49 protein-coding genes (1 of these 49 running past the window's edge) are annotated in these 55,523 nt (G+C 70.8%); 23 read left to right on the top strand and 26 right to left on the bottom strand.

The genetic code is table 11. The features are described 5' to 3' along the window. The 3 genes from AC07RV_RS20945 to AC07RV_RS20935 all read right to left on the bottom strand — a co-directional run. Positions 1–969, bottom strand: the 5' portion of a protein-coding gene (locus tag AC07RV_RS20945) for a LamG domain-containing protein (RefSeq protein ID WP_296782027.1). The gene continues 1,092 nt to the left of window position 1, outside the view; 969 of the gene's 2,061 nt are visible here — the first part of the coding sequence; its start codon is at positions 967–969; its stop codon lies beyond the left edge, outside the window. Between the two features lie 258 nt (positions 970–1,227). Next, positions 1,228–1,764: an SRPBCC family protein gene (locus tag AC07RV_RS20940; RefSeq protein ID WP_296782026.1), complete on the bottom strand. Its 537-nt coding sequence runs from the start codon at positions 1,762–1,764 to the stop codon at positions 1,228–1,230. A gap of 35 nt (positions 1,765–1,799) precedes the next feature. Further along, positions 1,800–2,153: an ArsR/SmtB family transcription factor gene (locus AC07RV_RS20935; protein WP_296782025.1), complete on the bottom strand. Its 354-nt coding sequence runs from the start codon at positions 2,151–2,153 to the stop codon at positions 1,800–1,802. Between the two features lie 178 nt (positions 2,154–2,331). On the opposite strand from AC07RV_RS20935, the gene bla reads away from it, so the two are divergent. From bla to AC07RV_RS20920, 3 genes are all read left to right on the top strand, one after another. Beyond that, positions 2,332–3,222 carry a class A beta-lactamase gene (gene bla, locus AC07RV_RS20930; protein WP_296782024.1) on the top strand — a complete coding sequence of 297 codons (891 nt, stop codon included), beginning with the start codon at positions 2,332–2,334 and terminating at the stop codon, positions 3,220–3,222. Between the two features lie 146 nt (positions 3,223–3,368). Further along, positions 3,369–4,598 carry an MFS transporter gene (locus AC07RV_RS20925; protein ID WP_296782023.1) on the top strand — a complete coding sequence of 410 codons (1,230 nt, stop codon included), beginning with the start codon at positions 3,369–3,371 and terminating at the stop codon, positions 4,596–4,598. Between the two features lie 51 nt (positions 4,599–4,649). Continuing rightward, positions 4,650–5,951 (top strand): UDP-N-acetylglucosamine 1-carboxyvinyltransferase, encoded by a 1,302-nt coding sequence (locus AC07RV_RS20920; RefSeq protein ID WP_057597839.1) that lies wholly within the window; start codon positions 4,650–4,652, stop codon positions 5,949–5,951. Between the two features lie 143 nt (positions 5,952–6,094). Here the strand turns inward: AC07RV_RS20920 and AC07RV_RS20915 are convergent, their stop codons facing one another. The 4 genes from AC07RV_RS20915 to AC07RV_RS20900 all read right to left on the bottom strand — a co-directional run bounded on the left by AC07RV_RS20915 (position 6,095) and on the right by AC07RV_RS20900 (position 9,285). Beyond that, positions 6,095–6,538 carry an ester cyclase gene (locus AC07RV_RS20915; RefSeq protein WP_296782022.1) on the bottom strand — a complete coding sequence of 148 codons (444 nt, stop codon included), beginning with the start codon at positions 6,536–6,538 and terminating at the stop codon, positions 6,095–6,097. Between the two features lie 107 nt (positions 6,539–6,645). Continuing rightward, entirely contained in the window at positions 6,646–7,266 is a 621-nt protein-coding gene (gene trhA, locus AC07RV_RS20910) for a PAQR family membrane homeostasis protein TrhA (protein WP_093344676.1), read from the bottom strand. A 43-nt stretch (positions 7,267–7,309) separates the two neighbouring features. After that, on the bottom strand, positions 7,310–8,743 hold the full coding sequence (locus AC07RV_RS20905; RefSeq protein ID WP_093344674.1) for a glycerophosphodiester phosphodiesterase family protein: 1,434 nt from the start codon (positions 8,741–8,743) through the stop codon (positions 7,310–7,312). A gap of 167 nt (positions 8,744–8,910) precedes the next feature. Further along, positions 8,911–9,285: a winged helix-turn-helix transcriptional regulator gene (locus AC07RV_RS20900; protein ID WP_093344671.1), complete on the bottom strand. Its 375-nt coding sequence runs from the start codon at positions 9,283–9,285 to the stop codon at positions 8,911–8,913. A 50-nt stretch (positions 9,286–9,335) separates the two neighbouring features. Between AC07RV_RS20900 and AC07RV_RS20895 the strand changes: the two genes are divergently transcribed. Continuing rightward, the gene (locus tag AC07RV_RS20895; protein ID WP_296782021.1) at positions 9,336–10,160 is read left to right on the top strand and encodes an SDR family oxidoreductase; all 825 of its coding nucleotides are present in this window, start codon (positions 9,336–9,338) and stop codon (positions 10,158–10,160) included. A gap of 16 nt (positions 10,161–10,176) precedes the next feature. On the opposite strand, the gene AC07RV_RS20890 is transcribed toward AC07RV_RS20895, so the two are convergent. Then, complete coding sequence (locus tag AC07RV_RS20890) at positions 10,177–11,091, bottom strand: LysR family transcriptional regulator (protein ID WP_296782020.1); 915 nt, start codon at positions 11,089–11,091, stop codon at positions 10,177–10,179. A gap of 145 nt (positions 11,092–11,236) precedes the next feature. Between AC07RV_RS20890 and AC07RV_RS20885 the strand changes: the two genes are divergently transcribed. Genes AC07RV_RS20885 through AC07RV_RS20870 form a run of 4 tightly spaced genes read left to right on the top strand, consistent with a single transcriptional unit; the run spans position 11,237 to position 15,584 of the window. Further along, complete coding sequence (locus AC07RV_RS20885; RefSeq protein ID WP_296782019.1) at positions 11,237–11,692, top strand: DoxX family protein; 456 nt, start codon at positions 11,237–11,239, stop codon at positions 11,690–11,692. A gap of 27 nt (positions 11,693–11,719) precedes the next feature. After that, positions 11,720–12,370: a (2Fe-2S)-binding protein gene (locus AC07RV_RS20880; RefSeq protein WP_296782018.1), complete on the top strand. Its 651-nt coding sequence runs from the start codon at positions 11,720–11,722 to the stop codon at positions 12,368–12,370. Next, positions 12,363–13,358, top strand: a complete 996-nt coding sequence (locus tag AC07RV_RS20875; RefSeq protein WP_296782017.1) for an FAD binding domain-containing protein — start codon at positions 12,363–12,365, stop codon at positions 13,356–13,358. The genes AC07RV_RS20880 and AC07RV_RS20875 overlap by 8 nt, the downstream gene beginning before the upstream one ends. A gap of 3 nt (positions 13,359–13,361) precedes the next feature. Continuing rightward, the gene (locus AC07RV_RS20870; protein WP_296782016.1) at positions 13,362–15,584 is read left to right on the top strand and encodes a xanthine dehydrogenase family protein molybdopterin-binding subunit; all 2,223 of its coding nucleotides are present in this window, start codon (positions 13,362–13,364) and stop codon (positions 15,582–15,584) included. A 19-nt stretch (positions 15,585–15,603) separates the two neighbouring features. On the opposite strand, the gene AC07RV_RS20865 is transcribed toward AC07RV_RS20870, so the two are convergent. The 4 genes from AC07RV_RS20865 to AC07RV_RS20850 form a co-directional block, all read right to left on the bottom strand. After that, on the bottom strand, positions 15,604–15,960 hold the full coding sequence (locus AC07RV_RS20865) for a hypothetical protein (RefSeq protein WP_296782015.1): 357 nt from the start codon (positions 15,958–15,960) through the stop codon (positions 15,604–15,606). Between the two features lie 92 nt (positions 15,961–16,052). After that, complete coding sequence (locus AC07RV_RS20860; protein ID WP_296782014.1) at positions 16,053–17,480, bottom strand: GTPase/DUF3482 domain-containing protein; 1,428 nt, start codon at positions 17,478–17,480, stop codon at positions 16,053–16,055. Beyond that, a complete protein-coding gene (locus AC07RV_RS20855) occupies positions 17,477–18,877 on the bottom strand; it encodes a DUF2868 domain-containing protein (protein ID WP_296782013.1) in 1,401 nt (466 codons plus the stop codon). Before AC07RV_RS20855 ends, AC07RV_RS20860 begins: the two co-directional genes overlap by 4 nt. Positions 18,878–19,256: 379 nt before the next feature. Continuing rightward, entirely contained in the window at positions 19,257–19,877 is a 621-nt protein-coding gene (locus AC07RV_RS20850) for a TetR/AcrR family transcriptional regulator (RefSeq protein WP_296782012.1), read from the bottom strand. Between the two features lie 91 nt (positions 19,878–19,968). Between AC07RV_RS20850 and AC07RV_RS20845 the strand changes: the two genes are divergently transcribed. Then, positions 19,969–20,397, top strand: a complete 429-nt coding sequence (locus tag AC07RV_RS20845) for a VOC family protein (RefSeq protein ID WP_296782011.1) — start codon at positions 19,969–19,971, stop codon at positions 20,395–20,397. Positions 20,398–20,423: 26 nt separating this feature from the next. On the opposite strand, the gene AC07RV_RS20840 is transcribed toward AC07RV_RS20845, so the two are convergent. Continuing rightward, complete coding sequence (locus tag AC07RV_RS20840) at positions 20,424–22,283, bottom strand: ABC transporter ATP-binding protein (RefSeq protein WP_093344647.1); 1,860 nt, start codon at positions 22,281–22,283, stop codon at positions 20,424–20,426. Positions 22,284–22,355: 72 nt separating this feature from the next. Then, the gene (locus AC07RV_RS20835) at positions 22,356–23,300 is read right to left on the bottom strand and encodes a LysR family transcriptional regulator (protein WP_208509112.1); all 945 of its coding nucleotides are present in this window, start codon (positions 23,298–23,300) and stop codon (positions 22,356–22,358) included. A 106-nt stretch (positions 23,301–23,406) separates the two neighbouring features. On the opposite strand from AC07RV_RS20835, the gene AC07RV_RS20830 reads away from it, so the two are divergent. Next, positions 23,407–24,237, top strand: a complete 831-nt coding sequence (locus AC07RV_RS20830) for a DODA-type extradiol aromatic ring-opening family dioxygenase (RefSeq protein ID WP_296782010.1) — start codon at positions 23,407–23,409, stop codon at positions 24,235–24,237. Here the strand turns inward: AC07RV_RS20830 and AC07RV_RS20825 are convergent. Continuing rightward, the gene (locus AC07RV_RS20825) at positions 24,234–25,718 is read right to left on the bottom strand and encodes a glycosyltransferase family 2 protein (protein ID WP_296782009.1); all 1,485 of its coding nucleotides are present in this window, start codon (positions 25,716–25,718) and stop codon (positions 24,234–24,236) included. The two genes, AC07RV_RS20830 and AC07RV_RS20825, sit on opposite strands and share 4 nt — an antisense overlap. 128 nt (positions 25,719–25,846) lie before the next feature. Here AC07RV_RS20825 and AC07RV_RS20820 point away from each other — a divergent pair, with 128 nt between their 5' ends. Both AC07RV_RS20820 and AC07RV_RS20815 read left to right on the top strand, forming a co-directional pair. Beyond that, the gene (locus AC07RV_RS20820; RefSeq protein ID WP_093344637.1) at positions 25,847–26,407 is read left to right on the top strand and encodes a cytochrome b; all 561 of its coding nucleotides are present in this window, start codon (positions 25,847–25,849) and stop codon (positions 26,405–26,407) included. Then, positions 26,404–27,300 carry an alpha/beta fold hydrolase gene (locus AC07RV_RS20815; protein WP_296782008.1) on the top strand — a complete coding sequence of 299 codons (897 nt, stop codon included), beginning with the start codon at positions 26,404–26,406 and terminating at the stop codon, positions 27,298–27,300. Before AC07RV_RS20820 ends, AC07RV_RS20815 begins: the two co-directional genes overlap by 4 nt. 6 nt (positions 27,301–27,306) lie before the next feature. Here AC07RV_RS20815 and AC07RV_RS20810 read toward each other — a convergent pair whose 3' ends face one another. Then, positions 27,307–28,239, bottom strand: coding sequence for an aldo/keto reductase (locus AC07RV_RS20810; RefSeq protein WP_296782148.1), 933 nt, complete (start codon positions 28,237–28,239; stop codon positions 27,307–27,309). 272 nt (positions 28,240–28,511) lie between these two features. Between AC07RV_RS20810 and AC07RV_RS20805 the strand changes: the two genes are divergently transcribed. Further along, positions 28,512–30,050, top strand: a complete 1,539-nt coding sequence (locus AC07RV_RS20805; RefSeq protein WP_296782007.1) for a WD40/YVTN/BNR-like repeat-containing protein — start codon at positions 28,512–28,514, stop codon at positions 30,048–30,050. 15 nt (positions 30,051–30,065) lie between these two features. Here the strand turns inward: AC07RV_RS20805 and AC07RV_RS20800 are convergent, their stop codons facing one another. Beyond that, on the bottom strand, positions 30,066–31,433 hold the full coding sequence (locus AC07RV_RS20800; RefSeq protein WP_281077442.1) for a M20 metallopeptidase family protein: 1,368 nt from the start codon (positions 31,431–31,433) through the stop codon (positions 30,066–30,068). 134 nt (positions 31,434–31,567) lie between these two features. Here AC07RV_RS20800 and AC07RV_RS20795 point away from each other — a divergent pair, with 134 nt between their 5' ends. After that, on the top strand, positions 31,568–32,467 hold the full coding sequence (locus AC07RV_RS20795; protein WP_296782006.1) for a LysR family transcriptional regulator: 900 nt from the start codon (positions 31,568–31,570) through the stop codon (positions 32,465–32,467). A 90-nt stretch (positions 32,468–32,557) separates the two neighbouring features. Next, entirely contained in the window at positions 32,558–33,472 is a 915-nt protein-coding gene (locus AC07RV_RS20790) for a LysR substrate-binding domain-containing protein (RefSeq protein WP_296782147.1), read from the top strand. A gap of 11 nt (positions 33,473–33,483) precedes the next feature. Here the strand turns inward: AC07RV_RS20790 and AC07RV_RS20785 are convergent, their stop codons facing one another. After that, positions 33,484–34,092 carry a 2-hydroxychromene-2-carboxylate isomerase gene (locus tag AC07RV_RS20785; protein WP_296782005.1) on the bottom strand — a complete coding sequence of 203 codons (609 nt, stop codon included), beginning with the start codon at positions 34,090–34,092 and terminating at the stop codon, positions 33,484–33,486. Between the two features lie 14 nt (positions 34,093–34,106). Continuing rightward, entirely contained in the window at positions 34,107–34,994 is an 888-nt protein-coding gene (locus tag AC07RV_RS20780; RefSeq protein WP_296782004.1) for a CmcJ/NvfI family oxidoreductase, read from the bottom strand. A 232-nt stretch (positions 34,995–35,226) separates the two neighbouring features. Between AC07RV_RS20780 and imuA the strand changes: the two genes are divergently transcribed. The 4 genes from imuA to AC07RV_RS20760 all read left to right on the top strand — a co-directional run bounded on the left by imuA (position 35,227) and on the right by AC07RV_RS20760 (position 41,791). Then, positions 35,227–36,042 (top strand): translesion DNA synthesis-associated protein ImuA, encoded by an 816-nt coding sequence (imuA, locus tag AC07RV_RS20775; protein ID WP_296782003.1) that lies wholly within the window; start codon positions 35,227–35,229, stop codon positions 36,040–36,042. Continuing rightward, positions 36,011–37,393: a Y-family DNA polymerase gene (locus tag AC07RV_RS20770; protein WP_296782002.1), complete on the top strand. Its 1,383-nt coding sequence runs from the start codon at positions 36,011–36,013 to the stop codon at positions 37,391–37,393. The genes imuA and AC07RV_RS20770 overlap by 32 nt, the downstream gene beginning before the upstream one ends. Further along, positions 37,386–40,730, top strand: a complete 3,345-nt coding sequence (locus AC07RV_RS20765; RefSeq protein ID WP_296782001.1) for an error-prone DNA polymerase — start codon at positions 37,386–37,388, stop codon at positions 40,728–40,730. Before AC07RV_RS20770 ends, AC07RV_RS20765 begins: the two co-directional genes overlap by 8 nt. 104 nt (positions 40,731–40,834) lie before the next feature. Next, the gene (locus AC07RV_RS20760; RefSeq protein WP_296782000.1) at positions 40,835–41,791 is read left to right on the top strand and encodes a hypothetical protein; all 957 of its coding nucleotides are present in this window, start codon (positions 40,835–40,837) and stop codon (positions 41,789–41,791) included. A 30-nt stretch (positions 41,792–41,821) separates the two neighbouring features. On the opposite strand, the gene AC07RV_RS20755 is transcribed toward AC07RV_RS20760, so the two are convergent. From AC07RV_RS20755 to AC07RV_RS20745, 3 genes are all read right to left on the bottom strand, one after another. Further along, a complete protein-coding gene (locus AC07RV_RS20755; protein WP_296781999.1) occupies positions 41,822–42,421 on the bottom strand; it encodes a 2'-5' RNA ligase family protein in 600 nt (199 codons plus the stop codon). A gap of 46 nt (positions 42,422–42,467) precedes the next feature. Next, positions 42,468–42,689, bottom strand: coding sequence for a hypothetical protein (locus tag AC07RV_RS20750; protein WP_296781998.1), 222 nt, complete (start codon positions 42,687–42,689; stop codon positions 42,468–42,470). Between the two features lie 302 nt (positions 42,690–42,991). Continuing rightward, positions 42,992–45,235 (bottom strand): DUF6351 family protein, encoded by a 2,244-nt coding sequence (locus AC07RV_RS20745; RefSeq protein WP_296781997.1) that lies wholly within the window; start codon positions 45,233–45,235, stop codon positions 42,992–42,994. A 139-nt stretch (positions 45,236–45,374) separates the two neighbouring features. Here AC07RV_RS20745 and AC07RV_RS20740 point away from each other — a divergent pair, with 139 nt between their 5' ends. Together AC07RV_RS20740 and AC07RV_RS20735 are read left to right on the top strand one after the other, a co-directional pair. Next, positions 45,375–46,082 carry a Crp/Fnr family transcriptional regulator gene (locus AC07RV_RS20740; RefSeq protein WP_256222614.1) on the top strand — a complete coding sequence of 236 codons (708 nt, stop codon included), beginning with the start codon at positions 45,375–45,377 and terminating at the stop codon, positions 46,080–46,082. A 70-nt stretch (positions 46,083–46,152) separates the two neighbouring features. After that, a complete protein-coding gene (locus AC07RV_RS20735) occupies positions 46,153–46,647 on the top strand; it encodes a GAF domain-containing protein (protein WP_208511969.1) in 495 nt (164 codons plus the stop codon). A gap of 46 nt (positions 46,648–46,693) precedes the next feature. Here the strand turns inward: AC07RV_RS20735 and AC07RV_RS20730 are convergent, their stop codons facing one another. Beyond that, entirely contained in the window at positions 46,694–48,892 is a 2,199-nt protein-coding gene (locus AC07RV_RS20730) for a DUF6351 family protein (RefSeq protein ID WP_296781996.1), read from the bottom strand. A 152-nt stretch (positions 48,893–49,044) separates the two neighbouring features. Here AC07RV_RS20730 and AC07RV_RS20725 point away from each other — a divergent pair, with 152 nt between their 5' ends. Beyond that, positions 49,045–50,166: an AraC family transcriptional regulator gene (locus tag AC07RV_RS20725; RefSeq protein ID WP_296781995.1), complete on the top strand. Its 1,122-nt coding sequence runs from the start codon at positions 49,045–49,047 to the stop codon at positions 50,164–50,166. A 24-nt stretch (positions 50,167–50,190) separates the two neighbouring features. On the opposite strand, the gene AC07RV_RS20720 is transcribed toward AC07RV_RS20725, so the two are convergent. From AC07RV_RS20720 to AC07RV_RS20710, 3 genes are all read right to left on the bottom strand, one after another. Continuing rightward, complete coding sequence (locus AC07RV_RS20720) at positions 50,191–52,542, bottom strand: hypothetical protein (protein WP_296781994.1); 2,352 nt, start codon at positions 52,540–52,542, stop codon at positions 50,191–50,193. Positions 52,543–52,707: 165 nt separating this feature from the next. Next, positions 52,708–53,991, bottom strand: a complete 1,284-nt coding sequence (locus AC07RV_RS20715; RefSeq protein WP_296781993.1) for a PucR family transcriptional regulator — start codon at positions 53,989–53,991, stop codon at positions 52,708–52,710. Between the two features lie 304 nt (positions 53,992–54,295). Next, positions 54,296–54,937: a LysR family substrate-binding domain-containing protein gene (locus AC07RV_RS20710; RefSeq protein ID WP_296781992.1), complete on the bottom strand. Its 642-nt coding sequence runs from the start codon at positions 54,935–54,937 to the stop codon at positions 54,296–54,298. Between the two features lie 121 nt (positions 54,938–55,058). Between AC07RV_RS20710 and AC07RV_RS20705 the strand changes: the two genes are divergently transcribed. Further along, on the top strand, positions 55,059–55,364 hold the full coding sequence (locus AC07RV_RS20705) for a helix-turn-helix domain-containing protein (protein ID WP_003158903.1): 306 nt from the start codon (positions 55,059–55,061) through the stop codon (positions 55,362–55,364). The last annotated feature ends 159 nt before the right edge of the window (positions 55,365–55,523 follow it).

The following is a 55,523-nucleotide window of genomic DNA, read 5'->3' as shown; positions in this document are numbered from 1 at the left end:
CAGGTGGGTCAGCAAGGTGGGTGCGATGTCGGCCGTGGAGGCATAGCCGTACCAGTCCGCGATGTTCGCGGGCAGCCCGGCGGGCGCTGCTGCGTCGAGGTTGGCGCGGCGGTCGAGCACCAGCGCGGTCGCGAGGTTCGACGGCACCGGGATGCCGTCGGCCACGCCGGTGGCGCCCAGGCCGTGGGTGGTGGCGACGACCACCAGCCAGTCCTCCTGCGGCTGGGCCGCGCGGCGCCGCGCCAGCGCGGAGCGCAGTGTGGCGATCTGCTTGTCGACCTGCGCGAGCGCGTTCTGGTAGTCGGTGCCGTAGCCCGCCACGTCGGCGACCTGCGCCGGGCCCTGGTAGTCGGCCACCACGAGGTCGTAGCCGCCGCTCTCGAGCGCGCCCGCGGCCTCGGTCGAGACGCAGTCGTCGCTGCCGTCGCAGTCCTTCGCGAGCTCGAGGTAGCCCGCGGCCTTGTCGGTGCGCAGCAGTTGCGGCAGGCCGCTCCAGCTCGCGACCACCGCGCTGCGGGTGTCGGCGCGGCGTTGCTTGAGCAGCTTGAAGACGGTGTCGGCGCCGAAGGCCTGGCCCTCGTAGTTGGAGCGGATCTCGTGCCGGTCGGCCCAGCCGCCGGTCAGCAGCGTGGCCCACGACGGCCCGTCGGTGGCCTGCTGCTGCGTGCGCTGGCCGAGCACGCCGCCGGTGTAGGAAGGCAGCAAGGTGCCCAGGCCTTGCAGCGCGGGCATGCGCGCATCGCCGAGCGCCTGCTGCAGGGCCGCGTATTGCACGCCGTCGACGCCGATGACCAGCGCCTTGGGGCGCGGTGCCGGCGCGGGGGAGGGCGCGGGTGCGGGGGCCGGCGCGGGCGGCGGAACGGGAAGGAAGGGGGTCGAACCACCGCCACCGCCGCCGCAGGCGGCCAGCAGAAGCACGGGGGTCAGGCACAGGGCGGCGCGCGCGAGGCGGCCTCTCGGCGTTGTCATCGGGGAACTCCGGCAGGTCAAGAACGCCGGGGCGGGCACTCAAGCCCGCCCCGGCACGAAGGCATTTCTGGTCGTGCGTGGCTTGCCGGCGATCGATGCATTCATGTGCACTTGGGCAGATGAATGTGATTTACAACAAAGTCCACAAATACAACCAATGCCTCGAATGCTGCGCGAGCCGCATGACAGCGCCGCGACAGCACCGGCCGAAAAAGAAAAGGGGCCCGAAGGCCCCCGTGGTGGTCGAGCGCGTGCGCCTCAGCGGATCTGCGCCTCGTAGTGCTGCTCGATCGCCGCCAGCGAGGTCCAGAAACCCGCGGGCGCGCGGCCTTCGAGCAGCGCCTCGAGCACCTCGAGGTGCGCATGCCAGCCGCTGGCCACGCTGACGGTTTCCTTGCGATCGGGCAGCCGGCGGTGCGTGAGCACGAGACGGGTCGCATCGCCCTGCGGCGCGAGTTCGAAAGTGACCTCGGAGGCGTCGTCCGCCTCGCTGCCCCAGCTGATGACCAGCAGCCTCGGCGCCTCGATGCGCAGCAGCCGCGACTTCTGCAGGTGCGGCGCGCGGTAGGCCGCGTAGCGCTCGGGCGCGGCCTCGCCCGAGAGGGTGGTGTGCTCGAAGCGCAGCTCGAACACCGCGCCGGGCTGCGGCGCCATGGTGCCGCCCGCGAGCCAGCGCGCGCGCTTCTCGGGATCGACCAGGCAGGACCAGACGCGCTCCACGGGCGCGGCCAGCAGGCGCTCGATGCGCAGGGTGCCGGGCTCGACGAGCCGGCCGAATCGTTCGGTGGTGGTCATGGGTGCTGCTCCTTGTGTCGGATGAGAAAAAGAAATCAGCCGGCGGCGTCGTCGCGCAGCGCCTGCTCGAGCGCATCGAGGCGGCCGCCCCAGAAGCCCTCGTAGTAGCGCAGCCAGGCGTCGGCCGTGGCCAGCGCCGTGGGTTCGAGCCGGCACACGTGGGCGCGGCCCTGCACCGTGCGCGACACCAGCCCCGCGCGCTCCAGCGTCTTCACGTGCTTGGAGGCGCCGGCGAAGCTCATGCGGAACGGCGCGCCGAGCTCGCCCACGCTGCAGTCGCCCTGGGCCAGCAGCTGCAGCATGGTGCGCCGCGTGCTGTCGGCCAGCGCGTGGAAGATGGCGTCGAGCCGCTGGTCCTGGCGCTCGGTGGGTAGTTCAAGTTCAACCATAGGGTTGAATATAGGCCGGTTCCGGTTTTCGTTCAACCCTTTGGTTGAATTTGAAAGGGGCAAGCGCCGTTACACCCGATACAGCCGGGACGCCCGCCGCCCCGCTCGCGCTGGCAGCGCGGGGCTCCCGTTCCTACGATGCGGTCTCGTCCAACCACTCTCTTGCAATCCCACACCCATGAACACACCGATCCGACGCCGTACGCTCCTCGCCGCCGCCAGCGCGGTGCCGCTCGCGAGCGCCTGCGCCGCCTGGTCCGCCGCCGCCGGCCCGGACGCCGAGGCCCGGCTCGCGGCGCTCGAGCGCGACTGCGGCGGCCGCCTGGGCGTGCACGCGCTCGACACCGGCAGCGGCGCGCGCATCGCGCACCGCGGCAACGAGCTGTTTCCGATGTGCAGCACCTTCAAGCTGATGCTCGCGGCCGCGATCCTGCAGCGCGGCACCGCGCAGGAGCCGGCGCTGCTCGAGCGCCGCCTGAGCTACACCCGCGCCCACCTGCTGCCGAACTCGCCGATCACCGAGAAGCACCTGGCCGACGGCATGACCGTGGCCGAGCTGTGTGCCGCCACGCTGCAGTACAGCGACAACGCCGCGGCCAACCTGCTGATGCACCAGCTCGGCGGGCCGGCCGGCGTCACGGCCTATGCGCGCGCCATTGGCGACACGGTGTTCCGCCTCGACCGCTGGGAGACCGAGCTCAACAGCGCCATCCCCGGCGATCCGCGCGACACCACCAGCCCGGCCGCGATGGCCGCCAGCGTGCAGCGGCTGGTGCTCGGCGATGCGCTGGCCGCCCCGCAGCGCGCGCGGCTCGAGGCCTGGCTGCGCGGCAACACCACCAGCAAGGAGCGCTTCCTGGCCGGCGTGCCGGCCGGCTGGACCGTGGGCGACAAGACCGGCGCGGGCGACTACGGCACCAACAACGACGTCGGCGTGCTGTGGCCGGCTTCGGGCGCGCCGCTGGTGCTCGCGGTGTACCTGACCTTCCCGGGCGACAAGGGCGCCAAGACGCGCAACGACGTGGTGGCCTCGGCGGTGCGCATCGTGGCGAACGCGATGCGGGGCTGAGCGCCCGCGCTGCCCCGGGGCCGCAATGCCGTACCCGCCCCATCGGGCACTGCGCGGTGCGCCTGCGCCCGCGCGCCATCGGCGGGACAATGGCCGCGCCTTGCGCGCCCCGCGCGGCCAGGGCATCCAGCCAGAGCCCCCGCCGCATGTCGTCCCCGCCCGCCGTCTCCACCTCCTCGTCCACCCCCCAGGCCCCGTTCTCGCTGTGGCGCATCGCGGTGCCGGCCTTCGGCCCCTCGCTGCTGTTCGGCATCGGGGAGGGCGCGATCCTTCCGATCGTGCCGCTCACGGCGCGCGAGCTCGGCGCCTCGGTGCCGATGGCGGCGCTGGTGATGGCGCTGATCGGCATCGGCTCGCTGCTCAACAACATCCCGGCCTCGATGATCACCATGCGCTGGGGCGAGCGCTGGGCCATCGTGGCGGCCGGCGCCTGGAGCGCGCTCGGCATGGCGCTGTGCGTGTGGACCTCGCACCTGGGCCTGTTCGCGCTCGGCTGCTTCATGGTCGGCATGTCGCAGGCGGTCTACAACCTCGCGCGCCAGAGCTACATGAGCGAGGCGGTGCCGGTCGAGTACCGCGCGCGGGCGCTGTCCACGCTGGGCGGCGTGATGCGCATCGGCATGTTCATCGGCCCCTTCCTGGCGGCCGGCGCGGTGCATTTCTTCGGCCTGATGGCGGCCTATGTGCTCGGCATCGTGGCGGTGGCCGGCGCGGCCATCCTGGGCGCGCGCATTCCCGACCTCGAGCTGCCGCCCGCGCCGCCGGGCCAGGCCGCGCCCGCGAAGCCCACCATCGTCTCGACCCTGCGCGACCATCGCCGCGTGTTCCTCACGCTGGGCATCGCCGTGACCCTGGTCAGCGCGGTGCGCGCCTCGCGCCAGGCCGTGATCCCGCTGTGGGCCGACCATCTCGCGCTGGCGCCCTCGGTGGCCTCGCTGATCTACGGCATGGCCGGCGGCATCGACATGCTGGTGTTCTATCCGGCCGGCAAGGTGATGGACCAGAAGGGCCGGCGCTGGGTCGCGGTGCCCTCGATGCTGATCATGGGGCTCGCGATGCTGCTGATGCCGCTGACCACGGGCGCCGCCACGCTGCTGATCGCGGCGCTGGCGATCGGCTTCGGCAACGGCATCGGCTCCGGAATGATCATGACCCTGGGCGCCGACCATTCGCCGCGCCATGGCCGCGCGCACTTCCTCGGCGTGTGGCGGCTGATGTCCGACATCGGCGCCTCCTGCGGGCCGGCGCTGCTGTCCTTCCTCGCGGGCAGCCTGTCATTGGCCGCGGGCATCGCGGTCACGGGCGGGCTCGCCTTCGCCGCGGCCGGCGTGCTGGCCCACTGGATTCCGCGCCGCACGCCGGGCCACGAGGCCTAGCGAAGGCTGTCGCCGCCTATCATTCACCCCACACAGGGGTTCCACACACACATGTCCAATCTCATCGTCCACGGCGGCACGCCGCTGCGCGGCCGCATCACGCCGTCGGCCAACAAGAACGCGGTGCTGCCGATCCTCTGCGCCACGTTGCTCACGCGCGAGCCGCTGCGCCTGCACGGCGTGCCCGACATCACGGACGTGCGCAAGATCCTCGACATCTTCCGCACGCTGGGCAGCGAGGTGCAGCTCGACCACGCCACCGGCACGCTGGCGCTGCACCACCGCGACACCGTGTTCGACGCCGCCGCCCACCGGCTGCCCGAGGAGATGCGCTCCTCGATCATGCTGGTGCCGCCGCTGCTGGCGCGCTTCGGCGTGGCGCGGCTCGAGGACAACGTCAAGGGCTGCACCCTGGGCGTGCGCGAGATCGATCCGCACGTCGAGGTGTTCCGCAGCTTCGGCGGCCAGGTCGAGCGCGCCGAGGGCTCGCTGCTGGTGCGCACCGCCGGGCGCCTGGTGCCCACCGACCACTGGCTCGACTACGCCTCGGTCACCACCACCGAGAACTTCGTGCTGTGCGCGGTCGGCGCCGAGGGCACCTCGACGCTGACCAACGCCGCCTCCGAGCCGCACGTGCAGGAGTTCTGCCGTTTCATGGCCATGATCGGTGCGCGCATCGACGGCATCGGCACCTCGCGCCTCACGGTGCATGGCGGCCATGCGCTGGGGGGCGGCGAGTTCCGCTTCGACGAGGACTTCCACGAGATCACCACCTTCCTCGCGCTCGGCGCCATCACCGGCGGCGACGTGGTGGTGCGCAACAGCGCGCCGGCCAACTTTCCGTTGATCGATCGCACCTTCGCCAAGTTCGGCGTGCAGATCGTGCACGAGGACGGCTGGTCGCGCGCCGTGCGCTCGGGGCCGCTGAAGGTACAGACCCCGTTCACCGCCAATGTGCTGACCAAGGTCGAGGCCGCGCCCTGGCCGTACTTTCCGGTCGACCTGCTGCCGATCTTCATCGCGCTGGGCGTGCGCGCGCAGGGCAACGCGATGTTCTGGAACAAGGTCTATGACGGCGCGCTGGGCTGGACCGGCGAGCTCTCGAAGTTCGGCGCCCACGTGTTCTCGTCCGACCCGCACCGGCTCATCACCTTCGGCGGCGCCCCGCTGGTGCCCGCGGTGGTCGAGAGCCCCTACATCATCCGCGTGGCGATCGCGCTGTTCATGGTGGCCTCGAGCATCGAGGGCCGCTCCGAGATCCGCAACGCCACGCCGATCCGCCGCGCGCATCCGCGCTTCGTCGAGAACCTGCGCAGCCTGGGCGTGCAGGTGGAGTGGACCAGCGAGGAGTGACAAGGTGTGAATAAACCTACTGCGCGCCCCGATCTCGCACCTGCGGTCCTCACCGTACGTGAGTACGGCTGCGGTCCTCGGCGCGACCTCGGGGCGCTCGCTACGGTTTCTTCACACCTTGTGAGCGTTCCGGCCGCCGTGTTTCACGGCGCCACGCGCCGCAGCAGCCCGGCCTCGATCGAGGCCTCGAGCCGGTCGACCACGTCCCAGTGGCGCAGCAGCAGCCCGTCCTTCGTCTCGTAACGGTCCGCGGTCGCGAAGTGCAGCGCGCGGCCGGTGGGCGGCGCGCCGAGGAAGTTGCCGGTGTGGGTGCCGGCCCATCGGGTCATCGCCATCAGCTGCGTGCCCTCGACCAGCACCACCTGCTCGAGCGGCCGCAGGTCGGGCAGGCCCGCGAGCAGCAGGCGCGCGAAGTCGGCGTACATGGCCGGGCCGCGGCCGCGCAGCATCGGCGAGCTGCTGCTGAAGTCGGGATGCAGGAAGCGGGCGATCGCGTCGAATTCGTGGCGTTCGAACACCGCGTGGCGGAAGGCGAGGAAGCTGGCGCGGAGATCCTCGCTCGCCGAGGAAGGGATGATGGAGGTCATGCGGACTCGTGAAGCGCAACGGCGGGCGGCCAGTGTGTCGCCGCGAGCTCGCGCGGCGCGATGACCGCCGCGGTCATTGACGAAGCCGCGCGCGCCTCCCGACCGCGCTACAGCACGAACCAGCCCACCGCCACGTAATGGCTGACCGTGCCCGCGAGCACGAACAGGTGCCACACCGCATGCGCATGCCGGAAGCCGCGGCGGTTGCGGTAGAAGACTGTGCCCGCGGTGTAGAGCACGGCGCCGATCAAGAGCCATGCGAGGCCGCCGCCCTCGAGCTGCATCGCCAGCGGCACGGCCGCGGCGATCGCGAGCCAGCCCATGCCGATGTACAGCGGCAGCGAGGGCTTCACGGGCGCGCCGCGCGCGGCCATCAGCTCGCGCCGGATGCCGACCGCGGCCGCGCCCCACATCGCCAGCAGCGGCACCCAGGCCCAGGCGCCTTCGAGCATCACCAGTGCGAACGGGGTGTAGGTGCCGGCGATCAGCAGGTAGATCGCGCAGTGGTCGGCGCATTCCCACAGGCGCTTGCGCCGGCCGCGCGTGCTGTGGAACAGGGTGGAGGCCGCGTAGAGCGCGACCGCCGAGAGCGAGAACACGAGCGAGCCGGCGATCTTCGCCGGGTCGCCCGTGGGCAGGGTCTTCGCCAGCAGCAGCACGGCCGCCGGCAGGGCGAGCAGCAGGCCGAGCAGGTGGCTGTACCCGTTGAGTCGTTCGCCCGGGTACATGGTGTGCCGCCTGCCTGCTTCGGTCAGTCTGCCGCGTGCCGGCTCAGCGGCCGGTTTCCTTCAGGTAGTCCTGGCGCGCGGCGAAGGCCGTGTTCGCGAAGTCCGAGAACACGCCGTCGATGCCGGCGCGGAAGTACGCGAGGTACTCGGCCTTCGGGTCGCCCTTGTAGACGGCGGCCAGGTAGCGCGACTCGTTGCGGAAGGTGTAGCTGTGCACGAACAGGCCGGCCTTGTGGGCGTCGGCGATCAGGCTGGTGGGCTTGATCGTGTTGGCTTCGACCATGCCCTTGTTGGGCGTCTTGAACGGAACGATCGTGTGCGCCATCACCTGCGGCTTCCACGGGCCGATGCCGTCGGCATAGGTCTTGACCTCGGCCAGGCCGGCGGGCGTGAGCATCGCGCCGAACCAGCGCGGGTCGCCCGCCAGGGTCCAGCTGTAGGGACGGCCGTCGACGAAGGTGTAGTCGTCGGTGGTGACGTAGATCATCTCGCCGGTCTTGAAGTCGATGTCGTTGCCGTCGACCAGCTGCACTGCGCGCGCCTTCAGGCCGGCCGAGCGCAGGTACTTCAGGCTCACCGGGTCGAAGCTCTGCACGAAGATCGGTGCGTCCTTGCGGTTCAGGTCGTTGGCGTTCATCGCCTTGAGCAGCGCGTCTTCCAGCGGGTGGCTGCCGGCCGGGCCGCAGCCGTTGGCGATCGCCTGGGCGTTGTTCCAGATCGGGTTCTTGGTTTCCGGATACACGGTGATCGTGCGGCCGGTGGCCTTGGCCTTGGCGCGCATGATGTCGATCACTTCCTGGAAGCTCAGGATCGGCAGCTTGCCGTTCAGATCGGTCGGGCGCTCGTCCTTCGCGTCGAAGGTGGTGCCGTGGATCCACTGCTTGAGCTCGGCCAGCGTGAAGTCGGTGATCGACCAGTCGCCGGTGTGGTCCTCGCCGTCGACGACCAGCGACTTGAGCACCGACTTCGGATCCTTGGGATCGGTCAGGTCGCTCAGGTACTTCGCCGGGCCGTTGGCGGGAATCGCCGGGTAGGTCACGTCGACGCGCACGCCGGGCACGGTGCGCTTGCGCGCGGCCACGGTGGCGTTGGTCTTGGCGACGTCGGTGATGTCGGTGTTGTCGCTGAGCCAGGGGTTGTGGCGCGCGACCAGCACGCAGTCCTTGGTCAGGTGCAGGTCGGTCTCGAGCGAATCGGCGCCGGCATCGGCGGCCGCTTCGTAGGCCTTCTGGGTTTCCTCCGGGAACAGGCCGGGCAGGCCGCGGTGGCCGATCACCAGGGGCACCGAGCCGTCGAGCGTGCCCAGCGGGGTCGGTGCCGGGGCGGGTGCCGGCGCCGGAGCGGGCGGAATGACGGGAACGAAGGCGCTGCCGCCACCACCACCGCCGCAGGCGGCGATGACGAGGCTGCCGCCGAGCGCGACGAAGGCGGCACGCAGGGGACGGGGTGCGGGTGCAGGAACGGCTGTTTTCTTCATGTTGGAGTTTCGCGTTGCGTTGCGTTGAGGGGTGCCGAAGGCCGGCGGATGCTAGGTTTGGCGGATGACGGTACGGTGACCGTGGGCGCGCAAGCAACACGGGCGTCCATGCGCCCGAAGCGCGGTGACATCGAGCGTCACCGCGGCGTCATCGAAGACTTTGTGTCCTAGTCGAAGCGCGGTCGCGCCTCGGACCACTGGAGCAGCCCGTCGAGCACCGGACACAGCGACTGGCCCCAGTCGCTGAGGCGGTACTCCACCTTCGGCGGCACCTGCGAATGCACGGTGCGCAGCACCAGGCCATCGGCCTCGAGCTGGCGCAGCTGCTGCGTCAGCATCTTCTGCGACACGGCGGGTATCGCCTGCTCGAGTTCGGAGAAACGAAGCACCTTGCCGCCGAAGAGCTGGAACAGGATCACCAGCTTCCAGCGGCCCTCGATCCAGCCCAGCGTGCGCTCGACCTGCGCGGCCGCGCTGGCCGGCGTGTAGGCGACGGGGTTACCTGCGAGTACGGGCCTTACTTCTTCGTGCGTTCTTGTCATGGCCCGAGGGTATCCCTAGCCTCGATGCATCGCCAACAAGGACCTTTCTCATGACCGACATGCATCCGCCTTCCTCCCTGCCTTTCTCGTTCGACTCCGCGGAATTCGCGGGCCGCCGCGTGCTCGTCACCGGCGGCACCAAGGGCATGGGCCAGGCCATCGTGCGCCGCCTCGCCGCGAGCGGCGCGCGCGTGGCGGCCACCGCGCGCAGCGCCCCCGAGGCGGCCGACAGCGACGGCGCCGAGCTCTTCGTCGCGGCCGACATCGCCACGCCCGCGGGCGTGGCGCAGGTCGCCGAGCGCACGCTCGCGGCCTTCGGCGGGCTCGACATCCTCGTCAACAACGTCGGCGGCTCGGGCGCCTCGCCCGGCGGCGCGCTCGCGCTCGACGACGCGCAATGGCAGGCGGCACTCGACACCAACCTGCTCGCGGCCGTGCGGCTGGACCGCGCCTTCCTGCCTTCGATGCTCGCGCAGGGCGAGGGCAGCATCGTGCACATCTCCTCGATCCAGCGCCGGCTGCCGCTGTACGAATCCACGCTCGCCTATGCCGCGGCCAAGGCGGCGCTCACCACCTACAGCAAGGGCCTGTCGAAGGAGTTCGGCCCGCGCGGCGTGCGCGTGAACACGGTGGCGCCGGGCTACATCGAGACCGGTGCCGCGCGCGCCTTCGTCGAGCGGCTCGCGGCGGGCGCGGGCAGCGACTACGCGAGCGCGCGCCAGGGCGTGATGGATGCGCTCGGCGGCATCCCGATCGGCCGGCCCGGCCTGCCCGAGGAGGTGGCGGAACTGGTGGCCTTCCTGGTGTCGCGGCGCGCGGCCTCGATCCACGGCAGCGAGTACGTGATCGACGGCGGCACGGTGCCGGTCGTGTAGGCGCGCGAGGGCGCTGCTACTTCAGCGCCCCGAAGCGCTCGGCATAGAGCGCCGTCACCCAGTCCACGAACACCCGCACGCGCGGCGACAGCAGCCGGTGCTGCGGGTAGAGCACCGAATAGACCATCGGCGGGCAGGGCGTGCCGGCGAGGATCTCGACCAGCGTGCCGGCGCGCAGCTGGCGCTCGATGTGATAGCGCGGCACCTGGATGATCCCGCAGCCCTGCTCGGCGCAGGTCTTGTAGCTGTCGGCGTTGTTCACGCTGATCCAGTCGGGCAGCACGACCTGCTCGACGCGCCCGTTGACCTCGAACAGGTAGGGGAAGTGGTCGGGCCGCGAGGACGAGAAGAAGTTCACCGCCAGGTGCTGCTGGCTCAGCAGGTCGGCCGGTGTCAGCGGCGTGCCGCGTGCGGCCAGGTAGGCCGGGCTCGCGCAGGTCACTTGCGGCAGCAGCGCGAGCCGGCGCGTGACCAGCGAGGAGTCCTTGGGCTCGCCCGCGCGCACCACGCAATCCACGCCTTCGCGCACCAGTTCCACGAGCCGGTCGCCGCTGCCCACGGCGAGCACGATGTTCGGATAGCGCGCATGGAAGTCGCCGATGCGCGGCAGCACGATGTCGTTGGCGGCCGCGCCATGGATGTCGATGCGCAGCCGCCCGCGCGGATTGACCGCGAGCTGCGCGAGCGAGGACTCGGCGTCCTCGAGCTCGAGCAGCAGGTGGCGGCAGCGCTCGTAGTAGGCCTGGCCGTCGACCGTGGTGCGCACCTGGCGCGTGGTGCGCTCGAGCAGGCGCACCTGCAGCCGGGCCTCGAGCTCCTTGATCGCATGGGTGGCCGTGGCGCGCGGCAGCTCGAGCGCGGCCGCGGCCTGCGTGAAGCTGCCGAGTTCCACGATGCGGGTGAACAGGCGCATGGCATCGAAGCGGTCCATGGAATGAGCTCGGCAGATTGTTGGCCTGTGTTGAATTGTATTGACGAAATTCTCATATTTATTCGCCAATGCAGAACAGAGAGACTGCCAGCGCGCGGCCATCCCGCCGCGCCTCGTCACCTTTTCCCCCCGAGGAGCGACCCCCATGCAGTTGATCTTTCCGCGCCTGCGCGGCACCTATGACCGCTTCGAGCCGCTGAGCTACGCGCTGCTGCGGCTGGCTTTCGGCCTGATGCTCGTGACCCACGGCCTGCCCAAGCTGCTGGGCCGCAGCCACGGCAGCATGGCCGACCCGATGAAGGGCTCGGTCAACCTGATCGCCAACGTGCTGCACCTGCCGGGCGCCGAGCTGCTCGGCTGGTTCATCGCCATCCTCGAGGGCGTGGGCGGGCTGATGCTGGCGGCCGGCCTGTTCACGCGCGTGGTCGCCGCGATGGTCGCGGTGCAGATGCTGGTCATCTGCTACGTGATGGGCCCGACCTTCCCGTGGATCGACCGCGGCTTCGAATACCCATTGATGCTGCTCTTCATCGCGCTGTGCCTGCTGGCGCGCGGCGGCGGCCGGCTGTCGCTCGATGCGCGCATCGGGCGCGAGGTCTGACCGCAAGAAGAAAGAAAGGAAGCCACGATGAACCCCAACGCATCCTCCGGCACCGGCGCGCCCGCGCTGAGCCGCCGCACCTTCATGATGAGCACCGCGGCCGGCGCCGCCGGTGCCGCGAGTGTCGCGGGCACTGGCCTGGCGAGCGCGCAGGAACCCGCGCCCGCGCCGCCGCGCATCGACACCCGTGTCGTCATCAACGGCCAGCCGCATGCGCTGCAGCTCGAACCGCGCGCCTCGCTGCTCGACGTGCTGCGCGAGCAGCTCGGCCTCACGGGCGCCAAGAAGGGCTGCGACCACGGCCAGTGCGGCGCCTGCACCGTCCACCTCGACGACCGGCGCGTCGCCTCCTGCCTCACGCTGGGCGTGAAGGCCGATGGCTGCGCCGTCACCACCATCGAGGGCATCGCCGCGCCCGACGGCACGCTGCATCCGATGCAGCAGGCCTTCGTCGACCACGACGCGCTGCAGTGCGGCTACTGCACGCCGGGCCAGGTGATGGCCGCCATCGCCTGCGTGCGCGAGGGCCACGCCACCAGCGAGGCGCAGATCCGCGAATACATGAGCGGCAACCTCTGTCGCTGCGGTGCCTACGCGGGCATCCTCGAGGCGATCCGCGATGCCGCTCCGCGCATGCGCGCCGAGACCGAAGCCATGGAGGGCCGCCGCCATGCATGACTTCGCCTACCACCGGCCGCGCAGCAGCGCCGAGGCCGTGCAGCTGCTGGCAAGCAGCCAGCCCGGCGCGCGCTACTTCGCGGGCGGCACCACCCTGTTCGACCTGATGAAGCTCGGCGTGGAAGCGCCGGCCACCGTCGTCGACATCGGCCGCGTCGAGGGCCTGCGCGAGATCGACGCCGGCGACCGGGCCGAGCTGCGCATCGGCGCGCTCGCCGCGATGAGCGACGTGGCCGAGCATCCCGTGGTGCAGCGCGAGTTCACCGCGTTGTCGGAATCGCTGTGGAAGGCCGCCTCGCAGCAGTTGCGCAACATGGCGAGCGTGGGCGGCAACCTGCTGCAGCGCACGCGCTGCGCCTATTTCCGCGGCGGCCCCGAGTTCGCCTGCAACAAGCGCGTGCCCGGCAGCGGCTGCGCGGCGCTGGCCGGCGTGAACCGCGGCCATGCGGTGCTCGGCGGCAGCGAGGCCTGCGTGGCGGTCTACCCGGGCGACTGGGCGGTGGCGCTCGCGGCCTTCGATGCGCAGGTCGACACGCTGAGCCCGCGCGGCGAACGCACGGTGGCCGTGCGCGAGCTGCACCGCGCGCCCGGCGCCACGCCGCACCTCGAGACCGTGCTCGCGGCCGACGAGCTGATCGTGCGCATCCGCGTGCCGCGCACGCCGGCTGGAAGGGCCTCCACGTACCACAAGATCCGCGACCGCGAGTCCTATGCCTTCGCGCTGGCCTCGGCGGCCGTGGGCCTGCACCTGCGCGCCAACCGCGTGGTCGACGCGCGCATCGCGCTCGGCGGCGTGGCCACGCACCCGTGGCGCGCGCTCGAGGCCGAGCGCAGCCTGGTCGGGCGGCCCTTCACGCAGGCCGCGGCGCGGCGCGCGGCCGAGATCGCGTTCGCGCAGGCCAGGCCGCTCGAACACAACGGCTTCAAGGTGGCGCTCGGCATCGAGACGGTGACCGACGCGCTGATGCTGGCCCGGGACAGGAGCTGAACGATGGCAACCACGATCCAGAACCCCCAACGCGGCGCGCGGCCCGGTGCCGAGCGCGTCGATGCGCACGACAAGGTGCGCGGCGTCACCCGCTATGCGGCCGACGATGCGCGCGCCGGCCTGCTGCATGCCGCGCTGGTGCCAGCGCGCATCGCGCGCGGCAGCGTGGCGCGCATCGACACCGGCGCCGCCGAGCGCGTGCGCGGCGTGCGCAAGGTCTACACGCACCAGAACATCGGCGCCTTCGAATCGGGCGGCTTCCTGATGGGCGGCGGCTTCGGCTTCCAGAGCTTCTATCCGCTGCGCTCGGCGCAGATCGCCTACCGCGGCCAGACCGTCGCGATGGTGGTCGCCGACACGCTCGAGGCCGCGCGCGAGGCGGCGGCGCTGGTGGAGGTGCGCTACGAGGCCCAGCCCTTCGTCGCGGGCATCGACGCGTCCGACGCGCAGCCGCAGGCCCAGTCCGCGCTGCTGCCGCAGCCCATGTTCGCCGACCGCCGCGTGGGCGATGCCGAGGCCGCGCTGGCCGCGGCGGCCTTCACGGTGGAGGCGCGCTACGAGCTGCCGATCCAGCACCAGAACCCGATGGAGATCATCGCCACCGTGGCCGAATGGAACGAGGGCGTGCTGACCGTGCGCGAGCCGACGCAGAACGCCGAGGGCGTGCGCCACGGCCTCGCGAAGCAGCTCGGCATCGAGCCGGCGCGCGTGCGCGTGCTCTCGCCCACGCTCGGCGGCGGCTTCGGCCAGAAGAACTCGCTGCAGTCGCACACCGCGGCGGTGGCGATCGCCGCGCGCGAGCTCGGCCGGCCGGTCAAGCTGGTGCTGACGCGCGCGCAGCTGTTCCACAACGCCAGCTTCCGGCCCGCGAGCCGCCACCACGTGCGCCTGGGCGCGGACCGCGAGGGCCGGCTGGTCGCGGCCGTGCACGACATCGACCAGCAGACCTCGCGCCACGACCTCTTTCCCTCGAGCGGCAGCGAGATCACCTCGCGGCTGTACGGCGTGAAGCACTTCCTCGGCCGCGACCGGCTGGTGCGCACCGACGTGCAGACGCCGGGCTACATGCGCGCGCCCTTCGAGCATCCGGCCGCCTTCGCGTTCGAGAGCGCGGTCGACGAGATGGCCTACCTGCTGGGCCGCGACCCGGTGGCCTTCCGGCTCGCCAACGACACCGCGGTCGATCCGCTGAGCGGCAAGCCCTTCTCCTCGCGCCACCTGGCCGAGTGCCTGGTGCAGGGCAGCGAGGCCTTCGGCTGGGCGCGTCGCGACATGGCGCCGGGCTCGATGCGCGCCGCCGACGGCAGCCGCATCGGCTGGGGCGTGGCCGTGGGCGCCTACAAGGCCGCGATGGCGCCGGCCTTCGCCACCGTGAGTCTGGCCGGCGACGGCCGCGTGCGCGTGGCCGTGGGCGGGCACGAGATGGGGCAGGGCATGCGCACCGCGATCGCGCTCACCGTGTCGCGCGTGCTCGGCGCGCCGGTGGCGGCGGTGGAGATCGCGCTCGGCGATACCGGCGCCGCGCCGCAGCACCTGACCGCCGGCTCCTGGGGCACCGCGACCGCGCTGCCGCCGGTGCAGGAGGCGGCGCAGCGGCTGATGGAAGACCTGCGCACCCGTGCGCCCGGCGCGGGGGCGAACGCCACCGCACTCGAACTGCTGCGCGCCTCGGGCCGCGCGCAGGCCGAGGCCGAGAGCCGACGCCGCGCGCCCGGCCAGCCCGAGCAGGTCTATGGCCGGCTCACGGGCGGGCTGCCGGCCGCGGCCGGGCCGGTCTATCCCGACTACGTGGGCTTCAGCTTCATCGCGCACTTCGTCGAGGTGCGAATCGAGCCGACCACGCGCCGCATTCGCGTGCCGCGCGTGGTGAGCGTGGCCGACTGCGGCGCGGTCGCGAGTCCGCGCACCGCGCGCAGCCAGGTCGAGGGCGGCGTGGTCTGGGGCATCGGCGCCGCGCTGCGCGAGGCCAGCGAGGTCGATCCGCGCCATGGCGGCTTCCTCAACGCCGACCTGGCCGAGTACGTGCTGCCGGTGGCGGCCGACATCGGCCGCATCGAGGTCGGCTTCGTCGGCAAGCCCGACACGCGCTTCAACGCGCTCGGCGTGAAGGGGCTCGGCGAGGTCGCGATGGTGGGCGTGGCGCCCGCGATCGTGAACGCGGTGTTCCATGCCACGGGCAAGCGGCTGCGGCGGCTGCCGCTGCGGCTGGAGGACCTGCTCGACTGAGGGCGGCGGTTCGGCGCGATTAGCGTCGGTCGAAGCTGTTGACGTGGACCTCGACCAGGTCCACGAACTCCGGCAGCTCGAGCAGGAACTCGGGGTCGCGCCCCAGCGGCGCCACGCGCAGCGGATCGCCGCGCTTGTCGTGCATGGCGTGCATGTCCTCGACCGAGCGCCAGAACGACACGGTGCGGAACTCGGCCACGTTGCCGCGCAGGCGCCGGAAGTACTGCACGCCGAGGCAGTCGGGCTTGCGCGCGATCTCGCGGATGCCGTGCTCCAGGCTGTAGTGCAGGTAGTCGTCGGCGCGCGCGATCGGCGTGCGGCCTTCCCAGATGCGCCCGATCAGCGGGGTCTCGAGCAGCTTGCATTCGACGGTCATGGGTTCTCCTTTCGTGTCATCGATCGGAAACCCTGGACCGGACGCGCGGCGCCCCGCGTAGGAAGGAGGCGACGGCGCGTGCCGGGCGAGGCTCAGGCTTCGAAGCCGGCCTGCAGCAGCCCGGCGAGCGTGGCCACCAGCGCCTCGCGCTGCGGCGCGGGCCGCCACAGCGCGCGCACCGCCTGCAGCGCGCCGGCCGTGCCCTGGCCGCTCTCCCATTCGGGATGGCTGCGCGCCGGCTGCGCGGCACGCAGCGCGGCGGCGATGGCCTCGCCGGCCGCCTCGGCGCCGCCGTCCACCGCCTCGATGCGCTGCGTGGCCGCATGGCCGCGGCGCTCGAGCGCGCGCGCGAGCTGCAGCTGCCAGGCCGCGAGCGTGAACAGCACGCCGTCCTCCACCGTGAGCTCGTGCACGTCGCGCAGCTTGTTCGCGAGCTTGCGGCCCAGCGGCCCCCAGCCCTGCGAGACCGCGCTGCCGATGGCGCCGCCCAGCGCCACGCCGGCGCCGAGCGAGAGGCCGGCCACCGCGAGATCGGCCACCGCGCCGACCGCGGCGCCGATGGCCGCGCCCTTGCCCAGGCGCAGGCCGGCGTCCTTCATCGCCTCGGGATTGAAGAAGTCGAGCGCCCAGCGGCCCTCGATCATCGGCAGCGGCGCCTCGGCCGCATCGCCCTGGCGGAAGCCGTAGAGCGCGAGCAGGTCGTCGGCGCAGCGCTGCGCCTTGTCGAACACGGTCTTGCGCAGCGCGGCGACCAGCGCGTCGCGGCGCGCGGGATCGGCGAACTCGGTGGCCGGCACGCTGCGCCGCAGCGCGGTGGCGTCGACCAGCAGCTCGGCCACGCGCGCGGCGGCCGCGCGGCGCCGCGCCGTGGCCTCGGCCTCGAGCGCATCGGCCACGCCGCGCAGCAGTTCGCGCCGGTCGCGCAGCAGCGTCGCGAGGTCGCCGTAGAGATCGCGCTCGGCGCCCACGAAGGGCGCGGCCGCGTCGAAGCGCACCTGCACGTGCAGGCCGTAGGCCGAGAGCAGTTCCTTCCACGCGGCTTCGCGGCTGGCCGCGTCGCGCACGAAATTGAGCACCGGCAGCACCGGCCGTGCGCAGGCATTGAGCAGCTCGATCTCGTCGCGGAACTTGGGCAGCACCGGTTCGCGCACGTCGATCACGAGGAAGGCGGCATCGATGTCGAGCATCGCGCGCAACACCTTGGCCTCCTGCTCGAAGGCGCCGTGCGCCTCGGGGCCCTGCAGGAAGCGGCGGATGCGCTCGGGCGGCGTGGCCTGGCCCGCGGGATCGATGCGCGCGAGGTGCTCGCGCAACGCCACCGCGTCCTCGAGGCCCGGCGTGTCGTAGAAGCGCACGGCGGGGCGGCCGTCGATCTCGAGGTCGACCGACTCGACATGGCGCGTGGTGCCGGGGCGGTCGGACACCGCGCCGAAATCGATACGCCGCGTGAGCGTGCGCAGCAGCGAGGTCTTGCCGGCATTGGTGTGGCCGACGACGGCGATGCGGATCGGTTCGCTCATGGTGCGACGGTGTCGGTGGCGCCCAGCAACTCGCCGAGCGAGGTGCCCGCGGCCACGCGTTCGAGGCCGGCGTCGCGCAGCCATGCGAGCCAGCGCGCGATCGCCGGGCCGTCGTTGCCGCCCTCGGCGATCAGCCACAGGCGGCATTCGCCGCTGTGCGCGAGCAGGTCGCGCACGAAGCGCTCGGTGCCACGGTCGGGGCTCGCGGCCGCGCGGCAGGCCAGCACCACGCTGCGCGGCCGCGCGAGCGCGAGCCGGTCGAGCAGCGCGCGGCGCTCGGGCGCGCTGCCGTCGATGCGCTCGAGCTGCAGGTCCGCGGGCAGGCCTTCGGGCGGCCAGCCGATGTCGGGCGGCAGTTCGAAGCCGACCAGCACGCGCAGGTCGCGCAGGTCCGCAGGCGCGAGGCCCACGGGCGCCTCGCGTGCGCGGCGGCCCGGATCGGCATCGACGATGGCGCTGGGCGCGAGCGCCGCGAAGCGGGCCGCGAGCTGGCGGTAGTAGGGCGCGTCGAGCGCGGGCTGCAGCGCCTGGCGCCGATGGCGCCACACAGCGGTGCTCCAGAGCAGCAGCACGAGGCGCGGCAGCAGCCCGTAGGTGAGGATGCAGCCCGTGAGCCACAGCGCCCAGGTGCGCTGGCCCGAGGCCGGCGGCGCGGTGGCCAGCACGGTGGCGGCATCGGGCACCGGGAAGCCCAGGCGCGACGGCGCCCAGCCCAGCGCATCGACCGCGCGCACGAAGAAGGCGGGATCGAGGATGGTGGTCTCCCAGCTCAGCGTGTAGCTGCGGAAGGCCAGCGCGAACAGCATCGCCGCGAGCACCACCGCGAAGGACAGCGACCAGATGCCGTGGCTCACGATGCCGAAGGCCCAGGGCAGCAGCTTCGCGCGGCCCAGCAGGCCGGTGGTGGCGCGCACGAGCAGCGGCGCCTGGCCATGCCGGCCGCCGGCCACGCGCGCGGTCAGCGAGAGCCAGATCCAGCCCAGCGAGGCCGCGCTGAACGAGGCCAGCGGCAGCCACAGCCCGAGCAGCCACAGCAGCAGCGTCAGCAGGTGCACGCCGAGCAGGCTCACGAGCGCGACGATCACGTTGATGTGGCGCTCGCCGCCGCCCACCACGTTGCCCGCGAGCCCGAGGCCGGCCATGACGATGAGGGCCACGAGCCCGAGCAGCACCCAGGGCGACCATTGGCGCGCGCGCCGCAGTTCGGCCTGCAATCCGAGTCGTTCGCCGAGCTGGCGCGCGCGTTCGGCGATGCGTGCCGGCGTGTGCGGCGCCTGCGCGGCGATGCGCATGGCCTGCGCGTCGTCGAGCGGGCCGTTCTGCTCGGCCCATCGGATCGCCTCGGTGATCACCGCATCGGAAAAGTCGGGGTTCTCGCGCAGTGCGGTGGTGGTCAACAGCGTCCCTTCGCGAACAGAGGCAGGGCCGGCGGAAAGCCGACGATGAGCCCTCGGCCGAGGGCGGCTCAGCGCGCGGATTATGCCCGGCGCCCCCAAAGCAAAACGGGGCCGCAGCGCGGCCCCGTTCCTCTCTGGCGTGTGGATGGTTCGAGGGGGACTGACGTCTTTCAGCGCAGGCCGAAGAACGAAAGCACGGCCACGACCACGACGACCAGACCGACGATGTAAATGATGGAATTCACCGCGAGCACTCCACGTTGTTGACGATGGTCCCAGCATCACGGCGCAGGGGGTACCCAGGGTGTCGGCGGGGGGCGGCGGGTTCTGTAGGACTTGCAGGGCCGGTCGTGACATACCTTCCGCTGCCCGGGTCGGCCTAAGACTTCGTCTTGCGCGCCGGCTTCGAGGGCGCCTCGGGCCCGAGCGCCTGCTGCAGCAGCCAGCGCATCGCGGCACGCACCTCGGCGGCATCGGCGCCCGCCTCGATCTCGAGCGCGGCGCGGTCGAAGGCGGCCGACAGCAGTTGCGAGAGCGCATCGAGCGAGACCTCGCCGCGGCCCATGCCGGCCTCGGCCAGTCCCTGGCGCAGCGAACGGGCCGCGTTCGCATCGTCCATCGCCATGATCTCCGCCATGCCGAGCACGGCCGGCCCGTCGATCAGCAGCAGCCGGGTGCGGCCCGGCATGGTCATCGCGCGCAGGTAGGCATCGCTGCCGGTCAGCAGCGCCTCGCGCGGCGCCAGCGCCTCGGGCGTGGCGGCCGCGATCTCGGCGGCCACTGCGCGCGACTCCTGCTCGAGCACATGGCGGAACAGGTCGCGCTTGTCGGCGTAGTGGTGGTAGAGCGCGCCGCGCGTGATGCCGGCCGCGGCCACGATGTCGGGCGTGGAGGTCTGGCCATAGCCCTGGTCGACGAAGAGGGCGCGCGCCGCCTCGGTCAGCGCCTGCCGCGTGGTCTCGGTGCGCTCCTTGTTGGTCCGGATGATCCTGGAGGTCATTTACATGCAGACTGTATGTATGTATATTCAATCAAACATACAGACTGTATGTCAGTTTCATCCTTCAGTTCCAGCCCTCCAAGGAGCCCTCATGAAAGTCACGAGCTACTACCCGGTCATCATGACCAACGACGTCGCCGGCACGGCGGACTTCTACCAGCGCCACTTCGGCTTCGCGCCGCTGTTCACGAGCGACTGGTACGTGCACCTGCAACTGGAAGGCGAGCCCTCGGTCAACCTCGCGGTGCTCGACGGCCGGCACGAGACCATTCCCGCCGCGGGCCGCGGCAAGGTGGCGGGCGGGCTGCTGTTGAACTTCGAGGTGGACGATCCCGACGCGGTGCACGACCGCCTGGCCGCGGCCGGCCTGCCGGTGCTGCTGCCGCTGTGCGACGAGGCCTTCGGCCAGCGCCACTTCATCACCAGCGACCCGAACGGGGTGCTGATCGACATCATCAAGCCGATCCCGCCGAGCGGGGAGTTCGTGGCGCAGTACGAGGCGGGGGCGCTGCCGACCTGATCGGTCAGGCCAGGCGGCGGCGAGGCTCAGGCCAGCGCCGCCTCTTCCTCGTCGAGCGCGTCGCCCAGGAAGCCGCCGCTCTGGTGCGCCCACAGCCGTGCATAGAGCCCGCCCTTGGCCATCAGCGTGCGGTGGTCGCCTTCCTCCACCACGCGGCCCTCGTCGAGCACGATCAGCCGGTCCATCGCCGCGATGGTCGACAGCCGGTGCGCGATCGCGATCACGGTCTTGCCTTCCATCAGCGTGTAGAGGCTCTGCTGGATCGCGGCCTCGACCTCCGAGTCGAGCGCGCTGGTGGCCTCGTCGAGCAGCAGGATCGGCGCGTCCTTGAGCATCACGCGCGCGATCGCGATGCGCTGGCGCTGGCCGCCCGAGAGCTTCACGCCGCGCTCGCCCACGTGGGCCTCGTAGCCGTGGCGCCCGCTGGCGTCGCCCAGCGTGCCGATGAAGTCGTGCGCCTCGGCGCGGCGCGCGGCCGCCTCGATCTGCGCCGGCGTCGCGTCGGGACGGCCGTAGGCGATGTTGTCGGCCACCGAGCGGTGCATCAGCGAGGTGTCCTGCGTCACCATGCCGATGTGGCTGCGCAGCGAATCCTGCGTGGCCAGCGCGATGTCCTGGCCGTCGATCAGGATGCGGCCGCTCTCCAGGTCGTGGAAGCGCAGCAGCAGGTTCACCAGCGTCGACTTGCCGGCGCCCGAGCGGCCCACCAGGCCGATCTTTTCGCCGGGCGCCACCGTCAGCGTGAGGTCCTCGATCACGCGCCGGCCGCCGGCCGCGCCGTAGCGGAAGCTCGCATGCTCGAAGCGCACCTCGCCGCGCGGCACCTCGAGCGGCTTGGCGCCAGGCGCATCGAGCACGGCGCGCGGGCGCGACAGCGTCTTCATGCCGTCCTGCACCGTGCCGATGTTCTCGAACAGGCTGGTCATCTCCCACATGATCCAGTGCGACATGCCCTGCAGCCGCAGTGCCATGGCGGTGGCCGCGGCCACCGCGCCCACGCCGACCGCGCCGGTGGACCACAGCCACAGCGCCGTGCCCGCCATGCCGGCGGTCAGGCCCATGCTCAGCGTGTGGTTGACGATCTCGAAGGCGCTCACCAGCCGCATCTGGCCGTAGCCCGTGTGCATGAACTCGCGCATCGCGTCGCGCGCGAAGCCGGCCTCGCGCTGCGTGTGCGAGAACAGCTTCACCGTCGCGATGTTGGTGTAGGCATCGGTCACGCGGCCGGTCATGAGCGCGCGCGCATCGGCCTGCGCCTTGCCGACCGCGCCCAGGCGCGGCACGAAGTAGATCAGCGCGCCGATGTAGAAGGCCAGCCAGATCACGAACGGCCAGATCAGCTGCGCGTCGAGCACGCCCACCAGCACGATCATGGTGGCGACATACACGCCCATCGCCACCAGCACGTCGGCCAGCACGAACACGGTCTCGCGCACCGCGAGCGCGGTCTGCATCACCTTGGCCGTGATGCGGCCCGCGAACTCGTCCTGGTAGAAGGCCATGCTCTGGCCCAGCATCAGGCGGTGGAAGTTCCAGCGCAGCCGCATCGGCAGGTTGATCGCGAGCGTCTGGTGCTTGACGATGGTCTGCAGCGCGACCACCGCGATGCTGGCGACCAGCAGCCCGGCCATCCATGCCAGCGTGGTGCCGCGGTCTTCCCACAGGCGCGAGGGCGCCTGGCCGCCGAGCCAGTCGACCACGCGTCCGAGCAGCGCGAACAGCAGCGCCTCGAAGGTCGACATCACGGCGGTGAGCACCGCCATCGCGAGGATCTTGCCGCGCACGCCCTGCGTGCAGGCCCAGAGGAAGGCGAAGAAGCCTTGCGGCGGAAGCGGAGGTTCGGCGGCGGGGTAGGGGTGTAGAAGTTTTTCGAAGAAACGGAACAAGGACTGACTCTCCCGAAGAGCCGAAGACTGTAGCCGCGAGCGCATGACCTTGCCCTGAAAAGGTGCGTTTCTTCAGCTTCTGCGTGGTTTGCGCGACGAAGTGGCGGGAACGGGCGCGGTCTTTGGTTCGAGCGCCGCGAGCCGCTCGCCGAGGAAGTCGATGAAAGTACGCAGCTTGGGCGCCATGTACTGGCGGCTGGTGTAGACCGCGAACAGCGTCACCGGGTGCGGTTCGTGGTCGGGCAACAGGCGCACCAGCCGGCCCTGCGCGAGGTCGTCCTCGAGCAGCCAGCCCGGCATGAAGGCCACGCCCATGCCCGCGCGCACCGCATGCAGCGTGAGCGTGGTGTCGTCCGAGCGCATGACCGGCGTGAGCCGCAGCGGGAACAGGCGCCCGCCCGGCCCGGTGAGCGCCAGGTGGTCGAGCGCCACGTAGCTCGGCACGATCGCGCCGAGCCGCGCCACCTCGGCCGGCACCGCGGGGCTGCCGCCCATGCGCGCGAGGTACTCGGGCGTGCCCGCGAGGAAGAAGGGCACGCGGCACAGCGGCCGCGCGATCAGTGCGGGCGAGGGCTCCTGCGTGGCGCGCAGCGCGAGGTCGTAGCCGTCGGCCGCGAGGTCGACCTTGCGGTTCTCGAGGTGGATGTCGAGCAGCACCTCGGGATAGCGCGCGCGGTAGTCGGCCAGCACCTGCGCGAAGCGCGCGGTGGCGCACCACACGGGCGCGCTGAGCTTGAGCTGGCCGCGCGGCGCCTCGCGGGTCTGGCCGATCGCGGCCTCGGCGGCGTCGAGCAGGTCGAGCGCGCGCCGGCTCTGCTCGTACCAGGCGGTGCCGGCCTCGGTCAGGCTCAGGTGGCGGCTCGAGCGGTGCAAGAGGCGCGCGCCCAGCGACTTCTCGAGCTGCGCCACGTGCTTGCTGGCCATCGGCGCCGACAGCCCGAGCCGTTCGGCGGCGGCCACGAAGCTGCCCGATTCGACGACCTCGCGGAACACGCGCAGGCTGGTCATGCGGTCCATCGATGATTTCCTCTGGAGAAACGATTCGATGAATCGTAGCCTGTCGATTTCCTCGCAGGAAATATCTACAGTCGCTGCAACGCCTTCATTTCAAGAAAGCAACGACATGACCCACGACAACCCGAACCGCCTGCCCACCTACTTCATCTCGCACGGTGGCGGCCCCTGGCCCTGGATGAAGCGCGAGATGGGCGCCACCTACGACCGGCTCGCCGCCGCGCTGGCCGACATGCCGCGCCAGCTCGGCCGCACGCCCAAGGCCATCCTCATGGTGTCGGCCCACTGGGAGGCGCCGGTGTTCACGGTGCAGGGCAATCCGCGCCCGCCGATGATCTACGACTACGGCGGCTTTCCGGCCCACACCTACGAGGTGCGCTACGACGCGCCCGGTTCGCCCGAACTCGCGCAGCGCGTGCAGGCGCTGATCGCCGCGGCCGGGCTGCCGGCGGCCGTCGATCCCGAGCGCGGCTACGACCACGGCATGTTCTCGCCGATGGCCGCGATCTATCCGCAGGCCGAGGTGCCGGTGGTGCAGCTGTCGCTGCGCCGCGGTCTCGATCCGGCCGAGCACATCGCGCTGGGCCGCGCGCTCGCGCCGCTGCGCGACGAGGACGTGCTGATCGTCGGCAGCGGCCTGAGCTATCACAACCTGCGCAACTTCGGGCCGCAGGCGCATGGCGTGTCGAAGGCCTTCGGCGACTGGCTCGACGCCACCTCGGTCGAGGCCGAGCCGGTGGAGCGCGTGCAGCGCCTGCGGGACTGGGCCGCCGCGCCTTCGGCGCGCATGGCGCATCCGCGCGAGGAGCATCTGATTCCGCTGATGGTGGCGGTGGGCGCGGCCGAGCAGGAGGCGGGCGAGCGCGTGTACCACGAGGAGGCCTTCATGGGCGGCCTCGTCGTCTCGAGCTACCGCTTCGGCGGCGCGGGCTTCTTCTAGTCGCCGCGCCGCTCGGCCCCGTCGGCATCGACCAGCCCGACGCGCTGCTGCCGGCCCCAGGTGCCGCGCCCGGTCAGGAAGGTCCACCAGCCCCAGGCCGCGCCCGTGTGGCGCAGCAGCTGGAAGGTGAAGGGCTCGATCAGCGCGGCCGCGAAGGCCTGCAGCATGCCGGCCTCGCCGTCGTGGCCGACCCAGCGCCGGTACAGGTGCACCGACCACAGGTGGAAGACGAGGTCGAGCACGATCTTGGCGGCGATCACGCCGGCCGCGGGCAGCAGCACGCCGAAGTCGCCGCGCACCAGGTACATCACGAGCAGTCCGAAGGCCGCGAGGCCGTACAGCGGCTGCAGGGTGTCGATGGCCTTGACCGGCAGCATCGCGGTGCCGAGCCAGCCGTAGCGGCGGTCGCCCACCATCGCGCGGTACCAGTACTGGGTCTGCAGGAAGCCGCCGAACCAGCGCCGGCGCTGGCGCAGGAAGGCGCCCACGCTGCTGGGCGCGTCGGTGCGCGCCTGCGCGTCGCCGAGCACGCGCACGCGCCAGTCGAGGCCGTGCGCCTGGGCATGGCGGTGCAGCCGGTGAATGAGTTCGTAGTCCTCGACCAGGCAGTCGGTGTCGAAGCCGCCCACCGCGCGCACCGCGTCGCGCCGGAAGCCCGCGAAGGCACCCGAGATCAGCAGCAGGCCGTCGACGCGCATCCAGGCATAGCGCGAGAGGAAGTTGCGGATGTACTCGTAGGTCTGGAACCACTGCAGCAGCCGACCGCCCAGCGTGCGGCTGCACACCGGCGTGATGACGCCGGTGGCCGCCACCAGCGCGGGTTCGTCCGAGAAGGCGCGGCGCACCGCGGCGATGGCATGCGCATCGAGCAGGGTGTCGCCGTCGACGGTGAGCACGGTCTCGGTGTCTATGCACAGCACCGCGACGTTCAGCGCCACCGCCTTGCCGCCGTGCGGCAGCCGCAGCCAGTGCAGATTGGGATGCAGGGTGCTCGCGGCGCTGAGCTGCCCCGGCTCGGGCGCCTCGAGCCCGTAGCGCGTGGTCAGCAGCTCGGCCGTGCCGTCGGTCGAGCCGTCGTCGGCGATCACGATGCGGTCGGGCGCATCGGTCTGGCCCAGCAGCGCGGTCAGCGTCACGGGCAGCACCGCGGCCTCGTCGTGCGCGGCGACGATCACGCCCAGCGTGGCGCGGTGCGGTGCCACGGCGGGATGCGGCAGCGGCGCCGAGGCCAGCGCGATGCCGCGCGGGCGCAGGATCGCGAGCGTCTGCCAGCCCACGAACAGCAGCAGCACCGTGTCGTAGAGCACGTAGGCCACGCCCACCGACCAGGCCTGCACGTTGCCCAGGCGGAAGGCCATGGCGAACAGCAGGCCCCACAGCAGCAGCACGCCGCCATGGATGAGCCAGCTTCGCAGCGGCGTGGCGGGGGGTGAGAGTCGCGGTGACGCGGCGACGAAGGCGGAGCGGAGCAGGTCGTTCAAGACAGGGGCGCCAGGGCGATGGGAAGGTGTACGCACGGAACGGGCCGGCGGTTTCGAATGTCCGAGGCCGAAGGCCGGACAATCGCGCGCCTGACAGGCTGAGTCGGACTCCCGCCGAAAATTCCCGCATGCCCCCTCACCATCGCTACACACGCACCGCCATCGCGCTGCACTGGATCATCGCACTGCTGATGATCGTCAACATCGCGCTGATCCTCTCGGTCGACCGCTTTCCCGACGACTGGGTGCGCCCGGCCATCGACACCCACAAGTCGATCGGCATCACCGTGCTGGGGCTGGTGATCCTGCGCATCCTGTGGCGCGCCACCCACCGGCCGCCGGCCATGCCCGGCAGCTACGGCCGGCTCGAACGCATCGGCGCGCACGCGGCCCATGGCGCGCTGTACCTCGTGATGATCGCGCTGCCGCTCTCGGGCTGGATGCACGACTCGGCCTGGAAGGACGCGGCCACGCATCCGATGCAGCTGTTCGGCCTGTTCGAGTGGCCGCGCATCGGCTGGATCATGGACATCGAGGCCGCCGCCAAGGAGAACCTCCACACCGTGCTGGGCGGCGTGCACACCTGGGCCGGCTATGTGCTCTACGTGCTGTTCGCGCTGCACCTGATCGGTGCGCTCAAGCACCAGTTCCTCGATGGCGAGGCCGAGCTGCAGAGGATGCTGCCATGAGCGCCGTCACCCCGATGCCCGGACTCTCGGCCACGACCGAGGACGAAGCCCGCGCCGTCATCGCGCGCGTCGACGCGCTGTCGACCCATCACGACATCGAGCAGGCCGGTGTGCGCGTCCGCTGGCGCCGCTTCGGCCCCGCCGACGGCGGCGCCCATCCGCCGCTGGTGCTGCTGCATGGCGGCCACGGCAGCTGGATGCACTGGCTGCGCAATGCCGAGGCCCTGTCGGCCGAGCGCGCGCTGTGGCTGCCCGACATGCCGGGCTTCAACGATTCGGGCACGCCGCCCCCGCCGGCGCCCGACGAGCATCCGCTCGCGCCGTCGCTCGCGGCGTTGGCCGGCTCGCTCGATGCGCTGATCGGCGCCGGCACGCCGATCGACCTCGGCGGCTTCTCCTTCGGCGGCGTGGTGGCCTCGCAGTTCGCGCTGCACCGGCGCGCGGTGCGCCGCATGCTGCTGGTCGGCAGCGGCGGCCACGGCACGATGCGGCGCATGGCGGTCGAGATGATCAACTGGCGCCTGGCGAAGGACCGCGAGGCGGAGCGTGCCGCGCTGCTGCACAACCTCGGCGCGCTGATGCTGCACGACATGTCGCGCGCCGATCCGCTGGCCTTCGAGATCCACGACATCGCCTGCCACGGCACGCGCTTTCGCAGCAAGGAGGTGTCGCGCCGCGGCGGCCTGCAGGCGGCCCTGGCCGAGATTCCCGGGCCCAAGCTCTTTCTCTGGGGCGAGTTCGACGTGACCGCCGATTCGCGCGCGCTGGTGGCGCGGCTCGTGGCCGAGGGGCCGCAGCGCGAAGGCGCCGTGGTCGACGGCGCGGGGCATTGGGTGCAGTACGAGCGGGCCGAGGAATTCAATCGGCGCGTGGTCGACTTCCTCGACCGCTGAGCGGCGTCAGCCCAGCACCTCGGCCGCGCGCCGCTTCCAGAACGCCGCGTCGGGCACCGGCCCCGCGCCGGCCGCGGCGTTCTCGGCCATGTGCGCCGCGCGGCTGGTGCCGGGGATGGTGCAGGTCACGGCCGGATGGCTCAGCACGAACTTCAGCAGCACCTGGGCCCAGCTCGCGCAGCCGATCTCCGCGGCCCAGCCCGGCAACGCGCGCTCGCGCAGCCGGCGCAGCAGGCCGCCACCGCCGAAGGGCATGTTGACGATCACCGCCACCCCGCGCTCGGCCGCCAGCGGCAGCAGCCGTTCGCCGGCGGCGCGCGCATCGAGCGAGTAGTTGATCTGCAGGAAGTCGAGCGGCTGCGCGCGCAGCACCGCCTCGACCTCGTCGTAGGCCGAGGCCGTGTAGTGCGTGATGCCCAGGTAGCGCACGCGGCCCTGCGTCTTCCATTCGCGCAAGGTCGCGAGCTGGGTGCGCCAGTCGACCAGGTTGTGGATCTGCATCAGGTCCACGCGCTCGGTACGCAGCCGCGCGAAGGACTGCTCCATCTGCGCGATGCCGGCCTCGCGGCCCGAGGTCCAGACCTTGGTCGCGAGGAAGGGGCGCCGAGTGCCGCGAGCCGCCGCCGTGGCGGCCAGCAGCTCGCCGGTGCTCTCCTCGGAGCGGCCGTACATCGGCGAGCTGTCGATCACCGTGCCGCCCGCGGCGAACAGCGCCTCGAGCACGCCCGCGAGGCGCTGGTATTCCTCGCTGCCGGGACGCTGGTCGAAGCCGATCCAGGTGCCGCAACCGATCACGGGCAGCGCTTCCTGGGTGGAGGGGATGGGGCGGGTGTTCATGGTCGGCGGGGGCGTGGACCCGGCCGGCCGCTGCGCGAACGCGCTCAGCGCGGCGCTCGCGGGCAGGGCCGCGGCGAGCCGCAGGAACTGCGCGCGATGCATCGGCGCCGCGAGCGCGGGCCGAGAAGAGGGCGTCGGGCCGGGGGTCTTCATGGGAAGGGTGGAATCGACGATAGCACCCGCGCCTGCATCGCGCAGCGGCTCGCGGGGGCGGGCCGCGGGTTGGCGCCGATGCAACACCTTCGTCCGGTGGATTGCCCGCGGATGTTCCCGAATGTATCGTGCGCGTCCGCAGGTGGAGGGCCTGCCGTCCGGCCGTCGAGCGATCCGCCGGAGCCATCCCGCAAAACCATTCCAACAAGAGAGCCACGACCGTGACCCCGTTTCCCCGACCCATCGTCCGCCTGCTGCGCGGGTTCGTGCTGCTGCTGGCCGCGGCCCTGCTGGCCGCCTGCGTCGCGCCGCCGATCGCGCCCGAGCAGACCCTGACGGGCCATGAAGGCGCCGTGGTGATGAAGCTGATCACCAACAGCCCCGGCGAGAACGACCCGGCCGAAACGCTGTGGACCCTGCATCTCCAACGCGTGCTCGGGCCCGGCGAGAAGCAGACCGGCCAGGACATGGTGGTGCTGCAGCGCACGCGCCGTTCCACCTACACCACGGCCGTCTTCAGCGGCATGGTCGCGCCGGGCCGCTACATCATCAAGCACGCGGCGGGCGGCTCGGGCAACATGAGCTACACCTTCCCCATCGATGCGAAGTTCGGCAGCTTCGACGTGGTGCGCGACGAGGTCACGCTGCTCGGCACCTTGCTGATCCAGCCGCGCGGGGGCTCGCGCTTCGTCGTTGCCTACGTGCGGCCGGAGGAAGAGCTGCAGAAGACCTTCGAGACCCTCTATCCCGCGCTGGCGGCGCAGACGCGCGATCGCCCGCAGCACGGTTTCATCTTCACGCCCGACCTGCATCGCCGCGCCGCGCTGGCGCCGCAGCTCAAGCGGCTCGCTTCCGCCTGGCATGGCCTGGCACAGACCGCCGACGGCGAGTTCATGGCCGGCGCCAAGCTCGGCAAGGTGCTGTGGCGCAAGGGCGGCGAGAGCCGCTGGCGCGAGATCGACGCGAAGACCTGGCGCGAGGTGCTGTCGGTGCGGCCGTACCGCGGCGGCCTGCTGGTGGCCGGCGAGGAAGGCCTGCTGCGCCTGTCGACCGACGAGGGCGATACCTGGAAGGACCTGTTGCCGCCCGACGACGGCCTGATCCAGGTGGCGCAGCCGATGCGCGACGGCAGCCTGGTGGTGGTCTCGCGCAGCGACAGCCTCTGGAGCGTCTACGCGTCGGCCGATCCGGGCGTCGGTTGGCGCAAGCTCGGCGAGTTCTCCGACAGCCGTTCGATCAACATGCCGTGGATGCGCAGCATGGCCTTCGGCACGCCCGACCGGGTGGGCGTGATGATGCCGAACGGCGACCTCCACGCCACCGACGGCCGCACGCTGACGCGCTCGAGCAATGGCCAGTCCACCCTCGACGTGAACGCGCTGCCCGACGGCACCCTGGTGTCGCAGACGGCGATCTTCACCAAGTCCACCATGCTGTCGCCGGACTGGGGGCAGACCTGGAGCGACCTCAACACCAGCCGCTTCGTCGTGACCATCGCGTTCAAGGACCGCCAGACGGCCTATGCGGTGGCGCCGATCGCACCCGGGCTGATGCCCGGTGCGATGGGGCTGATGACCACGCGCGACGGCGGCAAGAGCTGGACCCACACCGGCGGCTCGCCGAGCATCACGGGGCCGCAGGCCGTGCGCCAGATGATGGTGGACCGCTCCGACGGCTCCCTGATCGCCTTCCTGCCCGACAACCTGATCCTGCGTTCCGCGGACGAGGGCAAGAGCTGGAAGATCGTCAAGGACAACTGAAGCGCCGCGCGGTCCTCACTGCGCTTGCGAGACCTTGACCCCCGCGGCCCCACCGGCCGGCCGGTTCATGTACGCCAGCGTGCTGCCCACCAGCGCGCGCACGCCCACGCGCAGCGCCGATTCGTCGATCACGAACTCGGACGAGTGGTTGGGCGCGCCGTTGCGATCGGCGAAGGGCGAGGCATTGAGGTGCCAGAACACGATCGGGATGTTCTTGCCGAAGGAACCGAAGTCCTCCGAGCCCATGCTCGGCTGCGACTCGCGCGCCTTGCCGGGGCCGGCCGCGGTCTCGAGCGCCTGCGTCACGGCCTGCGTGGCGGCCGGATCGCTGACCAGCACCTCGTAGCCGGTGTCGATCGTGACCTCGGCCGTCAGGCCGTGGCTCTCGGCGATCTTCTGCGCCTTGAGCCGGATGGCGTCGTGCGCGGTCTTCTGGTTCTTCTGCGACAGCGAGCGCACGGTGCCGGCGATCTCGGCCGTGTCGGGCAGGATGTTGACGCGGTTGCCGCTCTGCAGCAAGCCCACGGTCACCACGGTCGGGCCGTCGAGCGGATCGATCTGGTGGCTCACGATGTTCTGGAGTGCCAGCGCGATCTCGGCCGCGGCCAGCGTGGGGTCCTTCGCGGTCCAGGGCGAGGAGCCGTGGCCGCCCTTGCCCTTGAGCGCGATCTTGAACACGTCGCCGCTGGCCATCAGGCTGCCGCGCCGGTAGCTGATGGTGCCCGAGGGCGCGCGTGCACTGATGTGCTGGCCCATCACCACGTCGACCTTCGGGTTGTCGAGCACGCCGGCCTTGACCATCGCGGGCGCGCCGCTGGCCACCGGCCCCGGGCCCTGCTCCTCGGCGGGCTGGAACAGGAACACGACCGTGCCCGGCAGCTCGTCGCGCACCTTCGACAGCGCCTGCGCCGCGCCCAGCAGCATCGCCACGTGCGTGTCGTGGCCGCAGGCGTGCGAGACCGGCACGTCGCTGTTGAGCCAGGGCGCCTTCACGGTCGAGCGGAACGGCAGCTCGTTGCGTTCGGCCACCGGCAGCGCGTCCATGTCGGCGCGCAGCGCCACCACCGGACCCGGCTTGCCGCCGCGCAGCACCGCCTTGATGCCGGTCTTGGCGACGCCGGTCTGGACCTCGATGCCGGGCATCTTCGCGAGCGCCGCGGCGATGTAGGCGGCCGTCTGCACCTCCTGGTACGACAGCTCCGGATGCTGGTGCACATGGCGGCGCCATTCGATCACCTGCGCCTCGGAGGCATCCGCGAGCGCCAGCGCGCGTGCCGTCAGCGCATGGCCGGCATCGGGCGCCGGCGCGGTCTGGGCCGAGGCCGCGACGTGGAAGAGGCTGCCGGAGAGCATCAGCAGGGCGAAGCGGGAGCGGAGTTTCATGGGTGGCTGGAGAAGGAGGGATGGAAAGGGAGATGTCGTGGCGGCCGACCATAGCGAAAGCCGGAGCATCGGAAAAGACTCGAAAAACTCCAGGGCGATCAAAATCTCTGATCACCCCATTTCCTCGTCCTCCCATGAACCTGCGCCATCTGAAGATCTTCGAAGCGATCGCCGAGGCCGGCAGCATCCGCGCCGCGGCGCGCGTGGCCGGCCTCACGCAGCCCGCCATGACCTACGCGATGCGCGAGCTCGAGCAGAGCGTGGGCGCGCAGTTGCTGGTGCGCAGCGCCCAGGGCGTGTCGCTCACCGTGATCGGCGAGGCCCTGCTCCAGCGCGCGCGGCTGCTGGCCAACGAGGTGCGCCGCGCCGAGGACGAGATCGCGCAGCTGCGCGACGGTGCCGGCGGCCTGCTGCGCGTCGCCTTCAGCTCGTTCGCGGTCGAGCGGCTGCTGCCCGATGCGCTGCAGGACTTCCGCCGCAAGTGGCCGGGCGTCGCGCTCGAGCTGCAGGAGCTCAGCGGCGCCGACGTGAAGGGCCTCTGGAGCCGCGGAGATTTCGACTTCGCGATCCTCGGCGAACTCGAGCCCGATGCCGGCGACGGCGTGCATCGCGAGACGCTGCTCGAGTTTCCGCTCGCGGTGGTGGCCGGCGCGAAGCATCCGCTGGCGCGCGTGCGTTCGATGGCGAAGCTGCACGAGGCCATGTGGGTGGTGCCCTGGTACGGCGTCGAGCTGCTGCGCCGCCACTTCGCCGCGGCCGGCCTGCCGCCGCCGCGCGACATCGTGATCTGCCATTCGTGGCAGCTCGGCATCACGCTGGTGAAGAAATCCGGCGCGCTGACCCTGGCCGCGGCCTCGCTGTTCAAGCATGCCGTGGCGGCGCGCGGGCTGGTCGCGCTGCAGGTCGCGGACAGGCTGCCCCAGGTGCGGGTGTCGCTGCTGATGCGCGATCCCGCGGCGCTCACGCCGGCGGCGCGGGCGTTCTCGCAGTCGTTGAAGGCGGTGGCGGACGGGGTGTCGGCGGCCGGGCGGTAGCCGGCCGGCTCATTCCGCGCGAAGACACGCGGCGGTGCCTGTGCTCCAATCCCATTCCACCCTCGCCATCCCGCCGCATCCGCCATGGGCTTGCCGCTCCCGCTCGTCCGCCTGTCCTCGCTCGACCTCGTGCGCGGCTTCGTCGCGGTGGGGCGGCGCATGAGCATCTCGCTGGCGGCGCAGGACCTGTGCGTGACGCAGTCGGCGGTCAGCAAGCAGGTGCATGCGCTCGAGGCGCAGCTCGGCGTGAAGCTGCTGGTGCGCGGCCATCGCTCGATCTCGTTCACGCCCGAGGGCGAGCGGCTGTTCCGCAGCGCCGATGCGGTGGTGCAACAGCTGCAGGAGGTGATGGGCGAGATCGGCCGCACCGGCGCGCAGCGGCCGGTGACGCTGAGCGCGAGCATCGGCGTCACGGGGCTGTGGCTGCTGCCGCGGCTCAGCCGGGTGCAGGACATCCATCCGGGCGTGGACGTGCGGGTCTCGGCCAACAACCGCGTGGCCGACCTGCGCAACGAAGGCATCGACCTCGCGATCCGCTACACCACGCCCGCGCTGGCGCCGGCGGGCGCGGTGCGGCTGTTCGGCGAAACGGTGGCGCCGGTGGCGCATCCCTCGCTGGCGCTGCCGCCGCTGGCCGCGGCCGAGGCGATCGCGGCGCTGAACCTGCTCGAGTTCGACGATGCGCAGCGGCCCTGGCTGCAGTGGCGCGACTGGCTGGCCGCGGCCGGCTGGGCCGACGCGAAGCCGCGCGGCATGCTGCGCTTCAACCAGTACGACCAGCTGATCCAGGCCGCGATGGCGGGGCAGGGCGTGGCGCTCGGGCGGCTCGAGCTGATCCAGCCGCTGCTCGACGACCGACGGCTGGTGCGCGTGGAGGCCGCGTTGCCGGCCCAGCCCTCGGGCCATGCCTACTGGCTGATCCAGGCCGAGCCGCAGCCGCGCGAGGAAGTGCGGCACGTGGCCGAGTGGCTGGTGGCGGAAGCGAAGGGCTCCGCGCCGCGCTGAGACCGTGGGGTTCAGGCGCCGGCCTGCGCGCGGGCGAATGCCAGCGCATCGTCGAGCCGGTCGTTGCCCCAGAACATCTCGTCGCCGACGAAGAAGGTGGGCGCGCCGAAGATGCCTTTTTCCATCGCGGTCTCGGTCTGGCGGCGCAGGCGCAGCTTGTTGGCGTCCGACAGCGCCTCGTCGATCACGCGGTGCGCGGGCAGGCCCATGTCGGCAAGCAGCGCGGCCATGGTCTCGGGCGCGTCGATGTCGCGGTCCTCGGCGAAGTTCAGCCGCATCGTGCGGCGGCAGAACTCGCCGATCCACGGCTGGCCGGCGCCGGCCAGCGCGATGCGCAGCGGCAGCACGGCGGCACGCGGGAAGTTGCTGGGCCGTTGCCAGGGCAGGCCGTACTTGCGGCACTGGCGCACCATGTCCTTCCAGACGTAGTCGCCCTTTTCCTTCTGCAGCACGAAGGGCGAGGTCTCCCAGCCCAGCGCGCGGAACACCGGCCCGAGCAGGAAGGGCTGCCAGCGCAGCGCGACGCCATGCGCGGCGGCGGCCTGCTCGATGCGCATCGCGCTGAGATAGCTGTAGTTGCTGCCGAAGTCGAACCAGAAGTCGAGCGTGGGTGCGTTCATGGCCATGGCCTCCCTCACTCGAACACCACCAGGCAGCGCGCCTCGATGCTCTCGCGCAGCGGGGCATCGGCCGGCGCCAGCGGATGGTCGAAGGCCGCGTGCGGCGTGAAGCGCGCGACGCCGCCGAGCTGCGCGTCGTACTGCTTGAACACCAGCGCCTCGTGCCGGTCCATGCGCGAGAAGTACGACCAGCGGTGGGTGGGGGCATGGGTGGCGAGGTAGATCTCGCCGGTGCGCTTCGGATAGCGCACCTCGGCATTCACCAGGTCGCGCGCCATCACCGTGCGCGCATCGCAGACGGCCAGCGGGGTGTCGAGCACCGGCCCGGCGATCGAGCGCCAGATGTTGACGATGCAGTAGCGCCGCACGGCGGCGGCCTCGGCCGCGCTCGCGAGCACCAGCGCGAGCCGGCGCCGGCCCGATTCCTCGGTGTAGTCGTTGTGGATGCGGCCGTTGGCGGCGGCCTTGCCGTCGGTCTTGCCGCGGCCGAAGTTCAGCGCGGTGCGCTCGGGCTCGCGCTGTCGCACCAGGTGATCGAACACGTGGGCGCGCGCGCCGCCGGTGACCGCGAGCGCGAGCGCGGCCAGCTCGGGGTAGTAGACGGCCTGGACCTCGGCGTCGTCGAGGAAGTCGGCGACCGCCGTGGGCGCCTCGCGCAGCTCGAAGCCCTCGCGCTCGATGTGGGTCGCCCGGCCGCGGGCATCGGCGATCGGCATCGCGATCCGCTCGTACTCGCCGCTCTCCCAGGGCAGGCCGGGCGGCGGCGTGAAGGCGTAGCTGTAGGGCCGCAGCGCGGTCGGCCGCAGGTAGTTGAGGCCGGCCTCGACGTCGCCGCTGGCGGGCAGCGGCGCGGCGGCGATGGCCGAGCCGGCGGGTGGGGAATGGGAAAGGGTGGCGTGCATTCCTGGGGCTCCTGGGACATGGCCCGCTGGCGACCGCGGCGGCCCATCCGCCGCGGCCACGAGGACCATTCTTCGTGAAGCCATTGGAGCGGCTTCGGCGCGGGGCTTCAAACGAGATCTTGGCGCCATCGCATGAGCCATTGGAATGGGAAAGAGGGCCCTGCAAAGAAATTTGCCGACCCGATTGCGAACCCTTGAAATACTGGATAAAAATACAGTTAACAGTTTCATCATGGGCCTTCCTTCCCTCGCCTCCCTCTCTCCCGTCGCCGGCCGCGGCGTCTGGCATGCCGACGAGCTCGGCAGCGCCGACGCGCAGGTCATCGGCACCGGCCATGCCGCGCTCGACGCGCAGCTGCCGGGCGGAGGCTGGCCGGTCGGCGCCATGAGCGAGCTGCTGCAGGCCGCGCCCGAGGACCATGTCTGGCGGCTGCTGCTGCCCGCGCTGGTGCAGTCGGTGGCGGTGCGCGGCGGCCCCGTGGTGCTGATCGGTCCGCCGCGCGAACCCTTCGGCGCCTCGCTCGCGGCCCATGGCCTGCGGCCCGAGGCGCTGATGTGGGTGCGCAGCGAGGCCGCGGCCGCGCGGCTGTGGGCCTGCGAGCAGGCGCTGCGCTGCGCCGAGGTGGGGGCGGTGCTGGCCTGGCTGCCGCAGGCGCGCGTGGGCGAGCTGCGGCGGCTGCAGCTCGCGGCCGCGCAGCACGAGGCGCTGCTGTTCGTCTGCCGGCCCGAGGCCGTGGCGCAGTCGGCCTCGCCCGCGCGGTTGCGGCTGCGCATCGCACGCTGCGAGGCCGACCCGACGCAGATCGAGCTGCACATCCTCAAGCGCCGCGGCCCGCCGCTGGCCGCGCCGGTGATGCTGCCGGCGCGCGGCGAGCGCATGGCGGCACTGCTCGCGGCCGCGCGGCTGCGGCGCAAGCTGCGCGCGCAGCAGCAGGGCGCTGTGGCGGTGGAGGCGGTGGAAGCACCGCCGGCCGCCAACGTGGTGCGCATCGACGCATGGAAGGCAGGAGGCGCCAATGCACTGGATCGCCTTGCAGTGGTCGCTTGAGGCGCAGGCCGAGGCCGGTGCCGCCACGGCCGCCGCCGATGCCATGCCCACGCCCGAGGCGCTGGGCTGGTGGGCGTTGCGCTACACGCCGCACGTGTGCTGGCTCGACGAGGCGCTGATGCTCGAGGTCTCGGCCTGCGAGCGCCTGTGGGGCGGGCGTTCCTCGCTGATGCGTCAGTTGCTCAACGAGAACCCTGTGCCTGTCGCCGCCGTGCTGCGCGGCGCGCAGGGCGCCACCAGCCTCGAGGCGCTGGCGCGGCTGCGGCTGTTCGTGCGCGAGGAGAAACGGCCGCCCGAGATTCCCGCCGGCCTGCCGCTCGACACCCTGAGCGCCGCGCGCGAGCACCTCGATGCGCTCGCGCGGCTCGGTTGCCGCAGCTGGGGCGAGGTGGCGGCGCTGCCGCGCGGCGGGCTCTCGCGGCGCTTCGGCGCCGAGCTGCGCGCCGCGCTCGACATCGCCTGGGGCCTGCGCCCCGAAAGCCATGCCTGGCTCACGCTGCCCGACGTGTTCGAGCAGAAGCTCGAGCTGCCCGCGCTGGCCGAGACCGCGCCCGAGCTGATGTGGTCGGCCAACCGGTTGTTGTCGGCGCTGCAGATCTGGCTGCGCGCACGCCAGCGCGGCGCGCGCGCGCTCGAGCTGGAATGGACGCTCGACCTCAAGCGCTTCAACGGCGTGAACCTGCCGCCGACCCAGCAGATCGCGGTGCGCACCGCCGAGCCCACGCAGGACCTCGCGCACCTGCGCCGCCTGCTGTCCGAAAAGCTGGCTCTCGCCACGCTCGCCGCGCCCGCGAGCTGGCTCAAGCTGCGCTCGCTCGAGACCGATCCGTGGGCCGGGGCGAGCACCAGTTTTCTGCCGGAGGACAACCGCAAGGGGGACAAGTTGCACGAGATGGTCGAGCGGCTGAGCGTGCGGCTGGGGGCGATGCAGGTGCTGGTGCCGCGGGCGCGGGCGGATCATCAACCCGAACACACGCAGGTCTGGCGGCCGGCGTTGGGCCGCAGCGGCATCAAGTCCACGGCACCCAAGGCACGGGCACGCGATGCCGCCGCGGCACCGGCCCAGCAGCCCGATGCCCTCTATCCCGCCTGGCTGCTGCCCGAGCCGCTGCGCCTCGAGATGGACGGCGAGCGGCCTTGCTACAAGGGTCCGTTGAGCAAGCTGATCGGGCCGCAGCGGGTCGAGACCGGATGGTGGGGCGGCGTGGACGAGGGCGGCCAGCCGGCGGTGCGCGACTACTACATCGCAGAGAGTCCCGAGGCCGGCCTGGTGTGGATCTTCAGGGAGCGCTCCGCGGCCTGCTTCGCTTCGGGCGAGGTGCGCTGGTTCCTGCAGGGGCTGTATGCCTGATTCGAGCGCCAAGCAGCGCAAGCCGGCCCCGGTGCAGCCCCTGCCGCGGCGCGAAGCGGTCGGCGTACCGAGCCTGCCGGGCTATGCCGAGCTGCATTGCCTCACGCACTTCAGCTTCCAGCGCGGCGCTTCCACGCCCGAGGAGCTGGTGCAGCGCGCCTACCACCTCGGCTACGCGGCGCTCGCCATCACCGACGAATGCTCGGTGGCCGGCATCGTGCGCGCGCACGTGGCGTTGCGCGACCTGCCGGGGCAGCTCGACGAGTACGAGCGCGAGCATCCCGAGGAGCCTCCGATCCCGCGCCATCCCGAGTTCCGGCTGCTGTTCGGCAGCGAGTTCCGCTTCGAGCGCTTCAAGCTGGTGGTGATCGCGAACGACACCGAGGGCTGGGGCAACCTCTGCGAATTCATCACCGCCGCGCGCAACACCGAGCTGCCCAAGGGCGACTACCGCGTGACCTGGGACGGCAGCGACGTGGCCTCGCTGCAGCACTGCCAGGTGCTGTTCGTGCCGCAGCGCGTGCCCGGCGCCATGCTCGACGCCGAGGCGCTGCACGGCGATCTGAAGGCGGCGCAGGCCCTCTATGGCGACAACCTCTGGCTGGCCGTCGAGATGCTCAACGAGATCGACGACGACCTCTGGTTCGTGGCGCTGACCGAGGCCGGCGAGCGCGCTGGCGTGCGTCGGGTGGCGGCCGGCGACGTGCACATGCATGCGCGCGCGCGAAAGCCGCTGCAGGACGTGCTCACCGCCGTGAGCGAGGGCAAGACGGTGGCCGAATGCGGCTTCGCGCTGCAGTCGAATGCCGAGCGCCATCTGCGCCAGCGCGTGCGGCTGGCCGAGCTCTACACGCGCGAGATGCTCGCGAACACGCTGGAGGTGGCCGCATGCTGCAGCTTCGATCCGAAGGTGATCCGCGAGAACTACAAGTACCCGCTCGAGACCCTCGGCCACGACGAATCGCCCGCGCAGACGCTGGTGCGCAAGACCTGGGAGGGCGCGAAGGTCCGCTATCCCGACGGCGTGCCCGACAAGGTGTGCGAACAGGTCGAGAAGGAGCTGGCGCTGATTCTCGAGCTCGAGTACGAGATGTTCTTTCTCACGGTGGAGGACATCGTGCGCTTCGCGCGCTCGCAGGCCATCCTTTGCCAGGGCCGAGGTTCCTCCGCCAACTCGGCCGTCTGCTACTGCCTCGGCATCACCGCGATCGATCCCCACAAGGGCCATCTGCTGTTCGAGCGCTTTCTGAGCCGGCATCGTCATGAGCCGCCCGACATCGACGTCGACTTCGAGCACCAGCGGCGCGAAGAGGTCATCCAGTACATCTACGCCAAGTACGGCCGCGACCGCGCCGCCATTGCCGCGGTCGTCATCTGCTATCGCGCGCGCAGCGCATTGCGCGACGTGGGCAAGGCCCTGGGCATCGACGAGCGCTTGGTCGACGAATTCGCGAAGGACCACTACTGGTTCGACGACACCGTGCTCGGCGAGCAGTTGCGTGCCGCCGCCGCGCGCGTGGGCGTGGAGGAAGACGAACTCAAGCTGGTGCAGTGGATCGAGATGACGCAGCGCCTGCGGGGCTTTCCGCGCCACCTGAGCCAGCATGTCGGCGGCTTCGTGTTGACGCACACCAAGCTCACGCGGCTGGTGCCGGTCGAGAAGGCCTCGATGAAGGACCGCTCGGTGATCCAGTGGGAGAAGGACGACCTCGAGGCCATCGGCATGCTCAAGGTCGATGTGCTGGCGCTCGGCATGCTCAGTGCGATCAGGCGGGGACTCGACCACATGAACCGCTGGCGGGGCTGGAGCCGGGGACTGCACCAGATTCCGAGCGACGATGCCAAGGTGTTCGACATGATCTGCGACGCCGACACCGTGGGCGTGTTCCAGATCGAAAGCCGCGCGCAGATGTCGATGCTGCCGCGTCTGAAGCCGCGCACCTATGAAGACCTGGTGATCGAGGTCGCGATCGTGCGGCCCGGGCCGATCCAGGGCGGCATGGTGCATCCGTACCTCAAGCAGCGCGAACGCATCGCCAAGGGGCTGCCCATCGTCTACGAGAAGGACGAACTGCGGCCCGCACTGGAGCGAACGCTGGGCATTCCGATCTTCCAGGAACAGGTGATGCAGATCGCGATGATCGCGGCGAAGTTCACCGCCGACGAGGCCGACCAGTTGCGCCGTGCGATGGCGGCCTGGAAGCGCAAGGGCGGCCTGGAGAAATTTCACGACAAGCTCGTGAACGGCATGGTCAAGCGCGATTACCCCAGGGAATTCGCCGAAGCCATCTTCAGACAGGTCATGGGCTTCGGCGACTACGGCTTCCCCGAAAGCCACGCCGCCAGCTTCGCGCTGCTGGTCACGGTCAGCAGCTGGCTCAAGTGCCACGAGCCCGCCTGCTTCCTCGCCGCCTTGCTCGACTCGCAGCCGATGGGCTTCTACAGCCCCTCGCAGCTGGTGCAGGACGCGCGCCGGCATGGCGTGGAGGTGCGGCCGGTCGACGTGACCTGCAGCGCGATCGACACCACGCTCGAGCCGCGCGCGGCCGATGCACCGCGCGTGCCGCCGGGCACCGACGCACGCTATGCCGAGCGCCTGGGCCATGACGACCAGCCCGCGGTGCGCCTGGGCCTGAACCGCATCGCGAGCCTCAGCAAGGGCGGCGCGAAGCGCCTGCTCGAGGCCCGTGCGCAGTCGCCCTTCACCAGCACCGAAGACCTCGCGCTGCGCGCCGAGCTCGACGGCAAGGACATGGCGGCGCTGGCCGCGGCCGATGCGCTGATCTCGCTGTCGGGCCATCGGCGCCAGCAGATGTGGGATGCGACGGCGCAGCGGCGCGCGCCGGGGCTGCTCAAGGGCGTGCCGATCCACGAGGAGGCGCTGGCGCTGCCCGCGGCGCCCGAGGGCGAGGAGATCGTCGGCGACTATGCGTCGATGCGCCTCACGCTGCGGCGCCATCCGCTCGCGCTGCTGCGTCCGCGGCTGGCACGCATGAACCTGATGAGCGCCGAGCAGCTGCGCGGCATGCCCAGCGGCCGCGTGGTGCGCGCCTGCGGCATCGTCAAGGGCCGGCAGCGGCCGCAGACCGCCAACGGCACCATCTTCGTCACGCTCGAGGACGAGACCGGCAACGTCAACGTGATCGTCTGGAACCACGTGATCGAAGCCTGGCGCGAGCCGCTGCTGAAATCGCACCTGCTCGCGGTGCAGGGCACCTGGCAGCGCGACGACGACAGCGGCGGCAAGGTGCAGCACCTGATCGCCACCGGCTTCAAGGACCTGACGCCGCTGATGGGCCGGCTCGCGCAGAGCAACAGCAGCCGGGATTTCCACTGACGCGATGACGGCCTCCGCGCGTTCTGTCCGTCTGTGCAACCGATCGCAACCGTTCGTTCGAGTCCTCGCCTCATCCACCGGATTTCGCTAACCTGTTCCTCACCATGTCCGCACTCGCCCTCGATCCCATCGTCGATATGCCCATCGGCCCGCCGCCACCCGCGCCCGACGTGCCCGTGGTGCCGCCACCGCCCGTCATGCCGCCGGGGCCGTTGCCCGAGGGCGACCCGCCGCCCGCGATGCCGCCGGTGACCGACCCCGGCTTTCCGCCGCCGGTGGAGGAACCACCGATGCAGACCGCGGTGTCGCTCGCGGCCTCGCTGGCCATCGCATCGGCGTCGGGCGACGTGCCCTTCGGCAAGCTGCATGCGCGGCGCCTGCGCGAGATGTACCGCTCGGCCGGCTGGCCCTGCTGCGACGCGATCGAGGTCGAGCTGCTCGCGGGCGGTTTCCTCGAACGCGTGCGGTCGGCGCAGGGCCACGAGACCCTGCGCGTGACCGATGCCGGCCTCGCGCGCATCGCCACCACGCTCACGATCAACCGCGCGGCGCTGTCGCCGCACGAGGCGCTGGTGGAACGCGTGGCGCGCGAGATGACGCGCGGCGGCCGCATCGCCTGGCGCGGCCTGAGCCTGCGCGCGAAGCTGCCGCCGGCGGAAGAGGGCGGCAAGGCACGCTGGTGCATGGCCAGGCCCGATGTCTTCTCGATCCGCAACACCAGCGTCGAGGCCTATGCGCATCCGATCGTGCACGAGGTGAAGGTGAGCCGCGCCGACCTGCTGGGCGACCTGCGCAAGCCCGACAAGCGCGCGGCCTACCTCGACCTCGGCGGCGAGTGCTGGTACGTGCTGGGCAACGACGCGCGCGGCCGCTGCATCGCCACGCCCGAGGAGGTGCCGGCCGAATGCGGCGTGATGGTGCTCGAGGGCGAACGCCTCGTGGTCGCGCGTGCCGCGGTGCATCGCAGCTTCGAGCGGATTCCGTTCGCGGTGTGGCTCGCGCTCGCGAAGGCGCAGCCGATGGCGGGGTTCGATGAGGACGTGCAGGACTTGCTGGTGTGAGGCCGGCCTGCGGGGCCGTGCGGCTGAAGCTCAGCAGAGGCGCTGAAGATTCTCTCGAATGACGGGCGCGATGCGGATATCGCCCGTTGCGAAGAACGACGCCAGTGGCTCGTGGCGAAAAAACTGGCCGTCGAAGCGAGAGCGGACCAAGCGCAACTCGCCCGCGAGCCAGGGAATCGGCTCCAGCGCAGGATAGGCCGCTCGCTCCGAATCGCGAGCAAAGGTGATGTGAGGCGTCCAGCCTCTGACGTCATCCTGCAATTCGGCCTTCTGCAGCGCGCGCTGAACGCATTCGTGCAGGTCACTCAGGCCGTCATGCGGTGCGGGCCGAAACACGGATATCGCCTTGCCTTTTTCCGTGGGGGTGGCTTCCTTGTAGATCCAGGTACAGGATTGATCGAGCACGAGCTTGAGCCCACGAACGGGCACTTCGCTCAAGGCGGCCACGAGCCGGGGCGCGTAGAGCAGCTCACCGCTGTCGTCGACATAGCCCAGCGTCAGATGAAGGTGCGGGAGAGGGGCAAAGTGCGCGTTGCGAGGCCATAGCGATTGGTCGCGGTGCATCGCGATCGCCGACCGAACCTCGGCGTCCGGAAACAACCCGATCAGCAATCGGGTGCCGCTCGGCATGTCTTGCCTGTCGGATGTCATCTGGCGTGCTCGGACGATGAACGGATCAATCCACCTTCGGCCACCACTGCTGCGCCGTCGTCCGCAACACCCGCGCAGCCTGCGCCTTGATGTCGTGCGGATCGCCCTGTTCGTTGTGCCGCAGCACGCGGAACGGCCAGGTCGAGAGGCGTCCCGTGGCACGCAGCCGCGGGGCGGGCTGCGGCTGCGTGGGGCGTGAGAAGAAGAGGATGCGCGCAGCGGCTGCGGGCGGATTGGCGGTGGTCATGCGGTCGCCTCGAAGTTGTTCTTGGAGACGAGGCATTCTAGAGAAATGCTGTATGGACGTACAGTTAAAACTCCTTGCCCGAAGCCGTCGCGGATGGGGAATTCCTATCGCGCGAACGCCCCGCGCCGCGCCACGAAAAAGGGGCTCCGAAGAGCCCCGAAATCCCCATCGCGAAACCCTCGCAAGGTGTGAAGAAACCGTAGCGAGCGCCCCGAGGTCGCGCCGAGGACCGCAGCCGTACCTTGTACGGTGAGGACCGCAGGGGCGAGATCGGGGCGCGCAGTAGGTTTATTCACATCTTGTCAGCCCAGCGGCAGGCGCAGGTAGCTTCCCTTCAGCGGCTGCTGCCCCGCGCCCGGCTTGCTCCAGTCGCACACGCCGGCCGGGAAGATGGTCTTGAGCCGCGTCTCCTCGGCACCGCTGAAGGTCGCCGTGTAGTCGGCCATCGCGACCGGCTTGAGCTGGCACTTGAGCACGTCGTTCACGAGCGGCGAACCGGCCACGATGCGCGGCGTGCTGAAGCGCGGATAGACCACGTTGCACTTCGCGGCCGGGTCCTGCGACGCGACCTCGTCGATGCGCGTGCCGCTCTTGTCCCAGCAGGCGTCGTTGGCGCCCGCGGGCTTGTTGCGCACCACCTTGTCGGTCGAGGCCGCGGCGCTGTCGGCCGCCATGTTGTCGAGCCACTTGTTCATCAGGTCGATCGATGCGGCGATGTAGTTCACGGCGGAGGTCGAACCCAGCGTCCAGATGATCTGGTTGTCGCTGCGGCCGTTGGCGCGCTGCAGCCGCGCGCGGATGATCAGGTCCTGCAGCGTGTCGTGGATGTCGCCGGTCGCATCGGCATTGGCGCGCTGCGTGATGATCGGGATGTTCGCGAGGCCCGGGCCGGTGAAGCTGTTCTTGAAGCCGCCCGAATAGGTCGCCTCGAGCGCCCCGGCATCGGCCTGCGAGCGTGCCGCCTGAACGTTGCCGTCGCGGTCGTAGCCGCCGACCTTCTCGTTGAGGTCGAGGAACTCCTTCACCGAGATCGTGCCCTTGTTGAGCGCGGCCAGGCCGTACTGCACGCCGATGTTGTCGATCGGGCGACGCGCTTCCTGCGTGCCGGGGCGCTTGCCCAGCAGGTTGACGTTGGTCTGGAACAGGTCGCAGCGCACGCCGTTCGGGTTGGTCGCGCGGTTGAACACGTTGGCTGCGTTGGTCGGTTCGAGGAAGCCGCAGCCCGCCGCGTTGTCGGACTTGATGATGCTTGCGAAAGACGCGTCCCAGGCCCCGCAGGTGCCCTGGTTGAAGCCATTGACCGCGACCTGCTTGGCCGGCGTCCAGGTCGCCATGTCGAGTCCGTAGACGTTGTTGAGCAGCCGGCACTCCATCACCTCGGGCATCAGCGTCTCGGGGAACGAGACGATCGGCTGGATGCCGTCGAGCAGCCCCGGGTAGAGCTGCGCGATCAGGTACTGCTGGATCGCGCCGCCCGAGCCGCCGATGCCCGCGGTCCACTTCGGCACCTCGCCGAATTCCTCGATCACGTGCTCCTTGATCATCATCAGCGTCTCGCCCTGCAGGTGCGGGTTCGCGTGCTGGTTATTCCACAGCTCGGTCGAGTTGACGAAGGCGAAGCCGCGCGACAGGTAGATGTCGGCGATCGGGTCGAGGATCGACTCGATCGGATGCACGCCCTGGTTGTATTGGGCCGAGCCGCAGCAGTCGAAGTAGGGCACCAGCTTCCTGTTCCAGCCCTTGCCGGGCTTCCAGGTGGCGGGCGCGTCCTTCGCGGGGTTGTCGAGCACCGCGAGGCGGTACACGCCGCGGTTGATGGTGCCCGACTCCACGCGCACGATGTAGGGCACGGTGACGCCGTCGTTGGTGGTGGTGTCGGCCAGGTCGGCCGGGCGCGTCCCGGTCGGGTCGGCCAGCGGCTTGAAGCTGCCGGCCTTGCTGCGGTAGTACCAGACCACCTGCGTGGTGGCCGAGCAGTTGGCATCGAGCGGCATGCCCAGGCCGTTCTGCACCGTGCGGCATTCGTAGGGCGTGATGTGCGGACCCGAGAGGATCGGGCCGGTGATCGGGTAGTTGACCAGCTTGAGCTCGGTGCGCTGCTCGGGCTTGTCGGCGTTGGTCACGACGATCAGGTTCTCCTTGCCGGTGGCCGAGGCCGGGTCTTCGGCGAGGCCCGTGACCAGGCCGCGCAGCGTGCGCGTGGCGGCATCGCGCGTGGTCAGTTGCGCGCTCACGTCCTTGCCGTTGAGGCTCACGCGCACCTTGTCGGTCGCCACGCCCTGGGGCGCGCGCACCTCGAGCAGCGTGTCGCCGCCGCTCACCATCTCGGGCTTGGACGACAGCGTGCGCACGTCGAAGGCGGCCGGGGCGGGCGGCGGCGCGGGCGGTGGCGGCGCGACCGGCAGGAACACCGCGCCGCTGTCCGAGCTGCCGCCGCAACTGGCGAGCAGCGCGGCCGCGGCAATGGCCAGTGCCGCGACGGAGCCGGCGCGAAGGGCCGGCCACGGAGAAACCCGCTTGCGCGGTGCGTGGGGGATGGCGAACATGATGTCTCCTGTGTTGGTGTCGATCTCCACAAAGATTAAGGAGCGGCACGCGGCACCACGGTCGTTGCGACGACAGATGAGGCGTGAATTGCTACAGGTAATCCCTGATTCCCCGCAGGCCGCGGCGTGCCTCGAGGGCATGGTGCGGCGCTCCCGGTGGGCGGCCGGTCTTTCTTCTTCCGATCTCGAGCGCGTGCTGGGCGGCATGCAGGAGCGCCAGTACGCGCGCGGTGCCTGCATCGCGGGCGCGGGCCAGGTGGTCGAGCACTGGATGGCGCTGATCGACGGCTTCGCGAAGATGTCGGTGGCCTCCGAGGACGGCCGCGTGTCGACGCTCACGGGCGTGTCGGCGGGCGTGTGGTTCGGCGAGGGCTCGCTGTTCAAGCACGAGGCGCGCCGCTACGACGTGTTCGCGCTGCGGCCCACGCGCGTGGCGCTGATGCCGCGCCGCACCTTCGACTGGCTGCGCGAGACCAGCGTGCCCTTCAACCACTACCTGCAGGAGCTGCTCAACGCGCGGCTGAGCCTGTTCATCGGCGCGCTCGCGCACGAGCGCCTGCTCGACACCGACGCGCGCGTGGCCAACTGCCTCGCGAGCCTGTTCAATCCCGAGCTCTATCCCGATGCCCCGCGCCACCTGCAGGTGGGGCAGACCGAGATCGGCCTGCTCGCCAACGTCTCGCGCCAGCGCGTGAACGTCGCGCTGCAGCGGCTGCAGGCGCTGGGGCTGATCCGGCTCGAGAAGCGCGGGCTCACCGTGCTCGACCTCACGGGCCTGGGCAACTACCGCGTGTCCTACGACGGCCCCGCGCTGGCCGAGGACGCGGCGTCGGCACGCCGCGCCTGAAGCGCTTCCGGCGCCGCCCGACCCCTTGGTCGGTGGCTGGAAAATGAATTCTTTTTGCTACAGTCCGTCGATGAATCTCACGACAGACGCCGCGGCCGCCCCGTACCAGGACCTGGGCGAGGTGCTTCGCCAGCGCGGCGTGCAGGAGGCGCTGCGCTGCCTCAACGCCGAGGTGCCGCACCGCTACACCGCGGTCTTCGTGCTCGACGGCGACCTGCTGCGCAACCTCTACATGGTCGACAAGCTCGGCGAGGCGCGCCCCGAACAGCTCGCCGTGGTGCCGCTGGGCAGCAGCTTCTGCCAGTTCGTGCTGCGCGACGGCCGCCTGTGCACCGAGGATTCGCGCGAGGAGCGGCTGCTCGACGGCAGCCCCTACCAGGGCATGGTGATCGCCTACCACGGCGTGCCGCTGACCCATGGCGACGGCCGGCTGGCCGGCACGCTGTGCCACTTCGACCTGGTGCGCCGCAGCCTCAGCGAGGCGCAGTTCGAGCGACTGCAGCAGGCCGGGCGCCTGCTGTCGGACCCCGTGCTGCGCGCGGCGGCGCAGGGCGAGGGCGGCTGACCGGGCCCGCGGACCCGATCGACGCCGCCTCGTCGCCGCGGCCCGATCAGCCCGGCGCGACCGCGTAGCTCTGGAAGGTGCCCTTCAGCGGCACCTGCCCGACACCCTGCTTGGTCCAGTCGCACACGCCGCTGGAGAACACGGTCCGCAGCCGGGCGAGCTGCGTGGGCGTGAGGGTCTGGGCGTAGTCCGATGCCAGCACCGGCTTCAGCTGGCACTTGTTGATGTCGTTCGTCAGCGGCGCGCCGGCCTGCTGGCGCGGCTCGCCATGCAGCGGGTACATCGTGGCGCAGGTGCCGGTGGCGCCGTAAGCCGGCGATTCCTCGTACTTGGTGCCGCTGCCGTCGAAGCAGGCGTCCACCGCGGCCCGGGGCTTGTGCGCCACCACCTTGTCGGTGGTCAGCGGCGCCGGGTCGGCGGCGATGCCGTCGAGCCACTGCGTCATCACGTCGAGCGACAGCGCGGCCAGCGGATAGCCGGTGCGCGGGCCGACCCAGATGATCTGGTTGTCGATGCGGCCGTTGGCGCGCTGCAGCCGCGCGCGCACCACCAGGTCGCGCTCGTGCGAATGGATGTCGCCCGAGGCGTCGTTGTAGGTGCGCGAATGCAGGATCGGCACGAAGGCCAGGCCGCCGCCGCCCGAGTTGACCAGCCCGCTCGCATAGGCGCGCTCGAGCGCGAGCGCATCGCCCACGGTGCGCTGCGGCACCGGCTTGCCGTCCTTGTCGTAGCCGCCGACCTTCTCGTTGAGCGTCACGAACTCCTCGGCGCTGATCGCGCCCTTGTTGAAGGCCTCGAGCCCGTACTGCACGCCCACGTTGTCGAGCGGGCTGCGCGCGAAGCCTGTGATCGGGTCGCGGCCCATGATGTTGGTGCGCATGTCGGAGGTGGTGCAGCGCGCGCCGGTCGGGTTGTTGATCGGGTCGTAGACCTTCGAGACGTCCTTGAGCGCGCAGCCGGCCGCGTTGGTCGCGACGATGGTGTTGACGAAGCTCAGGTCCCAGGCGCGGCAGGTGCCGTTGGTGAAGCCGTCGACCGCCGTGCGCTTGGCATTGGTCCAGGTTGCGGTGTCGGCCTTGTAGACGTTCTCCAGCAGGCGGCAGTCGGCCACGTGCAGGCTGCCGTCGGGGAAGGTCAGCGAGGGCTGCAGGCCGTCGAGCAGGCCCGGGTAGATCTGCGTGATCACCAGCTGCTGGATCGCGCCGCCCGAACCGCCCGAGCCGGCCGTCCAGCGCGGCACGCCGTAGGTCTCGATGAAGCGCTCCTTCAGCATCATCAGCGTCTCGCCCTGCAGCACCGCGTTGCCGCGCTGGCCGTTCACCAGTTCGGTCGAGATCATGTAGGCGAAGCCGCGCGACAGGTGCAGGTCGCTCAACGCATCGGTGGCCTGGTTCACGCCCTGGTTGTACTGCGTGCCCGCGCCGCCCCCGAAGCTCACCACCAGCCGGCCGTTCCAGCCCGCGGCGGGCTTGTAGCCGGTGGGCACCGCGGTCTCGGCCGTGGGATCGTCGAGCAGCGCGATGCGGTAGATCGTGCGGCCCACCGTGCCCGAGTCCACGCGCACGATGTAGGGCACCGTCTTGCCCTCGATGGTCGTGGTCTGCGCCAGGTCGGACGGGCGCGCGAGCGGATCGGCCAGCGGCTTGAAGCTGCCGGCCGGCGTGCGGTAGAAGTAGTCGTTGCGCCGCGTCGCCGAGCAGTTCGCATCGAGCGGCGTGCCCATGTTCGATTCGACGGTGCGGCATTCGTAGGGCGTGAGCAGCGCGCCCGCGAGGATCGGGCCGGTGTCGGGGTAGTTGGTGAGCACCAGTTCGGCATTCGAGGACGCGCGGCCCTCGGCGCTCGCCTTCACCGCCAGCGTGTTGGCGCCCGTGGCCAGGCCCTTGACCATGCCGCGCAGGCTGCCGCTCGCATCGCGCGCGAACTGGGCCGTCACCGGCTTGCCGTTCAGCGTGAGCTCCAGTCCCGAGGCCGTCGCGCCCGCGGGCGCCTTCACCTCGACCAGCGCATCGCCGCCGCTCACGAACTGCGGCTTGGACGACAGCACCGTGATCGAGGCCTGGTCGAGCGCCGCCGGCGCCGAGGGTGGCGGCGAGGCCGGCACGACGGGGATGAAGCCCCCGCCGCCGCCGCCATCGCCGCCGCAGGCGGCCAGCAGCGCCGCGCAGGCGATACCGAGGGAAAGGATGCGTGCCGGCCGCGCAAGCGGCGGTGCGGTTCGCGTCGAACCGAGCGTTTGTCTCATGGTGTTCTTCTTTCGTGGGACGGATGATGTCGACGCGCACGGCCTGATCGAGCCCTCGCCGCACGGCGTCGGCTTCACTCTAGGCAGCGCATGCGGTCCCGTGTTCTCCGATCGCGCCAACTTCATTTGCCAATCACGCCATGTCTCACGCCATGCCCATGCCTTCCGCCGCGGGATCCGCTTCAACGGCCTTCGCGGGCCGGCCCACCTTGCCGATCTCCTACGTCAGGGATTTCCTCGCGGGACTGCCGATCGATGCGCCGACCCTGCACGGCATGCTGCACCTGGCCACGATCTCGCCCACCTTGCTCGCGCAGCGGCATGGCCGGGTCACCGAGGAGCAGTTCGCCGAGCTGTTCCGCAGCGTGGCGCTGCACATGGACGACGAGATGCCCGGGCTCTATGCGCGGCCGCTGCGCTGCGGCACGCTCAAGGTGCTGAGCATCCTGATGCTCGATGCACCCACCTTGCAGGTCGCCATCAAGCGATGGATGCAGTTCAACCGCGTGCTCGACGACGGCTCGGTGTTCACCCTGCACCGCGACGAACGCGAGGCCGTGATCCGCATCGATGCCTATCCGCGCCAGGCCCGCAGCGCGCGCCTGGTGCAGGAGCTGCACATGAAGCTGGTGCACGGCCTGTGCTCGTGGATCATCGGCGCGCGCATCGAACTCGAGCGCATCGACTTCGGCTTCGCGCGGCCCGACGATGCCGCCGACTACCTCTTCATGTTCCCCGGCCCCGCGCGCTTCGGGCAGCCCGTCACGGCCATGGTCTTCGACCCGAAGTACCTCGACCGGCCGGTGCGCCGCCGCTCCGGCCTCGAGCTGCGCGACCTGCTGCATCGCGCGCCGCTCGACTGGCTGTTCGTGCCGCCGAGCGCCGACAGCGCCGCGCATCGCGTGCGCGGGTGGCTGCAGGCGCGGCTCGGCGAGGACTGCGACATCGCCCACGTGGCGGGTGCGTTCGGCCTGTCGGCGCGCACCCTCGTGCGGCATCTGCAGGCCGAGGGCGCGACCTTCCAGGACATCAAGGACGCGCTGCGCCGCGACGTCGCCATCGAGCGGCTCACGCGCGGTTCCGAGCCGCTGATCTCGATCGCCTCGGACCTCGGCTTCTCGAGCGTGGCCGCCTTCCACCGCGCGTTCCGGCGCTGGACCGGCGGCACGCCGGGCGACTACCGCGAAGGCGGCGAAGCGATGGAGCGCAGCTTCGCGCGCGAGGCGAGGCCGGCGAAGATCGCGGGCGCGTACCGCGAGGGCGCGGCGGCCTGAGCGCGCCGCGTCCTCGCCACGAGCTCAGGGCGCGTAGGCCGCCGAGCGGCAGGGCGCGCCGCCGCAGACGTCGACCACCTTGCCGGTGCTGCGCAGGAACTCCGACTTCTGCTGCCGCGCGGCCGGCGTGGCGCGCGGGTCCTCGTGCGGATCGCTGCCGGCCGTGGGCGCGAGGTTGTCCTGCGGCGGTGGCGGCAGGCGGCCCGGGCCGCTGTCCCACACCACCATCGCGGAGCCGTCGTAGCCGCCGGCGCCCAGGTCCATGCACGAGAGCTGGAAGTAGGGCACCGCGTCGGGATGGCGGCCGCTGGCCGTGGCCGGGCAGTAGAGCTTGGCGCCGATGGTGCGCGCCTCGACCTCGGCCGACCACATCGTGACCTGGTGGTCGCCGAAGGCCACGTGCATCAGCACCTTGTGCGCGGGCGTGCCGGGCAGCGGCTTGTCGGTCATCGCCTGCGCATAACCGTTGGCCTCGGCGCGGTCCCACAGCGTCTGCCACAGCGAGAAGATGAACTGCTGGTCGAGGCTGTCGGGGTAGGCCGCGTAGACCATGGTCGCGAACTCGGGGAAGTCCGCGCTGCGCTCGAGCAGCAGCGAGTAGTTCATGCCGGGCACGCCGAGCACGCCGCGGTGGATGTCCTGCGCCACGCTCATCAGCATGCCGCCGAGGATGCCGCCCTGGCTGTTGCCGTCGTAGAACAGCTCGCTGGTGTCGAGCACGCTGCGCGGCGTGGTGCCCATCTGGAAGGCGGCATTGCTGCCGAAGCCCTTGGCGCTTTGCATCGCGCGGCCCAGCATCAGCATGTTGAGCACGCCCTGCTGCGTGGTATCGAAGGGCACGCGTGCGTTCGACAGGTCGAAGAAGCCGAACACCGACGGCACGATCTCGGTCTGCGAGAAGCCGTACCAGTTGGTCGCGCAGAACACGAAGTTGTGCTCGTTGCTCATGTCCTTCACGTTGCTGGCATTGACCTCGGTCGGCTTGCCGAACAGGCCATGGCCATACAGCGAGATGCGCGCGGGGTTGATGCTGCCGTCGGGGTTGAGCGCCGCGCGCGGGATGTTGCAGATGAAGGGCACGGTGAGCGTCGAGTGGCCGTCCCACACCGGCGTGTCGTACACGCCCGGCGTGGCCGAGGCGTAGCGGAAGGTCTCCAGCGGCAGCGGCTTGTCGCCGAGCGTGTCGAAGGCGGCCTTGACGGCCGGCACCGACAGCGCGCCGCCACCCAGGTAGGGCGCCACCGCGGCGATCACCGGCGTGATGTCGGCCGTGCCGGCCGTGGGGGCCGCCACGAAGCTCGGCACCGTGAGCGTGCCCTCGATGTGGCGCGCGATGCGCGCGTCCTGCGCGGGCGTCAGGTCCTGCACCGTCGTCACCTTGAAGCCGGGCGTGCCGTCCGTGAGTGCCGCGAAGCCGGCATCGCGGATCGCGAGCATGCGGCCCGTGATGCTGCGCTGCGAACCGACGGTGAAGTCCCAGGCCAGGTAGAGCGGCTCGCGCGCCATGCCCGCGCGCTGCAGCGTCGAGAGGATGCTTTCCATGTGCGCTCGGCGATCGTTCACGAAGCCCAGCGCGCTCTCGTGGCGGTCGCGGTAGATGCGGAACGCGGGCCCGGCCTCGATGGTCTTGCCGGCGGCATCCTTCATGTTGCGCATCGCCACGATGTAGCGATGGCCCCATTCGAGGTTCTTCGCCACGCGGATGTTGAGGCTCTGGCGATCGGGTGCGCTGACGTTGTTCTTGTCGAGCTCGACCCAGATCAGCTTCTGCTCGAGCGTGTCGGCATCGATCAGCACCACGGGCGCGTCGGCCTTGAGCGAGGCCGAGAGATCGCCGATGCCCGGCGCGCCGGTGCGCACGAGGTCCACGCCCGGCACGCGCGTCACGATCATCGCGCCCGGCGAGAAGCCGTCGTTGCGGTTCCATTCGGTGGTGTCGATCGGCTTGTTGCGCACCACCTCGCTGCGCGGCATCGAGGCCGTCTGCAGGTTCAACCGGCGGCCGGTGTCGGTGCTGGCATCGGCCACCGTGTAGTAGTCGTTGGGAAACGGCAGCATGCAGTGCGCGGGATCGAGGAAGTCGCAGCGCTGCGCCGTGGTGGCCGTGTCGGCGGGCAACTGACTGTCGATGCTCGCGAGCATCGGCGGATCGCTAGGCGGCGGGTTGCCGGTGCCGGGGCCCGACGGGGGCGGGAAGCCGGCGAAGCCGAAGCTCGAGCCTCCACCGCCGCCGCCGCAGCCGGACAGCGCCGCCATCGTGGCCAGCAGCGCCGTGCCGGCGAGCAGGCGCCAGCGGCGTGGCCGGCGGGAGGTCGTGGTCCTGTCGTGAAGCAGGTCGGGGCGCGCAGGGGCCTGCGCGCGATCGGGCATCGGCATGGGTCGTTGTCTCCTGTTGTGTCTTCTCGAAGGCCCGGGCCGCCACATGGCGCGGCCATCCGCGGGCTCCCGCACTCTACGGACGGGCTGCCGCGCGCGCCATTGGCAAGGTGCCCTGCCGGGCTGTGCATCTGCACAAGGGCGGGTGCCCTCGGCGCGATGGCGTCAGTGCAGCGCCGAGGTCCCGCCGCGGCCCAGGCGGCGCTGGCGCAGCGCGAGGTACATCCGCGAGAGCCAGGCCATATCGTCCAGCCGCGCGCCGAGCAGCGACTCGATGTGCGCGAGCCGGTGCAGCAGCGTGTTGCGGTGGATGCCGAGCGCGGCGGCGGTGGCCTTGTGGTTCTGCCGGTGGTCGAAGTAGCTCTCGAGCGTCTCCAGCAGCGGCGGCTCGGCCGCGAGGGCCGCGATCATCTCGTTGCACAGCGCCGAGACCTCGGTCGACTGGCGCATCAGCGTGTCGAGCGCGAATTCGGAGTAGCAGAAGCTGGCGTCGTTGCGGCGCAGGCGCTGTCCCATCTCGATCGCCGCCAACGCCTGTTCGGCGCTGCCGCGCCAGCCCGCGGCGCCCTGCGACGGCAGCCCCAGGCCCGCCGCCTCGATGCTCGGGCGCAGCCGCATCGCCTGCTCGATGCTCGCGAGCAGGCGGCGCTCGCGCGCATCGGCCGCTTCTCCGGGAGGCGCCGGCAGCCAGGCCACCCAGTGGCCACGATGCAGCGCCAGCGCGACCGGCCCCAGGTCCTCGCGCACCGCCGCGGCCACCGCCTCCAGCACCCGCTCGCCGGCCTCGGGCGTGGTCGGTTCGAGCGGCATCGGCCGCAGCGCCAGCGCCACGTGCGGCTGGTCGGCCTGGATGCCCAGCGCCTGCGCCGCGTCGTCGAAGGCGCCGACCCAGGTCGGATCGAATACCGCCGCCGCGAGCCGGGCCTGCATCTGTGCCTTCCATCGCATCTCGCGCGTGTGCTCGGCCAGGTAGGCATCGCTCACCGTGCGGCTCAGCAGGTCGCTGTAGTACAGCAGGAAGGGCGAGACGCGGAACAGCACCTCGTCGCACAGCGCGGGATGGGGACGCACGTGCGCGAGCAGCGCGTCCATGTACACGCGCGTGCCCGTGCGGTAAGCCTGCAGCAGCGCCGACAGCGAGAGCGCCTGCGCATGGCGGCGCTGGCTGAAGCGGCCGATCCATTGCAGGTCGTCGTCGTGCGGCTTGTCGCGGATCAGCAGCGCGTCGTACCAGAGCTCCGCGTTGCGCAGGCCCACGCGGTAGACGTCATGCGCGAGCGCCTGGCCCAGCGCGCCGTATTCGGGAATGCTGCCGCGCAGCGTGTCGAGCATGCGTATCGAGAGGTTCGGGCTGTCGCGGCGCAGTTCGCGGACCAGTCCGCGCAGCCCGGGCGACAGCGGTTCCATCGCGGGCAGGCTCATGCGCTCGGGCGTGGGCGAGTTCTCCATGCGGGATTGGTCTCCATCTCTTCGTGCCGTGCCGCTCGTATGGCGGCTGGCCGACAGTGTCGGGCGGGGAGGAGAGGGGGCGCAAGAGTGCTTGCCAGAAGCACGACGGGCCGCGTTGCGCGGCCCGTGGTCAGGTGTTTGGAGCGGGTGAAGGGAATCACTCAAGGCAACCAACTCATTGATTAATAAAGATTTTTTCTGGTTACCCAAGCCAGAAATGGCCTCTAAGCTTACCACCTCGGCCCTCTTGATGAAAGGCGAGTTTCCACCGCCTTCTGCTGGCGGCCACCGACAGCCACTGCGATCAGGAAGTGACCGATTTTGCGATCTGCAGTGCCCTTCGCTCGAATCGCTCGGAAACAGGGTTCGCTTGCCCCTGGGGCCTATGCAGGTGCGTCACGATTTCGTAGGGGCCGTCGTCCAGTGGTCGCATGCTGACTCCCCATCCATGGGCGTGCTTGATACGCGATTGTGCGGATACCCCGACACCGTAGCCGGCAGAAACCCATAGCGCCATCATCTCGAAGGAAGTCACGTACTGAAGATTCTGCTGGTCAGCCGCCTGGAGTGAGAGCAGCCGACGATCCAGCGAAGAACACGCCTCATCCCTCCAGCGAAAGATCGGGTAGTTCTGGAGGTCGGCGATGGTGAGCGATGCCTGCTCAAGCAAGGGAAACCTCAGCGGTATCGCAACGGCCATGTGCTCAATCCACAAGGGCTGGGTTTCCAGGGCTGGATCGCTCGCTCCTTGAAGCGACATTCCCACGTCGTAGCGGCCTTCACGAAGTCCATCAAGCAGCTCGTCACCTGCCACCTCAAAGAACGCGATGCTGACCTCGGGTTCTTCCGCTCGTTGCAGTGCGAGCAGTGCCGAGAGCTGAGATGATGATACGCCTGGCGCTATCGCAAGCCTGAGGTGGGCGGGTTGGCTGGTGATGTTGTCCACGGAGAACCTACAGAAGCGACGAAGCAGGTCAAGTGCAAACCAGCATCATAGTAAAGAGAGAAGTTTAACGTCTATATGTTTAACGTGGTTAATTTAAGAGGATTGTTTGACGCTTCTGTTGATGCAGAAGCTTACTATTCAGCCAGGTCGTCCACCTGGCACACCCACATATGAATCCGAACCAGCATTGGCTTTCGGGCGGGCCGTGCGTGCCGCTCGCGTCGCGCAAGGGGTCGCTCAAGACGATTTTGCGTATCAGGCGGGAATATCGCGTTCGCACATGGGCAAGATCGAACGCGGGGAGCATGTGCCGACGCTGCCTTTGATACTGAAAATCGCTGCCGCACTCGGGATAAGCGCCAGCGAATTGATGGCCGCGACTGAAAAGAACCTCAGCGCGGGCAGTGAGCCGCAAGATTCGGCATAGCGGTCGTAAGTGTCTTTTCGGATATTGGCAGCGCAAGCTGTCGCAGCCAACGGCGCCGGGCGGGTGCTTAGCCCGACAGCGGGGGGTTGTCTGAATTTCTGTGTTCAAGGCTCCGTGTAGGGTCCATCCATTCAGATGGACCCGCGCCACATATTACGC

It is taken from the genome of Variovorax sp. GW821-FHT09B01, assembly GCF_059418345.1.
The sequence above is the reverse complement of the archived record's forward strand: the minus strand, read 5'-3'. Positions and strand labels throughout refer to the sequence as shown.

Excerpts from the sequence above, each read along its gene's own strand:
- AC07RV_RS20870 (WP_296782016.1), top strand. The coding sequence starts at position 13,362 with ATGGCAACCACGATCCAGAACCCCCAACGCGGCGCGCGGCCCGGTGCC.
- AC07RV_RS20865 (WP_296782015.1), bottom strand. The coding sequence starts at position 15,960 with ATGACCGTCGAATGCAAGCTGCTCGAGACCCCGCTGATCGGGCGCATC.
- AC07RV_RS20780 (WP_296782004.1), bottom strand. The coding sequence starts at position 34,994 with ATGCACGCCACCCTTTCCCATTCCCCACCCGCCGGCTCGGCCATCGCC.
- AC07RV_RS20915 (WP_296782022.1), bottom strand. The coding sequence starts at position 6,538 with ATGACCTCCATCATCCCTTCCTCGGCGAGCGAGGATCTCCGCGCCAGC.
- AC07RV_RS20820 (WP_093344637.1), top strand. The coding sequence starts at position 25,847 with ATGCCCCCTCACCATCGCTACACACGCACCGCCATCGCGCTGCACTGG.
- AC07RV_RS20755 (WP_296781999.1), bottom strand. The coding sequence starts at position 42,421 with ATGCCGAGCGGCACCCGATTGCTGATCGGGTTGTTTCCGGACGCCGAG.
- AC07RV_RS20810 (WP_296782148.1), bottom strand. The coding sequence starts at position 28,239 with ATGCATCGCGCGCAGTTCCTGCGGCTCGCCGCGGCCCTGCCCGCGAGC.
- AC07RV_RS20815 (WP_296782008.1), top strand. The coding sequence starts at position 26,404 with ATGAGCGCCGTCACCCCGATGCCCGGACTCTCGGCCACGACCGAGGAC.
- AC07RV_RS20925 (WP_296782023.1), top strand. The coding sequence starts at position 3,369 with ATGTCGTCCCCGCCCGCCGTCTCCACCTCCTCGTCCACCCCCCAGGCC.
- AC07RV_RS20885 (WP_296782019.1), top strand. The coding sequence starts at position 11,237 with ATGCAGTTGATCTTTCCGCGCCTGCGCGGCACCTATGACCGCTTCGAG.
- AC07RV_RS20730 (WP_296781996.1), bottom strand. The coding sequence starts at position 48,892 with ATGAGACAAACGCTCGGTTCGACGCGAACCGCACCGCCGCTTGCGCGG.
- AC07RV_RS20835 (WP_208509112.1), bottom strand. The coding sequence starts at position 23,300 with ATGGACCGCATGACCAGCCTGCGCGTGTTCCGCGAGGTCGTCGAATCG.
- AC07RV_RS20745 (WP_296781997.1), bottom strand. The coding sequence starts at position 45,235 with ATGTTCGCCATCCCCCACGCACCGCGCAAGCGGGTTTCTCCGTGGCCG.
- trhA (WP_093344676.1), bottom strand. The coding sequence starts at position 7,266 with ATGTACCCGGGCGAACGACTCAACGGGTACAGCCACCTGCTCGGCCTG.
- AC07RV_RS20715 (WP_296781993.1), bottom strand. The coding sequence starts at position 53,991 with ATGGAGAACTCGCCCACGCCCGAGCGCATGAGCCTGCCCGCGATGGAA.
- AC07RV_RS20890 (WP_296782020.1), bottom strand. The coding sequence starts at position 11,091 with ATGGACCGCTTCGATGCCATGCGCCTGTTCACCCGCATCGTGGAACTC.
- AC07RV_RS20725 (WP_296781995.1), top strand. The coding sequence starts at position 49,045 with ATGCCCATGCCTTCCGCCGCGGGATCCGCTTCAACGGCCTTCGCGGGC.
- AC07RV_RS20920 (WP_057597839.1), top strand. The coding sequence starts at position 4,650 with ATGTCCAATCTCATCGTCCACGGCGGCACGCCGCTGCGCGGCCGCATC.
- AC07RV_RS20940 (WP_296782026.1), bottom strand. The coding sequence starts at position 1,764 with ATGACCACCACCGAACGATTCGGCCGGCTCGTCGAGCCCGGCACCCTG.
- AC07RV_RS20765 (WP_296782001.1), top strand. The coding sequence starts at position 37,386 with ATGCCTGATTCGAGCGCCAAGCAGCGCAAGCCGGCCCCGGTGCAGCCC.
- AC07RV_RS20935 (WP_296782025.1), bottom strand. The coding sequence starts at position 2,153 with ATGGTTGAACTTGAACTACCCACCGAGCGCCAGGACCAGCGGCTCGAC.
- AC07RV_RS20880 (WP_296782018.1), top strand. The coding sequence starts at position 11,720 with ATGAACCCCAACGCATCCTCCGGCACCGGCGCGCCCGCGCTGAGCCGC.
- AC07RV_RS20720 (WP_296781994.1), bottom strand. The coding sequence starts at position 52,542 with ATGCCGATGCCCGATCGCGCGCAGGCCCCTGCGCGCCCCGACCTGCTT.
- AC07RV_RS20705 (WP_003158903.1), top strand. The coding sequence starts at position 55,059 with ATGCAGAAGCTTACTATTCAGCCAGGTCGTCCACCTGGCACACCCACA.
- bla (WP_296782024.1), top strand. The coding sequence starts at position 2,332 with ATGAACACACCGATCCGACGCCGTACGCTCCTCGCCGCCGCCAGCGCG.
- AC07RV_RS20895 (WP_296782021.1), top strand. The coding sequence starts at position 9,336 with ATGACCGACATGCATCCGCCTTCCTCCCTGCCTTTCTCGTTCGACTCC.
- AC07RV_RS20760 (WP_296782000.1), top strand. The coding sequence starts at position 40,835 with ATGTCCGCACTCGCCCTCGATCCCATCGTCGATATGCCCATCGGCCCG.
- AC07RV_RS20830 (WP_296782010.1), top strand. The coding sequence starts at position 23,407 with ATGACCCACGACAACCCGAACCGCCTGCCCACCTACTTCATCTCGCAC.
- AC07RV_RS20750 (WP_296781998.1), bottom strand. The coding sequence starts at position 42,689 with ATGACCACCGCCAATCCGCCCGCAGCCGCTGCGCGCATCCTCTTCTTC.
- AC07RV_RS20860 (WP_296782014.1), bottom strand. The coding sequence starts at position 17,480 with ATGAGCGAACCGATCCGCATCGCCGTCGTCGGCCACACCAATGCCGGC.
- imuA (WP_296782003.1), top strand. The coding sequence starts at position 35,227 with ATGGGCCTTCCTTCCCTCGCCTCCCTCTCTCCCGTCGCCGGCCGCGGC.
- AC07RV_RS20795 (WP_296782006.1), top strand. The coding sequence starts at position 31,568 with ATGAACCTGCGCCATCTGAAGATCTTCGAAGCGATCGCCGAGGCCGGC.
- AC07RV_RS20735 (WP_208511969.1), top strand. The coding sequence starts at position 46,153 with ATGAATCTCACGACAGACGCCGCGGCCGCCCCGTACCAGGACCTGGGC.
- AC07RV_RS20800 (WP_281077442.1), bottom strand. The coding sequence starts at position 31,433 with ATGAAACTCCGCTCCCGCTTCGCCCTGCTGATGCTCTCCGGCAGCCTC.
- AC07RV_RS20875 (WP_296782017.1), top strand. The coding sequence starts at position 12,363 with ATGCATGACTTCGCCTACCACCGGCCGCGCAGCAGCGCCGAGGCCGTG.
- AC07RV_RS20740 (WP_256222614.1), top strand. The coding sequence starts at position 45,375 with ATGGTGCGGCGCTCCCGGTGGGCGGCCGGTCTTTCTTCTTCCGATCTC.
- AC07RV_RS20845 (WP_296782011.1), top strand. The coding sequence starts at position 19,969 with ATGAAAGTCACGAGCTACTACCCGGTCATCATGACCAACGACGTCGCC.
- AC07RV_RS20785 (WP_296782005.1), bottom strand. The coding sequence starts at position 34,092 with ATGAACGCACCCACGCTCGACTTCTGGTTCGACTTCGGCAGCAACTAC.
- AC07RV_RS20770 (WP_296782002.1), top strand. The coding sequence starts at position 36,011 with ATGCACTGGATCGCCTTGCAGTGGTCGCTTGAGGCGCAGGCCGAGGCC.
- AC07RV_RS20900 (WP_093344671.1), bottom strand. The coding sequence starts at position 9,285 with ATGACAAGAACGCACGAAGAAGTAAGGCCCGTACTCGCAGGTAACCCC.
- AC07RV_RS20850 (WP_296782012.1), bottom strand. The coding sequence starts at position 19,877 with ATGACCTCCAGGATCATCCGGACCAACAAGGAGCGCACCGAGACCACG.
- AC07RV_RS20905 (WP_093344674.1), bottom strand. The coding sequence starts at position 8,743 with ATGAAGAAAACAGCCGTTCCTGCACCCGCACCCCGTCCCCTGCGTGCC.